The 57,671-nt window shown below is 64.5% G+C and carries 44 protein-coding genes and 3 pseudogenes (1 of these 47 running past the window's edge); 27 read left to right on the forward strand and 20 right to left on the reverse strand.

The window, feature by feature from the left end; all coding sequences use genetic code 11:
- Positions 1 to 63: 63 nt before the first annotated feature.
- A pseudogene (locus tag L6D77_RS22280) lies at positions 64 to 693 on the reverse strand (response regulator transcription factor); the annotation flags it as partial.
- A complete protein-coding gene (locus L6D77_RS22285; protein WP_232883498.1) occupies positions 690 to 2,096 on the reverse strand; it encodes a sensor histidine kinase in 1,407 nt (468 codons plus the stop codon). The pseudogene L6D77_RS22280 and the gene L6D77_RS22285, both read right to left, overlap by 4 nt.
- Positions 2,097 to 2,279: 183 nt before the next feature.
- On the opposite strand from L6D77_RS22285, the gene L6D77_RS22290 reads away from it, so the two are divergent.
- The 3 genes from L6D77_RS22290 (at position 2,280) to L6D77_RS22300 (ending at position 6,923) form a co-directional block, all read left to right on the forward strand.
- Positions 2,280 to 3,902, forward strand: coding sequence for an acyl-CoA synthetase (locus L6D77_RS22290; RefSeq protein WP_232883499.1), 1,623 nt, complete (start codon positions 2,280 to 2,282; stop codon positions 3,900 to 3,902).
- Between the two features lie 94 nt (positions 3,903 to 3,996).
- The gene (locus L6D77_RS22295; protein ID WP_232883500.1) at positions 3,997 to 5,766 is read left to right on the forward strand and encodes an acyl-CoA dehydrogenase C-terminal domain-containing protein; all 1,770 of its coding nucleotides are present in this window, start codon (positions 3,997 to 3,999) and stop codon (positions 5,764 to 5,766) included.
- Between the two features lie 158 nt (positions 5,767 to 5,924).
- A complete protein-coding gene (locus L6D77_RS22300) occupies positions 5,925 to 6,923 on the forward strand; it encodes a FecR family protein (RefSeq protein ID WP_232883501.1) in 999 nt (332 codons plus the stop codon).
- Positions 6,924 to 6,965: 42 nt separating this feature from the next.
- Here the strand turns inward: L6D77_RS22300 and L6D77_RS22305 are convergent, their stop codons facing one another.
- The gene (locus tag L6D77_RS22305; RefSeq protein ID WP_232883502.1) at positions 6,966 to 8,285 is read right to left on the reverse strand and encodes a Na+/H+ antiporter family protein; all 1,320 of its coding nucleotides are present in this window, start codon (positions 8,283 to 8,285) and stop codon (positions 6,966 to 6,968) included.
- Positions 8,286 to 8,869: 584 nt separating this feature from the next.
- On the opposite strand from L6D77_RS22305, the pseudogene L6D77_RS27600 reads away from it, so the two are divergent.
- A pseudogene (locus tag L6D77_RS27600) lies at positions 8,870 to 9,835 on the forward strand (methyl-accepting chemotaxis protein); the annotation flags it as partial.
- A gap of 102 nt (positions 9,836 to 9,937) precedes the next feature.
- Entirely contained in the window at positions 9,938 to 10,693 is a 756-nt protein-coding gene (locus tag L6D77_RS27605) for a methyl-accepting chemotaxis protein (RefSeq protein ID WP_373870624.1), read from the forward strand.
- Between the two features lie 41 nt (positions 10,694 to 10,734).
- Here L6D77_RS27605 and L6D77_RS22315 read toward each other — a convergent pair whose 3' ends face one another.
- A complete protein-coding gene (locus L6D77_RS22315) occupies positions 10,735 to 12,666 on the reverse strand; it encodes a S8 family serine peptidase (RefSeq protein WP_232883504.1) in 1,932 nt (643 codons plus the stop codon).
- Between the two features lie 168 nt (positions 12,667 to 12,834).
- On the opposite strand from L6D77_RS22315, the gene L6D77_RS22320 reads away from it, so the two are divergent.
- From L6D77_RS22320 to L6D77_RS22345, 6 genes are all read left to right on the forward strand, one after another.
- Complete coding sequence (locus L6D77_RS22320; RefSeq protein WP_232883505.1) at positions 12,835 to 13,851, forward strand: ABC transporter substrate-binding protein; 1,017 nt, start codon at positions 12,835 to 12,837, stop codon at positions 13,849 to 13,851.
- The gene (locus L6D77_RS22325) at positions 13,848 to 14,696 is read left to right on the forward strand and encodes an ABC transporter permease (protein ID WP_232883507.1); all 849 of its coding nucleotides are present in this window, start codon (positions 13,848 to 13,850) and stop codon (positions 14,694 to 14,696) included. Before L6D77_RS22320 ends, L6D77_RS22325 begins: the two co-directional genes overlap by 4 nt.
- A 49-nt stretch (positions 14,697 to 14,745) precedes the next feature.
- Positions 14,746 to 15,609 (forward strand): LysR family transcriptional regulator, encoded by an 864-nt coding sequence (locus tag L6D77_RS22330; RefSeq protein ID WP_232883508.1) that lies wholly within the window; start codon positions 14,746 to 14,748, stop codon positions 15,607 to 15,609.
- 147 nt (positions 15,610 to 15,756) lie between these two features.
- Positions 15,757 to 16,674 (forward strand): AEC family transporter, encoded by a 918-nt coding sequence (locus L6D77_RS22335; RefSeq protein ID WP_232883509.1) that lies wholly within the window; start codon positions 15,757 to 15,759, stop codon positions 16,672 to 16,674.
- A 48-nt stretch (positions 16,675 to 16,722) separates the two neighbouring features.
- Complete coding sequence (locus tag L6D77_RS22340; RefSeq protein WP_232883511.1) at positions 16,723 to 17,334, forward strand: cell wall hydrolase; 612 nt, start codon at positions 16,723 to 16,725, stop codon at positions 17,332 to 17,334.
- A gap of 199 nt (positions 17,335 to 17,533) precedes the next feature.
- On the forward strand, positions 17,534 to 18,391 hold the full coding sequence (locus tag L6D77_RS22345; protein ID WP_232883512.1) for a CAP domain-containing protein: 858 nt from the start codon (positions 17,534 to 17,536) through the stop codon (positions 18,389 to 18,391).
- A gap of 24 nt (positions 18,392 to 18,415) precedes the next feature.
- Here the strand turns inward: L6D77_RS22345 and L6D77_RS22350 are convergent, their stop codons facing one another.
- Both L6D77_RS22350 and L6D77_RS22355 read right to left on the reverse strand, forming a co-directional pair.
- Complete coding sequence (locus L6D77_RS22350; RefSeq protein WP_232883514.1) at positions 18,416 to 19,288, reverse strand: alpha/beta fold hydrolase; 873 nt, start codon at positions 19,286 to 19,288, stop codon at positions 18,416 to 18,418.
- A gap of 17 nt (positions 19,289 to 19,305) precedes the next feature.
- On the reverse strand, positions 19,306 to 19,926 hold the full coding sequence (locus tag L6D77_RS22355) for a LysE family translocator (protein ID WP_110996246.1): 621 nt from the start codon (positions 19,924 to 19,926) through the stop codon (positions 19,306 to 19,308).
- A 178-nt stretch (positions 19,927 to 20,104) separates the two neighbouring features.
- Between L6D77_RS22355 and L6D77_RS22360 the strand changes: the two genes are divergently transcribed.
- From L6D77_RS22360 to L6D77_RS22370, 3 genes are all read left to right on the forward strand, one after another.
- Positions 20,105 to 20,584, forward strand: coding sequence for a GNAT family N-acetyltransferase (locus tag L6D77_RS22360; protein ID WP_232883515.1), 480 nt, complete (start codon positions 20,105 to 20,107; stop codon positions 20,582 to 20,584).
- Between the two features lie 421 nt (positions 20,585 to 21,005).
- The gene (locus L6D77_RS22365; protein ID WP_232883516.1) at positions 21,006 to 21,293 is read left to right on the forward strand and encodes a hypothetical protein; all 288 of its coding nucleotides are present in this window, start codon (positions 21,006 to 21,008) and stop codon (positions 21,291 to 21,293) included.
- Between the two features lie 101 nt (positions 21,294 to 21,394).
- Entirely contained in the window at positions 21,395 to 22,009 is a 615-nt protein-coding gene (locus tag L6D77_RS22370; protein WP_232883517.1) for a Yip1 family protein, read from the forward strand.
- Between the two features lie 15 nt (positions 22,010 to 22,024).
- Here L6D77_RS22370 and L6D77_RS22375 read toward each other — a convergent pair whose 3' ends face one another.
- Positions 22,025 to 22,282, reverse strand: a complete 258-nt coding sequence (locus L6D77_RS22375) for a DUF1652 domain-containing protein (protein ID WP_232883518.1) — start codon at positions 22,280 to 22,282, stop codon at positions 22,025 to 22,027.
- Positions 22,283 to 22,588: 306 nt separating this feature from the next.
- Between L6D77_RS22375 and L6D77_RS22380 the strand changes: the two genes are divergently transcribed.
- Positions 22,589 to 22,819 carry a DUF6555 family protein gene (locus L6D77_RS22380; protein ID WP_110995934.1) on the forward strand — a complete coding sequence of 77 codons (231 nt, stop codon included), beginning with the start codon at positions 22,589 to 22,591 and terminating at the stop codon, positions 22,817 to 22,819.
- On the opposite strand, the gene L6D77_RS22385 is transcribed toward L6D77_RS22380, so the two are convergent.
- The 4 genes and pseudogenes from L6D77_RS22385 to L6D77_RS22400 form a co-directional block, all read right to left on the reverse strand.
- Positions 22,785 to 23,726 (reverse strand): DNA-3-methyladenine glycosylase family protein, encoded by a 942-nt coding sequence (locus tag L6D77_RS22385; RefSeq protein WP_232883519.1) that lies wholly within the window; start codon positions 23,724 to 23,726, stop codon positions 22,785 to 22,787. The genes L6D77_RS22380 and L6D77_RS22385 overlap by 35 nt on opposite strands.
- Positions 23,727 to 23,774: 48 nt before the next feature.
- A pseudogene (locus L6D77_RS22390) lies at positions 23,775 to 26,933 on the reverse strand (efflux RND transporter permease subunit).
- Between the two features lie 14 nt (positions 26,934 to 26,947).
- Positions 26,948 to 28,177 carry an efflux RND transporter periplasmic adaptor subunit gene (locus L6D77_RS22395; RefSeq protein WP_232883520.1) on the reverse strand — a complete coding sequence of 410 codons (1,230 nt, stop codon included), beginning with the start codon at positions 28,175 to 28,177 and terminating at the stop codon, positions 26,948 to 26,950.
- Positions 28,178 to 28,334: 157 nt separating this feature from the next.
- Positions 28,335 to 29,537: a TolC family protein gene (locus L6D77_RS22400; protein ID WP_236170172.1), complete on the reverse strand. Its 1,203-nt coding sequence runs from the start codon at positions 29,535 to 29,537 to the stop codon at positions 28,335 to 28,337.
- 210 nt (positions 29,538 to 29,747) lie between these two features.
- Between L6D77_RS22400 and aroQ the strand changes: the two genes are divergently transcribed.
- The gene (aroQ, locus tag L6D77_RS22405) at positions 29,748 to 30,194 is read left to right on the forward strand and encodes a type II 3-dehydroquinate dehydratase (RefSeq protein ID WP_232883523.1); all 447 of its coding nucleotides are present in this window, start codon (positions 29,748 to 29,750) and stop codon (positions 30,192 to 30,194) included.
- The gene (locus L6D77_RS22410) at positions 30,191 to 31,039 is read left to right on the forward strand and encodes a shikimate dehydrogenase (protein WP_232883525.1); all 849 of its coding nucleotides are present in this window, start codon (positions 30,191 to 30,193) and stop codon (positions 31,037 to 31,039) included. Before aroQ ends, L6D77_RS22410 begins: the two co-directional genes overlap by 4 nt.
- Before the next feature lie 173 nt (positions 31,040 to 31,212).
- Here the strand turns inward: L6D77_RS22410 and L6D77_RS22415 are convergent, their stop codons facing one another.
- Positions 31,213 to 31,875 (reverse strand): TetR/AcrR family transcriptional regulator, encoded by a 663-nt coding sequence (locus L6D77_RS22415; RefSeq protein ID WP_232883527.1) that lies wholly within the window; start codon positions 31,873 to 31,875, stop codon positions 31,213 to 31,215.
- A gap of 132 nt (positions 31,876 to 32,007) precedes the next feature.
- A complete protein-coding gene (quiC, locus tag L6D77_RS22420; RefSeq protein WP_232883528.1) occupies positions 32,008 to 33,915 on the reverse strand; it encodes a 3-dehydroshikimate dehydratase QuiC in 1,908 nt (635 codons plus the stop codon).
- 561 nt (positions 33,916 to 34,476) lie between these two features.
- On the opposite strand from quiC, the gene L6D77_RS22425 reads away from it, so the two are divergent.
- From L6D77_RS22425 to L6D77_RS22435, 3 genes are all read left to right on the forward strand, one after another.
- Positions 34,477 to 35,850, forward strand: a complete 1,374-nt coding sequence (locus tag L6D77_RS22425; protein WP_232883530.1) for an MFS transporter — start codon at positions 34,477 to 34,479, stop codon at positions 35,848 to 35,850.
- A 207-nt stretch (positions 35,851 to 36,057) separates the two neighbouring features.
- Positions 36,058 to 37,440, forward strand: a complete 1,383-nt coding sequence (locus L6D77_RS22430; protein ID WP_232883531.1) for an aspartate aminotransferase family protein — start codon at positions 36,058 to 36,060, stop codon at positions 37,438 to 37,440.
- Between the two features lie 142 nt (positions 37,441 to 37,582).
- Positions 37,583 to 38,962 (forward strand): APC family permease, encoded by a 1,380-nt coding sequence (locus L6D77_RS22435; RefSeq protein ID WP_232883533.1) that lies wholly within the window; start codon positions 37,583 to 37,585, stop codon positions 38,960 to 38,962.
- A 264-nt stretch (positions 38,963 to 39,226) separates the two neighbouring features.
- On the opposite strand, the gene acpP is transcribed toward L6D77_RS22435, so the two are convergent.
- From acpP to L6D77_RS22455, 4 genes are all read right to left on the reverse strand, one after another.
- Positions 39,227 to 39,466: an acyl carrier protein gene (gene acpP / locus L6D77_RS22440; RefSeq protein WP_232883535.1), complete on the reverse strand. Its 240-nt coding sequence runs from the start codon at positions 39,464 to 39,466 to the stop codon at positions 39,227 to 39,229.
- A 43-nt stretch (positions 39,467 to 39,509) separates the two neighbouring features.
- A complete protein-coding gene (locus tag L6D77_RS22445) occupies positions 39,510 to 39,761 on the reverse strand; it encodes a hypothetical protein (protein ID WP_232883536.1) in 252 nt (83 codons plus the stop codon).
- A 210-nt stretch (positions 39,762 to 39,971) separates the two neighbouring features.
- On the reverse strand, positions 39,972 to 43,061 hold the full coding sequence (locus L6D77_RS22450; RefSeq protein WP_232883537.1) for a MexW/MexI family multidrug efflux RND transporter permease subunit: 3,090 nt from the start codon (positions 43,059 to 43,061) through the stop codon (positions 39,972 to 39,974).
- The gene (locus L6D77_RS22455) at positions 43,058 to 44,152 is read right to left on the reverse strand and encodes an efflux RND transporter periplasmic adaptor subunit (RefSeq protein ID WP_232883538.1); all 1,095 of its coding nucleotides are present in this window, start codon (positions 44,150 to 44,152) and stop codon (positions 43,058 to 43,060) included. The genes L6D77_RS22450 and L6D77_RS22455 overlap by 4 nt, the downstream gene beginning before the upstream one ends.
- Before the next feature lie 118 nt (positions 44,153 to 44,270).
- Between L6D77_RS22455 and soxR the strand changes: the two genes are divergently transcribed.
- From soxR to L6D77_RS22490, 7 genes are all read left to right on the forward strand, one after another.
- Complete coding sequence (soxR, locus tag L6D77_RS22460; RefSeq protein ID WP_232883704.1) at positions 44,271 to 44,720, forward strand: redox-sensitive transcriptional activator SoxR; 450 nt, start codon at positions 44,271 to 44,273, stop codon at positions 44,718 to 44,720.
- A 34-nt stretch (positions 44,721 to 44,754) separates the two neighbouring features.
- Entirely contained in the window at positions 44,755 to 45,525 is a 771-nt protein-coding gene (locus tag L6D77_RS22465; RefSeq protein ID WP_232883540.1) for an SDR family NAD(P)-dependent oxidoreductase, read from the forward strand.
- Between the two features lie 10 nt (positions 45,526 to 45,535).
- Positions 45,536 to 45,877 (forward strand): hypothetical protein, encoded by a 342-nt coding sequence (locus L6D77_RS22470; RefSeq protein WP_232883542.1) that lies wholly within the window; start codon positions 45,536 to 45,538, stop codon positions 45,875 to 45,877.
- A 113-nt stretch (positions 45,878 to 45,990) separates the two neighbouring features.
- On the forward strand, positions 45,991 to 48,054 hold the full coding sequence (locus tag L6D77_RS22475) for a CHAT domain-containing protein (protein ID WP_232883543.1): 2,064 nt from the start codon (positions 45,991 to 45,993) through the stop codon (positions 48,052 to 48,054).
- Complete coding sequence (locus tag L6D77_RS22480; protein WP_232883545.1) at positions 48,051 to 51,659, forward strand: WD40 repeat domain-containing protein; 3,609 nt, start codon at positions 48,051 to 48,053, stop codon at positions 51,657 to 51,659. The genes L6D77_RS22475 and L6D77_RS22480 overlap by 4 nt, the downstream gene beginning before the upstream one ends.
- 27 nt (positions 51,660 to 51,686) lie before the next feature.
- Positions 51,687 to 53,000 (forward strand): hypothetical protein, encoded by a 1,314-nt coding sequence (locus tag L6D77_RS22485; RefSeq protein ID WP_232883547.1) that lies wholly within the window; start codon positions 51,687 to 51,689, stop codon positions 52,998 to 53,000.
- The gene (locus tag L6D77_RS22490; RefSeq protein WP_232883548.1) at positions 52,997 to 54,412 is read left to right on the forward strand and encodes a C25 family cysteine peptidase; all 1,416 of its coding nucleotides are present in this window, start codon (positions 52,997 to 52,999) and stop codon (positions 54,410 to 54,412) included. The genes L6D77_RS22485 and L6D77_RS22490 overlap by 4 nt, the downstream gene beginning before the upstream one ends.
- A 163-nt stretch (positions 54,413 to 54,575) precedes the next feature.
- Here L6D77_RS22490 and L6D77_RS22495 read toward each other — a convergent pair whose 3' ends face one another.
- From L6D77_RS22495 to L6D77_RS22505, 3 genes are all read right to left on the reverse strand, one after another.
- Entirely contained in the window at positions 54,576 to 55,229 is a 654-nt protein-coding gene (locus L6D77_RS22495) for an SMI1/KNR4 family protein (protein WP_232883550.1), read from the reverse strand.
- Between the two features lie 131 nt (positions 55,230 to 55,360).
- Entirely contained in the window at positions 55,361 to 57,313 is a 1,953-nt protein-coding gene (locus L6D77_RS22500; protein WP_442964056.1) for a potassium transporter Kup, read from the reverse strand.
- Between the two features lie 147 nt (positions 57,314 to 57,460).
- Positions 57,461 to 57,671, reverse strand: the end of a protein-coding gene (locus L6D77_RS22505) for a GNAT family N-acetyltransferase/peptidase C39 family protein (protein WP_232883553.1). Its footprint extends 884 nt past the window's final position; the window shows 211 of its 1,095 coding nt (coding positions 885-1,095); its start codon lies beyond the right edge, outside the window — the gene reads right to left on this strand; its stop codon occupies positions 57,461 to 57,463.

Consider the following 57,671-nt stretch of genomic DNA (forward strand, 5'->3'; position numbering starts at 1 on the left):
ACCGGACTCTACACTATCCGCTTCGTCGGCAGCGTCAGATGTGAATAAGATACAGCAAAGCCCCCGCAACCCCACCGCCCCCACCACCCCACAAGCAATCCCCATCCCCACCAACTCCGCCAAACTCCCCGCCTGCATCCGCTTCATAACCCGCCCCCGATACAAATCGATGGTCTTGACACTAACCCCCAACCGCTCGGCAATCTCCCGATTCCCCAACCCCTGCACCAACGGAATGAACACATCCCGCTCCCGCGGCGTCAGGCTGTCGATCCGCGCCTGCACCTCCTCCACCGCCCCATTACCCCCCTGGGCGCGCCCAAGCGCCGCCTGCACACTGTCCAGCAGCAACTGATCGTTATACGGCTTCTCGATGAAATCACAGGCCCCCGCCTTGAACGCCCGCACCACGATCGGCACATCGGCATGCCCGCTGACAAAAATCAACGGCATCTCCAGCCCCCGCTGCTGCAACGCCTGCTGCACCGCCAGCCCGCCCATCCCCGGCATGCGCACATCCAGCAATACACAAGCCGGGCCACTACCGTCGCAGGCCTCCAGAAACGCCTGGCCGCTGGTAAACGGCAAGGCCTGCAAGCCCACCGACTCGAGCAACCACACCGTCGAATCGAGCATCCCCGGGTCGTCGTCCACCACATACACCTTCGCTTGCACCACCGCCCCCTCCTTCATGTCCGGTTCACCGCCAGCCGGCAACACAGCACCAGCCCACCACCCTCACCTGCCCGCGCCCACAGGCTGCCACCCAAGCCTTCGACGATGCTGCGGCTCATGCTCAGCCCCAGGCCCAGGCCATCGGCCTTGCTGGTGGTGAACGGCGTAAAGATCGCCTCCAACTGCTCAGGCGCCACGCCAGGCCCCTGGTCGGCCACCTCCACCAGCAGCCCGTCATCCTGGCGCCAGGCGCCCAGCAGGATACGCGACGGAAGGCCTGCGTGCCGCTCACGGTTGGCGTCGATGGCATTGCGCAGCAGGTTGAGCAGCACCTGCTCCAGCAACACCCGGTCGGCGTACACCGTCGGCAACTGCGGCCCCAGCCGCTGTTCGATGCGCACCTGCGCCGCACCCGCCTCCCAGGCGCAAAGCCTGAGTACTTCCCCGACAACCTGGGCGATATCCAGCGCCTGCAGCTGGCGTGGGCCCTTGCGCAGGAAGGCACGCAGGCGGCGGATTACCTCGGCGGCATGGGTGGCCTGCTGGTTGATCCGTTGCAGGCCCTGGGCAACCCGCTCGCGGGCCTGCGGATCGTGCTCCAGGTTGTTCAGATAGCGCAGGCTGGCATTGCTGTAGTTGAGCACCGCGGCCAGCGGCTGGTTGATCTCGTGGGCGATGCCCGAGGCCAGCTCGCCCAGCGTTGCGACCCGGGCGCTATGGGCGAGGTTTTCCTGGGCCTCGATACGCAGGGTGATGTCGCGGGACACGGCAACGATCTCCACCACCGCGCCGGTATAGGTTTCGCGGATCGCCCGGCAGGCGATTTCGAACCAACGGTAACAGCCATCGGCATGGCGCACCTGGCAGGTCATGGTGTGGTAGCCATCCGCCTCCAGCGCCGCACCGGCCTGCAACAGCGCCTGACGGCGCTCGCGCGGGTGCAGCAGGCTGCGCGCCGGGCTGCCGCGCAGTTGTTCCGGCCACACCCCGAGCAGGCGCAAGGCCGCGGGCGTGGCATCGAGAAAGCGCCCGTCCGGGCTGTGCCGGGAAATCAGGTCGGTGGTGTTCTCGGTGATCAGCCGGTACAGCCGCCTTGCCCGGCTGGCCTCGCGCTCACCCTGGCGCTCGCCGCTGGCATCGCGGCAGCGGGCCAGCACCTGTTGGCCGGTGTGATCGGGGATGAAGGTCCACAACAGGATGCGCTCACCCACCTGGGCCTCGACCTCGCTGATTGCCCGCCCCTGGCGCAGGCAAGCGCGCACCAGCGCGGCATGGTTGCCCGGTAGCCAATGGGCCAGCGGCGGGCCTTCGGCGATCAACGCCTGCAAGGCGACGTTGAGCTGCAGTGGGCTGGCATCGGCCGCCAGCAACAAGCTCGGTTGCGGGTCCAGGGCAAGCAGGGGGGAGCAGTCAGGCTTCACGGGCAAAGGCTCTTGTTATAGTAGTTTTACTATATTGCTATAGTCGATCTTCCAGATACCATAGCGGCTCGCGTAAAAAAGCGACAGGGAGGCACGCCCCTCCCACACCCTGATCAGAGCTAACAATCAGCCACCGGGGGTCTAGCGCACGGAGTGCGCCTGCCTCCCCTACAGGAACCGCGCATGTCGATCTTCTCCCAGGGCCTGATGCCCGCACCTGTCAACCACGTCGCCCTCACCCCACTGAGTTTCATCGAACGCACCGCCGCGGTGTATGGCCAGTACCCGGCTGTGATCCATGGAGCCATCCGCCGTGACTGGCGCGAAACCTATGCCCGCTGCCGACGCCTGGCCAGCGCCCTGCAGGGCCGTGGCGTCGGCCGCGGCGACACGGTGGCGGTGCTGCTGCCGAACATCCCGGCCATGCTCGAGGCGCACTTCGGCGTACCGATGATCGGCGCGGTGCTCAACACCCTCAACGTGCGCCTGGACGCCGAGGCCATCGCCTTCATGCTGCGCCATGGCGAGGCCAAGGTACTGATCGGCGACCGCGAGTTCCACGGCGTGATCCGCGAAGCCCTGGCCCTGCTGGAACACCCGCCGCTGGTGATCGACGTGGATGACCCGGAATACGGCGAAGGCCAGCCGGTCAGCGACCTGGACTACGAAGCCCTGCTCGCCGAGGGCGACCCGGACTTCGCCTGGGAGTGGCCAGAGGACGAATGGCAGGCGATCTCACTCAACTACACCTCCGGCACCACCGGCAACCCCAAGGGCGTGGTCTATCACCACCGCGGCGCCTACCTCAACGCCCTGGGCAACCAGATGACCTGGGCCATGGGCCACCGCCCTGTGTACCTGTGGACCCTGCCGATGTTCCACTGCAACGGCTGGTGCTACCCCTGGACCGTCACCGCGCTGGCCGGCACCCACGTGTTCCTGCGCCGGGTCGACCCGCAGAAGATCCTCACGCTGATCCGCGAACACCGGGTCAGCCACCTGTGCGGCGCGCCGATCGTGCTCAACGCCCTGGTCAACATGCCCGACACCGCCAAGGCCGCCATCGAACACCCGGTGCAGGCCATGGTGGCCGGCGCCGCGCCGCCGGCCAAGGTGATCGGTGCCGTGGAAGAAATGGGTATCCACATCACCCACACCTACGGCCTGACCGAGGTCTATGGCCCGGTGACGGTGTGTGCCTGGCATGAGGAATGGGACGCCCTGACCCTGGACGAGCGGGCGCGGATCAAGTCGCGCCAGGGCGTGCGCTACCCAACCCTGGACGGCCTGATGGTCGCCGACCCGCAAACCCTCGAACCGGTACCGCGTGACGGCAATACCCTGGGCGAGATCTTCATGCGCGGCAACACCGTAATGAAGGGCTACCTGAAGAACCCCGAGGCCACTGCCGAGGCCTTCCGCGGCGGCTGGTTCCACACCGGCGACCTGGCCGTGTGGCATGCCGATGGCTACGTCGAGATCAAGGACCGGCTCAAGGACATCATCATTTCCGGCGGCGAGAACATCTCCACCATCGAAGTCGAGGACGCCCTGTACCGCCACCCCGCTGTTCTCGAAGCCGCCGTGGTGGCGCGCCCCGACGAAAAATGGGGCGAGACGCCCTGCGCCTTCGTCGCCCTCAAGACCGGCCACGGCGGCACCCGCGAAAACGAAATCATCGCCTGGTGCCGCGAGCACCTGGCCGGGTTCAAGGTGCCCAAGACCGTGATATTCGGCGAGTTGCCCAAGACCAGCACCGGCAAGATCCAGAAGTACGTACTGCGCGACCGCGCCCGGGCGCTCTGAAACCACCGAATCCTGGGGCTGCTACGCAGCCCTTGCGCCGCGAAAGGGGCGCACAGCGCCCCCAACGCTCCTGACCCCATCGATGAGCCTTGCCATGACCCAATACTCCGCCCCCCTGCGCGACATGCACTTCGTCCTCCACGAGGTCTTCCAAGGCCCTGCCCTGTGGGCACGCCTGCCCTCCCTCGCCGAGCGGCTCGACGCCGATACCGCCGACGCCATCCTCGAAGAAGCCGCCCGCCTCACAAGCCAACTGATCGCCCCGCTCAGCCGCAGCGGCGACGAACAGGGTGTGCAGTTCACCAACGGCGAAGTGCATACCCCCGACGGTTTCAAGGAAGCCTGGCGCACCTACCGCGAAGGCGGCTGGGTCGGCCTGGGCGGCAACCCGGACCACGGCGGCATGGGCATGCCGAAGATGCTCGGGGTGCTGTTCGAAGAAATGCTGTACGCCGCTGACAGCAGCTTCAGCCTGTATTCCGCACTCACCGCCGGCAGTTGCCTGGCCATCGACGCCCACGCCAGCGAACAACTCAAGGCCACTTATCTGCCAGCGCTGTACGAAGGCCGCTGGGCCGGCACCATGTGCCTGACCGAGCCCCACGCCGGCACCGACCTGGGGCTGATCCGTACCCGCGCCGAACCCCAGGCCGACGGCACTTATAAGGTGAGCGGCAGCAAGATCTTCATCACCGGCGGCGAACAGGACCTCACCGAGAACATCGTCCACCTGGTGCTGGCGCGCCTGCCCGACGCACCGGCCGGCGCCAAAGGCATCTCGCTGTTCCTGGTGCCGAAATACCGAGTCGCGGCCGATGGCAGCCTAGGCACGCGCAACGGCGCGCACTGCGGTTCGATCGAACACAAGATGGGCATCAAGGCCTCGGCCACCTGCGTGATGAACTTCGACCAGGCCGAGGGTTATCTGGTTGGCGAGGCCAACAAAGGCCTGGCGGCGATGTTCACCATGATGAATTACGAGCGGTTGTCCATCGGCCTGCAGGGCATCGGTTGCGCCGAGGCTTCTTATCAGGCCGCCGCACGCTACGCCAACGAGCGCCTGCAAAGCCGCGCGGCCAGCGGCAGCGACGCCCCCTCGCGCAGCGCCGACCCGATCATCGTGCATGGCGATGTACGGCGCATGCTGCTGACCATGCGCACCCTCACCGAGGGCGGCCGCGCCTTCGCCGTGTACGTCGGCCAACAGCTGGACATCGCCCGCTACGCCGAGGACGCCAGCGAACGCGAGCGCGCCCAGCGCCAGGTGGCCCTGCTGACGCCGGTGGCCAAGGCGTTCTTCACCGACAACGGCCTGGAAAGCTGTGTGCTGGGCCAACAAGTGTTCGGTGGCCACGGCTATATCCGCGAATGGGGCCAGGAGCAGCGGGTGCGCGACGTGCGCATCGCGCAAATCTACGAGGGCACCAACGGCATCCAGGCCCTCGACCTGCTGGGGCGCAAGGTGCTGGGCGACGGTGGGCTGGCGTTGGCAGGCCTGGCGGCCGAGATCCGCGCCTTCTGCGTGGATGCCGAGCTGCATCGCGAGGCGCTGCTGGAGGCGTTGGTACGCCTGGAGCGCGTCACCCAGTGGCTGCTGGTACAGACCCGCTCGGATGCCAACCTGGTCAGCGCCTCGGCGGTGGAGTACCTGCACCTGTTCGGCCTGACCGCCTATGCCTATATGTGGGCGCGCATGGCCGACGTGGCGCAGGCCCGCCAGGCGCAGGACCCGGCCTTCCATGGCGCCAAGCTCGACTGCGCGGCGTTCTACTTCCAGCGCGTGCTGCCACGCGGCCTGGCCCTGGAAGCGACGATCCGCGCCGGCAGCACCAGCCTGTACGGGATGGCGGCCCAGCAGTTCTGAAACCTCGCCCCCTTGCCGATGGGCCTCGCGAGGGGGCGAACGTAGATACGAGCCATGCGCATCTACTCGGAAATTTCCTACAATTGATAGTCATTCGCCATTAACACGTTCTCGGAAGCCCACGCCAAGGGTAGAATGCCGCAAAACCGGGAGCTGCAATGAACCAGGACCGCCTCAACCCCAGCGAAGACGATGCCATCACCGACGCCGCCGCGCATTGGTGCATGCGCCTGCACGCCGAAGACTGCAGCGCGGCGGAACGGGCGGCGTTCAGCCAGTGGCTGGCGGCCGACCCACGGCACGCGCAGGAATACCAGGCAATGCTGGAGATCTGGCAAACCGCCGACCTGCTGCCGCGCAGCGCCCAGGTGGTCGAGCTCAAGCCCCGGCCGGCCGTGGCCCGCCACTGGCGGCCATTCGCCTCGGCGGCGGCCATTGCCCTGCTCGCCCTGCCCCTGGCCGGCTGGGTGGGTTGGGAGCAAGGCTGGCTGCCCAACGGCTACCAGCATGTCGAAACCACCGACCAGCTGCGCCAGGTGCGTCTGAGCGACGGCAGCAGTGTCGAACTCAACCTGCACAGCGAGCTGCGCTATCTGAACTACAAGGACGAACGCCGTGTCACCCTGATCAAGGGCGAGGCGTTTTTCAAGGTCGAGCACGACAGCAGCCACCCGTTCATCGTCCGTGCCGGCAACGGCCAGACCCGGGTCACCGGCACCCAGTTCAACGTGTGGAAGTATGAGGACCAGGTCAAGGTGACGCTGGTGGAGGGTTCGGTACTGGTCAGCAACGATGGCAACCCCGGCGGCTACCGCCTCGGCCCGGGCATGCAGGCCAGCTACCACACCGGTGATTTCGAACCGCAGCTAAGCCAGAGCGACGACTCGGGCAACAGCCTGGCCTGGCGCAGTGGCAAGCTGGTGCTGGACAACCTGAGCCTGGCCCAGGCCCTGCCGGTGATCAACCGCTACCTCGACAAACCGCTGCGCCTGGCCGACGACAGCACCGCCAGGATTCGTATCAGCGGCATCTACAACACCCGCGAAGTGCCGCGCCTGGTCGACACCCTGCCCAAGGTGCTGCCGGTGTACCTCACCCGCAGCAAGGACGGCAGCACCGTCCTCAACCGCATCGTCCCGCCGCCCAGCCGCGGCTGAGGCATCCAGCGCGATCCCTGTAGGAGCGGCCTTGTGCCAGCTTTACAGCGTCATCGCCGCCAACCAGCCAAACGCCAGCAACGGCAGGTTGTAATGGATGAATGTAGGCACCACGGTGTCCCAGATATGGTGGTGCTGGCCATCCACGTTCAGCCCCGAGGTCGGCCCCAGGGTTGAATCCGAGGCCGGCGAACCGGCATCGCCCAAGGCACCGGCGGTACCGACGATGCACACCGTGGCCACCGGGTCGAAGCCCAGCTGAACGCACAGCGGCACGAAGATCGCCGCGAGGATCGGCACAGTGGAGAACGACGAGCCGATGCCCATGGTCACCAGCAGGCCCACCAGCAGCATCAGCAACGCGCCGATACCCTTGTTGTGGTCGATCCACTGTGCCGAAGTCTCGACCAGGGTCTTCACCTCACCGGTGGCCTTCATCACATCGGCGAAGCCCGAGGCGGCGATCATGATGAAGCCGATCATCGCCATCATTTTCATGCCCTCGGTGAACAGGTCGTCGGTGTCCTTCCAGCGCACGATGCCCGACAGCGAGAAAATCAAGAAACCCACCATCGCGCCGATGATCATCGAGTCCAGCCACAGCTGGATGATGAATGCCGCACCGATGGCCACACCGGCGACCACCAGGGTCAGCGGGTTGTACTGCACACTGACCTGCTCGACCTCTTCGATACGCGCCAGGTCGTAGTCGCGCTTCTTGCGATAGCTGACGAACACCGCCAGCAGCAGGCCAGCGAGCATGCCGGCCGCCGGGATGGCCATGGCGTGGGTGACATTGACCCCGCTCACGTCCACGCCCGCACGGGCGACGTTGGCCAGCAGGATCTCGTTGAGGAAGATGTTGCCAAAGCCCACCGGCAGGAACATGTACGGGGTGATCAGGCCGAAGGTGATCACGCAGGCGATCAGCCGGCGGTCGATGCGCAGGCGCGTCAGTACATAGAGAAGCGGTGGCACCAGCAACGGAATGAAGGCGATATGGATCGGCAGAATGTTCTGCGACGACACCGCCACTACCAGCATCAGGCCGATCAGCAGCCATTTGACCTTGCCGCCGTCGGCGTGCCCCTGACGGTCAATCATCGCCAGCGCGCGGTCGGCCAGGGCATGGGCCAGGCCCGACTTGGCGATGGCTACGGCAAAGGCGCCGAGCAGCGCATAGGACAACGCCACCGTGGCACCGCCACCCAGGCCACCGTTGAAGGCCTTGAGCGTGCCCTCGATACCCAGGCCACCGACCAGGCCCCCAGCCAGGGCGCCGATGATCAGCGCGATGACCACATGCACACGGGACAGGCTCAGGATCAGCATGAGCCCGACCGCGGCAATCACTGCATTCATGGTGTGCAAACCTCTTTACGACAGACAAAAAGCGAGCGTTCCGGCGACAGCTGCACGCAGGCAGTGGCCGGACCAGGGGATGTTGTTATGAAGGGCGCACACTCTGAAGCACCGTTCGACAGAAGTCAAAAGCGTCTGCCCCGCGGACCTTGTCGGATATAGACGAAGGTAGCAGGATTAAATTGAACGTTTGAATAAAGAAAAATCCTACGCAGCCGACACAGCATGCAGCATCAAACCTATTACAAGGGATTTGCCCAATGCCTGCGCTGCGACAACTCTCCATCCAATGGAAGATCACCCTGCTGGCCGGCCTGTGCCTGGCCAGTATCGTCACCTTGCTGGTCGGCCTTTCGCTGTACCGCATGGACCATAGTTCCGACCTGGTCAAGGCCAGCAGCATGCACATGCTCAGCGAAGCGGCGCAGTCGCGCATCGAGTCGCAGGGCGAGGTGCAGGCCCTGAACATCCGCCGCCAATTCATGGACGCCTACCAGTACGGCGCCGGCTTTGCCCGCCAGGTGCTGTTCCTGCGCGAACAGGCGGAAAAGCGTTTCCTCGACGCCTACGACCTGCGCCAGGACATGACCGCCCAGGTGCGTGCCGCGCTGCAGGCCAACCCTGACCTGCTCGGCCTGTCGCTGGTGTTCGAGCCCGGCGCCCTGGACGGCAAGGACAAGCTGTTCACCGGCCAGGCGGAACTGGGCAGCAACGAGACCGGCCGCTTCGCCCTGTATTGGTCGCAACCGCGCGCCGGCCAGCTGACCTCGATGGCACTGCCCGAGCACGACATGGCCAACACCGAACTCGGCCCCAGCGGCCAGCCGGCCAACACCTGGTGGGCATGCCCACGCAGCACCGGCACGGTGTGCGTGGTCGAGCCGTACTTCTATGACATCGATGGCCAGCGCGTGCTGATGACCAGCATCGTGTTCCCGCTCAAGAGCGACGGCAAGGTGATCGCCACCCTGTCCATCGACATCAACCTCAACAGCCTGCAAGCCCTGAGCGAGTCGGCCAGCCGTGGCCTGTACGAGGGCCGCACCACGGTCGGCATCCTCAGCCCGGTCGGTTTGCTGGCCGGCTACAGCGCCGATGCCGGCAAGCTGGCCCAGCGCCTGGACCAGGTCGACGCCGCGCAAGGCGCGGAGTTGGTGCGCAAGCTGGCCGAAGGCAAGTTGCAGATCCTGCATGGCGCGCAGCGCCTGAAAGTGCTGGCCGCCTTCGAGCCGATCCCCGGCGGCAAGCCGTGGGGCGTGCTGCTGGACGTACCGGAAAGCGCCCTGACCGGCCCGGCCGAACAGCTCAAAAGCGAACTCGACGCCCTCAATACCAGCGGCACCCTGCTGGAACTGGGCCTGGGCCTGGCCGCCGCCATCGCCGGCCTGCTGCTGGTGTGGCTGATGGCCCGCACCGTGACCAAGCCGATCCTCGGCGTGGCCGCCATGCTCAAGGACATCGCCAGCGGCGAAGGCGACCTGACCCGTCGCCTGCAGTACGACAAACGCGACGAGCTGGGCGAGCTGGCCGGCTGGTTCAACCGTTTCCTCGACAAGCTGCAGCCGACCATCGCCGAGGTAAAGCGCTCGGTGCAGGCTGCCCGGGGCACCGCCGACCAGTCCGCGGCCATCGCCACGCAGACCAGCGCCGGCATGGAGCAGCAGTACCGCCAGGTGGACCAGGTGGCCACCGCCTCCCACGAGATGAGCGCCACTGCCCAGGACGTCGCCCGCAGCGCGGCCCAGGCCGCCCAGGCCGCCCGCGAAGCCGACCAGGCCACCCGCGAAGGCCTGGCGGTGATCGACCGCACCACCACCAGCATCGACACCCTGGCCGCCGACATGAGCAGCGCCATGGCCGAGGTCGAAGGCCTGGCGCAGAACAGCGAGAAGATCGGCTCGGTACTGGAGGTGATCCGCTCGATCGCCGAGCAGACCAACCTGCTGGCGCTCAACGCCGCCATCGAAGCGGCCCGTGCCGGTGAAGCTGGCCGTGGTTTCGCAGTGGTCGCCGATGAAGTGCGCAACCTCGCCCGCCGCACCCAGGAATCGGTGGAAGAGACCCGCCAGGTGATCGAGGCGCTGCAGGCCGGTACCCGTGATGTGGTCGGTGCCATGAACAGCAGCCACCGCCAGGCCCAGGGCGGTGTCGAGCAGGTCGGCCAGGCAGCCACCGCGTTGCAACGTATCGGCCAGGCGGTGACGGTGATCACCGACATGAACCTGCAGATCGCCAGCGCTGCCGAAGAGCAGAGCGCGGTGGCCGAGGAGATCAACAGTAACGTCGCCACCATCCGCGACGTTACCGAGTCGCTGTCGGGGCAGGCCAACGAGTCGGCGCGGGTCAGCCAATCGCTGAACAGCCTGGCCAACCAGCAGCAAGGCTTGATGGACCAGTTCCGCGTTTGACCCTCCCCCCACGCGGCCGGCTCCGGCCGCGTGGCCCCCCCTCAGAGTTCGTCCCGGCCTGAATGGAAGCGCCCGCCGCCAAGGATGCGATCGAGTAGTGCCAACGCGCCCTGCACGTTGGGCCTGTACCCCATGGGCAGCACATCGGTATCGGGCAACGTGGCGTCCCGATACCCCGAGGCCATGACCAGCAGGTGCATCTGGTTGGCATTCAAGTACACATGGTGCTGCTCCATCGCATAGGACTGGATCAGGCTTAAGGCGCCGGTCACCAAAGGCGTGGCCGCCGAGGTACCGCCATAGGTGTCGGTGTAGTCACGGTCGTTGCCCGACTTGTCCTGCAGGGCGCCATAGCCCAGGGTCGTCACGCTGTCGCCCCAGGCATTGAGCATGCGGTGGCGGTAGTTGAAGTTGGAGTACTGATGAGGCTTGCCGTCCCAGGAGTGGCAGGCGCCGACCAGGATCGCATCGGCGTCCCCCAGGTCATTGAAGTAACGCCATTGGCCCAGGTCGACGCCATAGCTTGTCCGGGTGCCTTTTTCCGGTACATCCTGAGTACTGCCGTTGCTCGCCGCGACCACCACCACCGCGCCACGGCGGGTCAGTTGCTGGATGACGTCCCACCAGGCGCGGTCATGCACCGCAGGAAGGAATGTGGTCAGGACGGCCGGGTTGGCAGTCTGTCGGTTAATGCCGACGATATCTCCCGGTTCCACCAGGCGCAGCAAGTCCTTGAGCGTCTGTACTGCGCCCTGCGGATTTCTGTTGTTGTTGTGATAAAGGAACAACTCGCTGTCATGGCTGATCCCCGTCACCCCCACGCCGTTGCGCACCGCTAGCAGAATGCCGGTCGAGGCAGTGCCGTGCTCGGGGTTGTCATTGGGCTCGAGGGCGACGATGCGCAGGTCAGGGTTACCGCGCAGATCTTCATGGTCCGGGAACAGGCCACCATCACTGAAATGGATACGGGCGCCCTTGCCCGTCACCTGCCCCGCCCAGGCGGCACGTATGTTCATACCCTGCGAGAGCGTGGTTGGGGCATCCAGGTAGGCCTGCCGGGCTTCGAAGTCCGGCGTGGGCCGTGCGTTCTCCTCGGCGCGGTTGCCTGCCAGCACTGCCGTGCCGGTCAGCAGCGTGGCCAGCAGGCCGGCTGCGATCAGCAGTAGCAGTTCCGGCTGGCCCACCCGGCCCTCGAACTGCAGTGACTCTACATAATCGAGTGCGGCCAGGGTCTTGATCAGCGCGACAAAGGTATCGTTGAGCATGCTGTGCGGTTGTTCGAGCCGACAGTAACGGCCAAGCACCGCCAGCCTGGGCTGCAAGCGCTCGGCGTCGCTCAGGAATGGCTGCGGATCGATAACTGCTTTGAGATTGGGCCACAGACGTACCAGGACGGAACTCGAGCCCGGTTCCAGATCGGCCAGCAACTTGGAGAAACCTTGCGCGGCAAAGCCGATCACCAACGGCGGGTAGCGCTTGCCAGCCTCGACCTGTACGAAGGGCTCGGACTCATAGGCATCATTCACCTGCAACGACAGGCCGTCGCCCAATGCACGTCGACTTCGCGACAGCGCGGTCGGCAGCGCTACCTTGTCAAGAATGCTGCGCTGCAGGTCCTGCTCGGTCACCTCCAGCAGCAACGGCTCCAGGTCAATCACCCCCGCCGCCCCCGTTGGCCGGCCTGAAGCCCGTGCGTACCCGTCCATCAGCACTACCCTGGGGCGGATGCTGTAAGAGCCCGCCAGCGCCTCGGTGGCCAAAGTCACCGGACAGCCATGGTCGATCAGCTCACCGGTATCGGCCTGCGAGCGCGCCGAAGCACGGGCAAGCGACACCGGCAGGCCTGGGCCGGTGCGCTCCAGCACATAGTGGATACGCTTGACCTTGCTCAGGTCCGGGCCGCTGCAGCGGACATGGAATTTGCCGTCGAAGCGAAAATTGCGGTAATGCACGAAATGCAGGTCATTGAGCATGGTGTCCGTCCTTGGGGATGAGAAGCGAAGCACGCCGGGCGTGCCTGAGCACCTGATGATCAGCGTGCCACCGCAGCCGTTGCAGCCAGAAGCCATTCCCCGTGGGCTGCCGCCTGAGCGGCTCGTCTACACTTGCCGGCTCATGCACCGGCAACCAACGAGGCGTCGATGAAGAAGTTCCCCACCCTGCTGGCCAGCCTGCTGTTGGCTTTCGGCCTGGCCAGCACTGACACGGCAGCCGCTGCTGAACAGCCCACTCCCATCCGCTTTGGCGACATCGGCTGGGAAAGCGGCGCGCTGACCACCGAGATCCTGCGCCTGATCGTCGAGCGTGGTTACGGCTACCCCACCGACACCCTCCCCGGCAGCTCGGTGAGCATGGAAGTGGCACTGGCACGCAACGACCTGCAGGTCATCGCCGAGGAATGGGCCGGTCGCAGCCCCGCCTGGGTCAAGGCCGAGCAGGCCGGCCAGGTGTTCGCGCTGGGGGACACGGTAAAAAACGCCGAGGAAGGCTGGTGGGTGCCGGCCTACGTGATCAAGGGCGATCCCGCACGCAACCTCAAACCACTGGCGCCGGACCTGCGCAGCGTCGCCGACCTCAAACGCTACCCGCAGGTATTCCGCGACCCCGAGGTGCCCGAGAAGGGCCGTTTCCTCAACAGCCCCAGCGGCTGGACCTCCGAGACCGTCAACAGCCAGAAGCTCAAGGCCTATGGCCTGGACTCCCTGTACAACAACTTCCGCAGCGGCACCGGCGCAGCCCTCGATGCCGAAATCAGCTCGGCAATCCGCCGCGGCCAGCCGGTGTTGTTCTACTACTGGAGCCCGACCCCACTGATGGGGCGTTATGAGCTGGTACGCCTGGAAGAACCTGCGTTCGATGCGACGGCCTGGGCCACCCTCACTGATGCCAACAACCCCAACCCACAGGGCAGCCGCTCGCTGCCGGCCAAGTTGTCGATCGGCGTCTCCAAGGCCTTTCATGACCAATACCCCGAGCTGGTGGCCGTGTTCGAAAAAGTCGACCTGCCCATCGACACGTTGAACAAAGCGCTGGCCGTAATGAGCGAAACCCGCCAGAAGCCACGTGAAGCGGCCCTCGCCTTCCTGCAGGAGCACCCCGAGGTTTGGAAGGCCTGGCTGCCCGCCGACAAGGCCGCCAAGGTCGAGGCCGGCCTGTGAGCGGCGGCTTCCCCGAAGCCCTGCAGTATTCCTTCGCGCCCTCGGTCAACCGCCTGGTCGACTGGCTGGTGCTGCACTATGGTGACCAGCTGCGCGGCGTGTCCGAGCAGTTGCTGCAGCTGCTGGTCAGCCTGGAAAGCCTGCTGCGCCTGTTGCCCTGGTGGCTGCTGTTGCTGCTGGTCGGCCTGCTCGCCTGGCACGCCAGCCGCAGCCTGCTGCGCGCCGTGGCCCTGACCGGGCTGCTGGCATTGATCGGGGTGCTGGGGCTGTGGGACAAACTGCTGCAGACCCTCGCCCTGGTACTGGTGAGCACCGGCCTGTGCGTGCTGATCGGCGTGCCGCTGGGCATCCTGCTGGCCACCCGCCCGCTGGCCCGGCGCCTGCTGCTGCCGGTGCTCGACGTGATGCAGACCCTGCCTGCCTTCGTCTACCTGATCCCGGTGCTGATGCTGTTCGGCCTGGGCAAGGTGCCGGCGGTGTTCGCCACCCTGATCTACGCCCTGCCGCCGCTGGTGCGCCTGACCCAGCTGGGCCTGGCGCAGATCGACCCGTCATTGCTGCAGGCCGCCCACGGCCTGGGCGCCGGCCGCTGGCAACGCTTGCGGCGCATCGCCCTGCCGCTGGCGCTGCCGAGCATCATGGCCGGGCTCAACCAGTCGGTGATGATGGCGCTGTCGATGGTGGTGGTGGCCTCGATGATCGGCGCCCGCGGCCTGGGCGAGGACGTGCTGGCCGGCATCCAGACGCTGAATGTCGGCCAGGGCGTCGAGGCGGGGCTGGCGATCGTCGCCCTGGCCATGGTGATCGACCGGATCAGCCAGGCGTATGGGCGCGCTGGGCGTTGATGCAGTATCGTGCCCACTGCTCACTGCCTAGCAACCCCGGAGTTCCCGCGTGTCCCTCAAAGCCCTGCGCACCCTGGTGACCATCGCCCGCCACGGCACCTTCGCCCGCGCCGCCGACCTGCTCAGCCTCACCCCGTCAGCGGTGAGCTTGCACATCAAGACCCTGGAAGACGAACTGCAGGTCACCCTGTTCGACCGCAGCCGCCGCCAGGTCGTGCTGACTGAGGCCGGGCAACTGGCCGTGGCCCGCGCCGAGAGCATCCTCGGCGCCTATGACGAACTGGCCGACACCCTCGCCAGTGGCCCCAGCCTGCGTGGCCGCCTGCGCATCGGCGCGATCCACACCGTGCTGGCGCGGCGCCTGCCGCGGGCCTTGGTGTGGATCAAGGCGCACCATCCGCAGCTGCATATCAGCGTGGTCTCGGGCATGTCGGCCGAGCTGGCCCGGCGCGTCGAGGACGGCGAACTGGACGCGGCGATCACCACCGAGCCGGTCAGCCCCTACCCGCAGAGCCTGCAATTCACCCCACTGTTCGAGGACCGTTTCTGGGCCATCGCCAGCCCCGAGCTGGCCGGCCAGAGCGTTGCCGAACTGCTCGCCAGCCAGCCGTTCCTGCGCTTCGACAAGCGCGCCTGGGCCGGCCGGCAGATCGAACAGGAACTGCGCCGCCAGCGCCTGCAGGTGAGCGAACAGATGGAGCTGGACAGCCAGGAGGCGCTGGCACGCATGGCGGCCATGGGCCTGGGGGTGGCGATCATCCCCATGAGCGATGACGACCTCGAACGCCTGCCACCGGCCAGTGTTCAGCCGTTCGGCGAGCCTCAGCTGACCCGGCGCGTGGTGTTGCTGGAGCATGAGAAGAGCCAGCGGCGGCATTTGAGTGCGGTGTTGAAGACGGCATTGGATGCGTGAATCAAAACACGTGGGAGCGCTGGTCCGCCGCTCCCACGCCGCCATCAACGATGCAGTTTTTCTCAATAGTCACTACAGAAAACACCGTTTTTTCTGCTCGCTCGCCTCCGCTACCCTGTGCCGGTACCCGACCACGGACCGCCGACCATGCTCCATCTGCTGCTGACCACCCTCGTCCCAATCATCCTGCTCATCGCCCTGGGCACCTGGCTGCGGGTGCGCGGTTTCCTTGCCGAAACCTTCTGGCCCGGCGCCGAGCGCCTGAGCTACTACGTGCTGCTGCCGTCGTTGTTCCTGCATGGCCTGGCCACCGCCAACCTCGACGGCGTGCCAGTGCTGGGCATGGTCGGCGTGCTGATGCTCTCGACCCTGCTCGGCGCCCTGCTGCTGGTGCTGTACCAAGGTGCAGCCAGCCATGACGGCGCCGACTTCACCTCGGTGTTTCAAGGCGGCGTGCGCTTCAACAACTACATTGGCGCCACCTTGGCCGCGGGCATCTACGGCAGTGCCGGGATCGCCCTGGCGGCGGTGGCCAACGCCGCCATCGTGCCGCTGGTCAACCTGCTCTGCGTGCTGGTGTTCGCCCGCTTCAGCGCCCGCCACAGCTCGCCGGCCACGGTGCTCAAGGCCATCTTCGCCAACCCCTTGATCGTTGGTTGCGCCGGGGGCCTGCTGCTGCGGGTGAGCGGCCTGGGTCTGCCGGCGGGGCTGGAGCCGACCGTCAAGGCACTCGGCCAGGCCGCCTTGCCTCTGGGCCTGCTGTGCGTCGGCGCGGCCCTTGGCGGCGCCCGCCTGGGCCAGCAGGTAAAACCGCTGATGGCGGCCTCGCTGTTCAAGTTCCTGGTCATGCCGCTGACCACCTGGGGCCTGTGCCGATTGCTCGGCCTCGGCGGCCAGGCGGCTGTGGTGGCGGTGTTGTTCCAGGCCTTGCCGACGGCCTCGTCGTCCTATGTGATGGCCCGCCAGATGGGTGGCAACGCACCGTTGATGGCCACCATCATCGCCCTGCAAACCGTGGCCGCGGCCCTTACCCTGCCGCTGGTGCTGAGCCTGACGCTGAGTTGAATCCGCCCGGCTAGACTGTGATCAGCCCCACCACTCGGAACCTCGACCATGCGCCTTTCGTGGATGCTGTTCGGCTTGTCGCTAACCCTGCTTGCAGGCCCGCTCACCGCCGCCGACAGCCAGAAAGCCGCCGTCGCCGAAGACAAGGCGCAAGTGCTGGAGGAAAAGGTGGTGGAGGACGCGCCCCCCCCGAAAAAAGCCGAAACCATCACCCCCACCGAAGTGCAGGCAGTCGACCCGGCCGGCCAGGCGCCGATGGACGACAGCATCACCTGCCTGGCCCGCACCATCTACTGGGAGGCCAAGGGCGCCGACAGCGAAGACATGAGCGCGGTGGCCAGCGTGGTGCTCAACCGCCTGGGCCATGATGGTTTCCCGGACACCATCTGCGGCGTGGTCAAGCAAGGGGTGGAGAGCAAGAGCTGCCAATTCTCCTGGTGGTGCGACGGGCGCCCTGACCAGGTGGAAGAGGAAGAACGATACGCGGTGGCCAAGGAGATCGCGCGCAAGGCGCTTAACCAACAGCTCAAGGACCCTACGGACGGTGCGCTGTATTTCCATGACCGCACCGTGCACCCCGACTGGGCCAAGACCTACCGCAAGACGGCGCAAACCAGCCATTTTCTGTTCTACAAACCCAACCAGGCGCTGGCCCGCTAAGGGCTCGGCGCTGGGTGTGCCCCGGCGAATGACCGGCATGGATCGCACTTTTGCGCAGGCAAGCGGTCTACCCCCTCTTTCACCGCATCACATCAAACGACCAAGGGTTCACAGCCCTGCACATCGCTGGGCCAAAAGCCCTGCGCTTGTGTAGGATGGGCAGCGCACAAGCAGACGCTGCCAGTACAGGGAGATCCACATGCGCGTCCCATCCGTTGCCTGCCTTTTCGGCCTGTCGCTGGCCCTGCTCGCCTCGACCGGCGCCCAGGCCATCACCGGCGAAGAAGCGCAACTGATCGATACGATCAACGTCTACCGCAGCCAACCCCAGCACTGTGGCAGCGAAGCCTCGCTGGAGCTGCCGCCGCTCAACAGCGACACCCGCCTGGCGCTGTCGCCCGAAGGCACCCGCGACCTGCAGCAGGCCATGAGCCGCGCCGCCTACCCCATGGTCAACGTGCAGGCCATCAGCCTGTCCGGGCCACGCGATGCGAAGGCGGCGATGAAGGCCATCGAAGAGAGCTTCTGCCAAGTGGTGCTCGACCCGCAGTTCATCGATATCGGCGTCAGCCAGGAGGGCCGCGACTGGCGTATCGTGCTTGCCCGGCCGCTGCTCAGCGGGCGCCTGGGCGACTGGCAGGCCGAGGGGCAGAAACTGCTGCAGGAGGTCAACGCCGCCCGCGGCGTAGCGCGCCAATGTGGTGGCCAGCCCTTCCCCGCCGCCAAGGCTCTGAGCTGGAACAGCGTGCTGGCCGGCGCCGCCGCCAACCACACGCGCAACATGGCCAACCAGAACTTCTTCGATCACATCGACCGCGACGATCGCACCCCGGGCGACCGCGCCGAACTGGCCGGCTACAGCTACCAGCAGATTGGCGAGAACATCGCCGCCGGGCGCGACACCGCACGCAAGGTGGTCGATGGCTGGCTGGCCAGCCCCGGGCATTGCGCCACGCTGATGAACCCGGACTTCCGCGACCTGGGCGCGGCCTACGCGGTGGACCCGAAAAGCGATGCGGGGATTTACTGGACTGCGCTGTTCGGTACGCCGCAGTAGGGCGATGACAGGTGGCGGCGCCTGTCAGGGCACAAGAAACGCCACGACCTGCTCCGCCGCCGCCGCCGGGTCTTCCTGCATGAAGCAGTGCCCGCCGGCCACCTGCTGCGCACTCACCTGGCTGTTCAGCCGGGCCAGGCGCTGCACCGAGTGGGGCACGAACGGATAGGTGTGCTCACCATAGAGAATGCGCGTCGGTGTCTGGATAGCCGTCAATTGCTGCCACATGCGCGCAGGGAACGAACTGAAGATTTCCACCTCACGACTGGGCCGGCACTTGAGCACCACGCCTTCGCCACAATCACCGATGGCATGCTCCACATAGGCGTGCAGCGCCGTTTCGCTCCAGCCCTTGAAGATGCCGCGCCCCTGCAGCGCGGCCAGCGCCGCCTGGCGATCCGGCCAGTGGCTGCGGCGGGTCGCGGCCTTACGCGCCAAGGCGTGGCGCCGGTGCAGGCCGACCAGCGCGGCGGCGCCCATCACCCCCAGCATGCGCCGGCTGAACAGCACCGGGTCGAGCAGCACGGCGCGCTGGAACAACGGCGGCTGGCTGGCCAGGATCAGGCCGGTGAGCACCCCGCCGAAGCTATGGCCGACGGCAAAGCAAGGTACGTCGCCATACTCATTACGCCCCGCCTCGAAGGCCTCCACCGCCAGGGCCGCCGTGCGGTTCCAACCAACAAAGTCGCCGCCGTGATCACTGTCGCCATGGCCCTGCACATCGCTCAGCCACAGGTCGAAGTGCTCCGCCAGGCGCAGCAGCATAGGCTGGTAGGCCAGGCAGCAGAAGCCGTTTCCGTGCAGGAAATGCAGCAATGGCCGGCCACTGGGTGGCATGCGCCAGCCACGCAAGGTAAAGCCTTCGGCGCATTCATGGGACCAGGGAATCAACTCCATCTACTGCACTCGCCGCTCTAGGAAAACGACGATTCTACAAACAGCAACGGATAGAGTGAAATCACCAGCAGCACGGCCATCAGGACATTGAACAGCACCACCGCGCGGGGATTGCGCAACAGGTTGCGCAGGGCGCTGCCGAACATCACCCAGACCCCGACGCTGGGCAGGTTGACCAGGCCGAACACGGCGGCGATGACGATCACATTGAACACATAGCCCTGGGCCGGGGTGTAGGTGGTGATCGCCCCCACCGCCATCACCCAGGCCTTGGGGTTGACCCACTGGAACGCCGCCGCGCCCCAGAAGCCCAGTGGCTTGCGGCTGCCGGCGGTGTCACCGGACATCGGCCCGGAGGTGGCGATCTTCCAGGCCAGGTACAGCAGATAGGCGGCGCCGGCATAGCGCAGGATGCTGTACAGCGGCGGCCATGCCTTGAACACCTCGCCCAGCCCCAGGCCCACCGCCAGCACCATCACCATGAAGCCGATGCTGATGCCCAGGGCATGGGGGATGCTGCGGCGTACGCCGAAATTGACCCCCGAGGCCAGCAACATGGTGTTGTTGGGGCCAGGGGTGATGGAGGATACGAAGGCGAACAGCACGAAGGCGCTGAGCAGGTCGAGCGAGGCAAGCATGGCGGCAGTCTTCCAGGTTTCTCGTTATGTGTTGCCACACAGTAACGGAGCCGCGTGGCGACCGACCGGTACAGTTAAGTAAAATTGCATAAATACACTCTACTGAGCTGGTCGTATCGCTTCTGTGCCCCCGGGCCAGTACGATGGCACCAGCCCGTACAAACAAGGAAGCCCGACCATGAGCCTGACCATTCGCCCCGCCGTACGCAGTGACGCCGCGCAAATCCTCGCCTTCATCACAGAGCTGGCCGACTACGAGCGCGCCCGCCACGAAGTGGTGGCCAGCCTCGCCGATATCGAGCACAGCCTGTTCGACGAAGGCAGCACCGTGCGCAGCCTGATCTGCGAACGCGAGGGGGTGGCCATCGGCTTTGCCGTGTACTTCTACAGCTACTCCACCTGGCTGGGGCGCAACGGCATCTACCTCGAAGACCTCTACGTCACCCCACAACAACGCGGTGACGGCGCCGGGCGCACGCTGCTGCGCCACATTGCCCGGGAAGCACTGGCGAACAACTGCGGGCGCCTTGAGTGGAGCGTGCTCGACTGGAACGAGCCGGCGATCGGCTTTTACCAGTCGCTGGGCGCCGAGCCGCAGGATGAATGGATTCGCTATCGCCTGGACGGCGAGCGCCTGCGCCAGTTTGCCGAGGGCTGAAGGATCGTGAATTGACGTGGCTGCACCGGCCTCATCGCTGGCCAACCGGCTCCCCCATCAAGGTCAGCGCGATCGTGGTGGGAGCAACTGTCCTGCGCATTTCCTCTGTAGGAGCGGCCTTGTGCCGCGAAAGGGCTGCGCAGCAGCCCCGGCAATTCCACGTTCACGCTGAAATCCTGGGGCCGCGCTGCGGCCCTCTCCGGTCGGTCCGGCGCCCCGGCAAGGCCGCTCCTACAGGGCTCGTGCAATCCATGTGGGCTGTCGGCGATGAGGCCGGTACAGCCAAAACAAGCACCTGCGACTGCCGAAAAATTTCCCTCGAACCGGTTTGAACATCGCCCCCTTTCCGGCCTCCAACGTTTGATGCCTTGTCATCTTTCGCCAGGAGCCCTGCCATGCTCACTTGCTCCCCCGCAGCGCCATGAAGATGCCCTGCCGCGCCCCCAATGCCTGCCTGCAGCTGGATTACGTCCGCGACACCCTGTTCGGCCCAGTGGCGTCGAGTGTCGAATGCCAGGCGCAACTCGCCGCCCTCACCCTGCAAGGCCGCCCCGCACTGCGCCTGCATATCTGCCCACCGCTGCCGGACAAGGTCGAACGCGCCCACAGCGTGGCGTTTACCTGGGAGGGCCGCAGTTACCACGGTGTAGTCCGCGACCAGGGCAAATGCGGTGACGGCGGCCTGAACCTGCTGCTCGAACTGCAATAAGGCGATCAACGGCGGCGAACTCACCTGAACCCGCCGTGATCTCGACGCCTCCATTGAAAGAGGCTGCGCGCAACTGCGCCCGCCCCTTGGAGGAGAACGCCATGAACAGCCCGCTACTCAAGCTCTTCACCCACCCAAGCGATGCCTGGATCGACATCCGCCGTGCCGAGGAAGACCATCCCCAACAATACTTGCCGCGCCTGCTGCTGCTCGCGCTGATACCTGCCCTGTGCCTGTTGGTCGGCACCACCACGTACGGCTGGAGCCTGGCAGGTGAGGACCGCGTGCGCCTTAGCCTGGTCAGTGCCGCCCAACTGGCCGGGCTGCTGTACGCCACCACCGTGGGTGGGGTGATGCTGATGGGGGTGATGATCCGCTGGATGTCGCGCGGTTTCGATGTGCAGCCCAACCTCAACCAGTGCATCGGCTTCGCCGCCTACTGCGCCACACCCTGGTTTGTCGCCGGGGTGGTCGGCCTGCTGCCGATGCGCTGGCTGGCGTTATTGGCGCTGCTGGCAGCCAGCGCTTACGCGAGCGTGCTGCTGTATGGCGGTTTGCAGACATTTTTGCGCCTGCGCAAAGAGCAGGCCATGCTGTTCGCGACCTGTGTCTGGGGGGTGGGCCTGTTGCTGTTGGTGACCATCCTGGTGGCGATGATCCTGTTCTGGTTCAACGGCCTGATGCCGGAATACGTGCGCCCGGCCAGCCTCGGCTGACCGGGCACCCTGCCCTCAGGCAATGGCCCTGAGCGGCTGCGCTTGCGCGTGGTGGTGCTGCTTGAGTTGCGCCACCAGCGCCACCAGGTCACGGCAACTGTTGAGGCTGGCCACCGACACTTCGGTGGTGAAGCAGTCTCCCAGGTTGTCGCCCGGGCTCAGGCGGATGGTGAGGTGTTCGCCGTCCGGGCAGCTCACCTCGCAGTGATCGGGCAGGCAGCCCTGTTCGATCATTTGCCGCATCTCAAGCATCGAAACGCCTATCAACGACATGGTACGACCCTCTCTATGCTGGATGGCCTGTTGTGTGGTTACGCCGTAAATCGGCGCAGTGCCAATTGATATTGCCCATGCCCTGGGGTTGGTCCATTCGCCCGGGCAATGATGACGCGCAAGATCCCTTAGCACCTTAGTGGAAGAAACCGGCCCAGCAGGCAGGGTTCGATCACTGACGGCAACTTGGCGACGGATGGCAGGCACATGACCGTTCGTCCCCCTTCGTCGGGGTCGGGTAAAACTTTTCCGCGCAAGCGCGGCTCCCACCTTCAGGCATGGACCCGCTTGAACAAAGGAAACCCGATGATCGACGCCAAACTCTACGTGATCGACTACGCACTGCACGGCCAGCACAAGACCTTCATCATCCGTGCCGAGCGCATGGACAATGCCGAGGCCTGGCACTGGGCCAGTTGCGATGCCGGCGTGGGCCGCATCGGCCGCTACGACCGCGAGAAGATCCGCAAGGTCAGCCGGCCCATGGCCGAGCGCTACGGCATCAGCGAGGTGAGCTGGCGCCAATCGGGCCAGTGACCATCAATGACGCCCACAGATGCTGCGCGGCATAGGCGCGCCATGGCCGCCAGGCCGGGGCCCGCCCGGCCAGCAGCGCCTGCGGCCCCTCCAGCAGGCGCAGGGCCTTGAGCAGCGCCACATCGCCTAACGGCAACGCATCCCTGGCCCCCAGCTGGCGCAGCGCCAGGTAGTGGGCACTCCAAGGGCCGATGCCCTTCAGGCTGCACAGGCGAGCCAGCGCCGCGTCCAGGGTTTGCCCGGGGCGCAGCAGGTCCGGCTGTTCAATCAACGCCCTGGCCAGGGTGCCGAGGGTTGCCGCCCGAGCCCGTGGCATACCGAGCCCTTCGAGTTCAGCAGCTGCCACTGCCTCTGCCTGTGGGAACACATGGCTCAGCGGCGCAGCCTCCATCTGCAGCAATGGCCCTAAACGTGCGACCAGGCGCCCCGCCAGGGTCATCGCCCCGGCCACGCTGATCTGCTGGCCGAGCACCGTGCGCATGGCCTGTTCGAATGCATCCCATCCCTGAGGCACACGCAGGCCGGGGCGCGCGGCGAGCAGCCCGGCCATCAGCGCATCGCCGGCCAGCCCGGCGGCAATCTGCGCAGGGCACGCATCCAGGTCGTAGACCCGGCGCAGGCGTGCGATCAGCCCCGGCACCAGCGCCGGCGCTACGTCACGCAGGTATACCTGCAGCCACGGGCCAGCTACCGGGGTCGCTTCCAGCACGCCCTGCCGGCCAGCATGGACAAAGCTGCGCCGGTACACGCCATCGGCGAAGGTTTCGATACCGGGGATGCAGCGTGCAGCCAGGAAGGCCTGGGTCGAGGGCCAGTGATAGGGCGGCTGGTAGCGCAGCCAGAGCAGATGCACGCCGCCCGGGCGCAGGGCGCGGCGGACGGCGTGCAGGGAGGAAAGGCGAGTCATGGGGGCATCATGCGCGTTGCCAGAGGCAATGGCGAGTGCCCGCCGCAGTTACTGCGCCGCTGGCGGCACCACCTCCTCATCCCGCCGATGCGCCCACTGGTACAACGCCGGCAGCACCAGCAAGGTCAGCGCGGTGGACGACAGGATGCCGCCAATCACCACGGTCGCCAGCGGCCGTTGCACCTCGGCGCCAGTGCCGGTGGCCAGGGCCATGGGGATGAACCCCAGCGAGGCCACCAGCGCAGTCATCAGCACCGGGCGCAAGCGGGTCAGTGCACCCTCCTCGACCGCCGCACGCAGCCCTCGGCCCTCTTCGCGCAGGTTGCGGATAAAGGCAATCATCACCAGCCCATTGAGCACCGCCACACCCGACAGCGCGATGAACCCCACCCCCGCCGAGATCGACAGCGGAATATCCCGCAGCCACAGCGCCAGCACACCGCCCGTGAGGGCGAACGGGATACCGGTGAACACCAGCAGGCCGTCCTTGAGGTTGTTGAACATCATCAACAGCAGCGCCATCACCAGCAGCAACGACACCGGCACCACTACCCGCAGGCGCTCGGCGGCCGACTGCAGCTGCTCGAACTGGCCGCCCCAGCGGGTCCAGTAGCCTGGCGGGATCTGCACCTTGTCGATCAGCGCCTGCGACGCCTCCTCGACGAACGAGCCAAGGTCACGCCCGCGCACGTTTGCACTGACCACCACCACCCGCTTGCCGTCCTCGCGGCTGATCTGGTTGGGGCCCAGTTGCAGGTTCAGCGTGGCCACCTGGGACAACGGGATGAAGCCGATCTGCGTGGCGCCGCTGGCGGCACTGGCCGGCACCGGGATCAGCAGGCTGGACAGCCCGTCGACATCGGTACGCAAGGCTTCGGGCAGGCGCACCACCATGTCGAAGCGGCGGTCGCCTTCGTACAAGGTGCCGGCGCTGCGCCCGCCCACGGCGATGGCGATGGCGTCCTGCACGTCGCCCACGTTCAGGCCGTAACGCGCGGCCTTGTCGCGGTCGATGTCGATGGTCAGCACCGGCAGGCCGGTGGTCTGCTCGACCTTCACTTCCGAGGCTCCCGGCACCTGCTGCAGGCCGGCGGCGATCTGCGCGGCGGTGCGGTTGAGCACTTCCATGTCGTCACCGAACACCTTCACCGCAACATCGCTGCGCACCCCGGAGATCAGCTCGTTGAAGCGCAGCTGGATCGGCTGCGACAGCTCGTAGTTGCTGCCCGGCACGCTGGCGGCGGCGCGCTGTACCTCGGCGATCAGCTCATCCCGCGGCTTGCCCGGGTCCTGCCATTGCTCGCGGGGCTTGAGCATCACGTAGGCGTCGGAAATGTTCGGCGGCATCGGGTCGGAGGCGATTTCTGCGGTGCCGGTACGGGCGAACACCCGCTCCACTTCCGGCACCCGCTCGATGATGGTTTTTTCCAGGCGTTGCTGCATGTCCACCGACTGCGACAGGCTGGTGCCCGGCACACGCAGGGCCTGCAGGGCGAAGTCACCCTCGCTGAGGCTGGGGATGAACTCACTGCCCATGCGGTTGGCCAGCACGCCCGACAGCAGCACCAGGGTAGCGGCGCCGGCAAAGGCCAGGTTGCGCCGGCCCAGCACCCAGTCCAGCACCGGGGCGTAACGGCGGCGCGCGGCGCGCATCACCACGCCCTCCTCTTCCTTCACCTTGCCGGTGACGAACAGAGCGATGGCAGCCGGCACGAAGGTCACCGAGAGGATCATCGCCCCCAGCAGCGCCAGCACCACGGTAAAGGCCATGGGGTGGAACATCTTGCCCTCGACCCCGGTCAGGGCAAAGATCGGCAGGTACACCACCATGATGATCAGCTGCCCGTAGATCAGCGGCCGGCGCGCCTCGCGGGCGGCGGCGAACACTTCGTGGAAGCGCTCGGCACGGGTGAGGATGCGGCCATGGCGCTGCTGGGCGTGGGCCAGACGGCGGATGGCGTTCTCGACGATCACCACCGCGCCGTCGACGATGATGCCGAAGTCCAGGGCGCCCAGGCTCATCAGGTTGGCGCTGACCTTGTTGCTGAACATGCCGGTGAAGGTGAACAGCATCGACAGCGGAATCACCATGGCGGTGATCAGCGCTGCGCGGATATTGCCCAGGAACAGGAACAGCACCGCAATGACCAGGATCGCGCCTTCGATCAGGTTCTTCTTCACCGTGGCGATGGCTTTTTCGACCAGGTTGGTGCGGTCGTAAACAGTGACCGCCACCACGCCCTTGGGCAGGCTGCGGTTTATCTCTTCGAGCTTGGCGGCCACGGCCTGGGACACCGTGCGGCTGTTCTCGCCGATCAGCATGAACACCGTACCCAGCACCACCTCGCGGCCGTTCTCGGTGGCCGCGCCCGAGCGCAGCTCCTGGCCCAGGCCCACGTCGGCCACATGGCTGACGCGGATCGGCGTGCCATCGACACTGGAAATGACGATGTTGGCCATGTCCTCGGCCGACGCCACCTGGCCCGGCGCACGGATCAGCAGCTGTTCGCCATTGCGCTCGATGTAGCCGGCGCCGACGTTGGCGTTGTTGCGTTCAAGCGCGGCGATCAGGTCGTTGAGGGTGAGCTTGTAGGCCGCCAGGCGCTTGGGCTCCGGGGCGATCAGGTACTGCTTGGCATGACCGCCGATGCTGTTTACTTCGGCCACGCCCGGCACGTTGCGCAACTGCGGCTTGATGATCCAGTCCTGAATCACCCGCAGGTCGGTGGCGGTATAGGGCGTGCCATCCTCCTTCAGGGCGCCGTCCTTGGATTCCACGGTCCACAGGAAGATCTCGCCCAAACCGGTGGAGATCGGCCCCATGGCCGCCTCGATGCCTTCGGGCAGTTGCTCGCGGGCCACCTACAGGCGCTCGTTGACCAACTGCCGGGCGAAGAAGATATCGGTGCTGTCATCGAAGATCGCCGTCACCTGCGACAGCCCCGAGCGCGACAGCGAGCGGGTCTGCTTGAGGCCCGGCAGGCCGGCCATGGCGGTTTCGATGGCGAAGGTGATGCGCTGCTCGGTTTCCAGCGGGGAATAGCCGGGCGCGGCGGTGTTGATCTGCACCTGGACGTTGGTGATGTCGGGCACCGCGTCGATGGGCAGTTTCTGGTAGCTGTGGATGCCCACGGCGGCCATCAGCACCACGGCGAGCATCACCACCAGGCGTTGCTCGATGGCGAACTGGATCAGGCGTTCGAACATGAAAGGCTTCCCGGTCAGTGGCTGTGTTCGGCCGAGCCTTTGCCCAGCTCGGACTTGAGGACGAAGCTGCCGGCGGCAGCCACCTGGGTACCGGCGGCGAGCCCTTCGTGGATCTCCACCTGGCCGCCATCGCGGCGGCCCGGCTTGACCGGGCGGGCCTCGAAGCCTTCCTCGGTGCGGGCGAACACCACGGTCTGCTCTTCCCAGGTTTGCAGGGCCGCTTCGGGCACCACCACGGCGGCGTCGAAACGCTCGACGGTGACCGCGATGTTGACGAACAGCCCCGGGCGCCAGGCGCCATTGGGGTTGGCCAGGGTGGCGCGCACGGTGGCGGCGCGGTTCTGCTCGCCGAGCAGGCTGCCGACGTAGTTGACCTTGCCCTGCACCTGCGCGCCGAGGTCCGGTGCGCTGACGGTCACGCCACGGCCGCTGACCACCTTGTCCAGGTCGCGCGGGGCCACGGCGAAGGTGGCCCAGACCCGGCTCAGGTCAGACAGGGTGAAGGCGTTGCTGGTCTCGTCCACCACCTCGCCCACGGTCAGGTGCTTTTCCACCACCACCGCATCGAACGGCGCACGCAGCTCATAGCGGTTGCCCTTGCCGGCCGGCGCCACGGCGGCGACCTTCTGGCCGGCGTTGGCGGCGGCGATCTCGGCCTCCTGCAGGGCCTGGCGGGCCTGCAGGTAGTCCTGCTCGGCGCTGATGCGCTCCTGCCACAGCTGTTTTTCACGCTCGAAGGTCAGGCGTGCCAGTTCCAGACGGCGCTGGGCCGCCTGCTGCTCGCTGCGCAGTTCGGAGATCTGCTGGCTGGCGATTACCGCCAGCACCTGGCCGCGCTTGACCGCCTGGCCGAGGTCGGCGTGCACCGACTCGACCACGCCAGGCACCCGGGGCACGACGTGGGCGGTGCGGTCTTCGTCGAAGCGGATCTCGCCGGGGAAGCTGATGGCGGTGCCCAGGGTTTGCGGGCCTGCGGTCACCAGCTGCACGCCGGCGGCCTGGATCTGTTCGGCGGAGAGGTGCAGTTGGCCCTCTTCTTCGGCGTGGTTCTCGCCTTCGGACGCACCATGGCCGTGGCCATCGTCCTTTTCTTCTGCGCTATGGCCGTGGTCGTCTTCGCCATGGTCATCGTGCTGGGCCTGGGCGTTGGAGGCCTGGCCGAGGGTACCGGTCCAGGCCAGGCCGCCGAGGCCGAGGGCGGCCAGGGCTGCGGCGAGGATCGCGAGTTTGCGGGGGTTGGTCATTGTCATTCCTGCTGCAAAGGGTCGTCAGTCAAATCGCCGGGGCCGCTGTGCGGCCCATTCGCCGGCAAGCCGGCTCCCACAGGGTGCGATGCGGATTCTTGTGGGAGCCGGCTTGCCGGCGAATGGGCTGCTCAGCAGCCCCCTTTCACCGCTCTGGCTAAAGTTCGCCGTAGATACGCTCCACCTGCGCCCGGGCATCGGTGGCCTGGGCCAGCGCATCGAGGTACAACCCACGCGCCTCGATCAAGGTGCGCTGGGCATCGAGCACATCGAGAAACGCGAACTTGCCCATCTCGAAGCCGCGGGTCGCGGTGTCCACCGCCTGCTGCGCCGCCGGCAGGATGGTGCGGTCATAGGCCTGCACCTCGCCCATGGCCGTGGCCCACTGGTCGAGGGCGCTGCGGGTATCGCTGCGCAGGCGCAACTCCACGGCGTTGCGCAGGTCGCGGGCCTGGTCGGCGCGGCGCGAGGCAGCCAGCACGTTGCCCTGGTTGCGGTCGAACAGCGGCAGTGGCATCGACAGCCCCACCACATTGACCCGCTCACGGTCCTCACGGCTGTACTGGCTACCGACGCTGACGGTCAGGTCGGGGATGCGCTTGGCCTTCTCCGAGCCCAGGCTGGCCTCGCCACGCTCGATCTGCGCCGCGGCCAGGCGCCAGTCGGCGGTCTGCTCGACCTTGCCCAGCAACTGCTCGGCCTGGGGCGCCGGGCCGGGTGACAGGTTGCTGCCGTCGAGGCTGTCGAAACCTGCCTGGGCGCTGCCGGTCAGCCGCGCCAGGGACTGCCGGGCCACGCTGCGCTCGGTGCGGGCACGACGCACCGCCGCTTCGGCTTGGGCCAACTGCACCTGGGCGCGGGTGGCCTCGACCGGCGACGACTGGCCGGCCTTGACCCGCCCTTGCACCACCCGCAGCCCGCGTTCGGTCAGGGCCTGGGACTGCTGCGCCAGCTCCAGCGCGGTCTGCGCCCGCAGGGCGGCGTGGAAGGCCTGGATCACGTCGGCGCGCAGGCCGTTGCGCTGGCGCTCAAGCTCCAGCTGCGCGACGGTCTGGCCGGCCTGGGCCACGTCGATGCGCGCACCGCGCTTGCCGCCCAGTTCCAGTGGTTGGCTCAGGGTGACGGTGGTGGTGCTGGTGTCGCGGCGGGTGTCCTCGACTTCCCAGGACAGCTCTGGATTGGGGATCAACCCGGCCTGGCGGCGCTCGCCCTCGGCAATGCCGATCTCGCGGCCGGCGGCGGCGAGATCGGGGTTTTCGGCAAAGGCGGCGGCGAGCGCCTGGTCCAGGCTCAGGCCCTGGGCGCTGGCGGGGCCGGCCAGCAACAGGCAGAGCAAGGCGATCTTGCGGGGGATGGGCACGGCTTGGGTCCTCGTCGACGCGCGGCGGAATGCGTTGGCGAGGGACTGTAGGGAGCGCTGGTTATCGGGGCGGTGGCGTCAAGATTACAATTTTGTAATGCGCCAGCGCCGCGTCCGATAATCGCCCATTTTCCAGGCTGGGCATTTGACGAAACTAACCGGGTAGTACAAAACTCATGGCATCCAAAAACAACAAAGCGATACCCCGCCATGACACCCCGAATCCTCGTGCTCAACGGCCCCAACCTGAACCTGCTGGGCACCCGCGAACCGGCCCAGTACGGCCATGAGACCCTCGCCGACCTGGCCAACCTGTGCGCCACCAGCGCCGCCGAACTGGGCCTGGAACTGGAATTTCGCCAGACCAACCACGAAGGCGAACTGCTGGACTGGATCCACGCCGCCCGTGGCCGCTGCCACGGCATCCTGATCAACCCCGCCGCCTGGACCCACACCTCGGTCGCCATCCGCGACGCCCTGGTGGCCAGCGAGCTGCCGGTGATCGAAGTGCACCTGTCCAACGTGCACAAGCGTGAACCGTTCCGCCACCTGTCGTTCGTCTCCAGCATCGCCGTCGGTGTGATCTGCGGCCTCGGCAGCCAAGGCTACAAGATGGGCCTGGCGTACTTCGCCAAGCACTTCAAGGAGCAGCCATGAGCAACCCAGGCATCCTAGCCGGCCTGATCGGCCGTGGCATCCAGGCCTCGCGCACCCCAGCGCTGCACGAGCACGAAGGCGACGCCCAGGCCCTGCGTTACCTGTACCGGCTGATCGACGCCGACCAACTGGGCGTGGACGACAGCGCCCTGCCCCAACTGCTCGATGCGGCCGAGCGCACCGGTTTCACTGGGCTGAACATCACCTTCCCGTTCAAGCAGGCAATCCTGCCCTTGCTCGACGAGCTGTCGGACGAGGCGCGGGGCATTGGCGCGGTGAATACCGTGGTGCTGCGCGACGGCAAGCGAGTCGGCCACAACACCGATTGCCTGGGCTTCGCCGAAGGCCTGCGGCGCGGCCTGCCGGACGTGGCCAGGCGTCAGGTGGTGCAGTTGGGCGCTGGCGGCGCGGGCTCGGCGGTGGCCCACGCGCTGTTGGCCGAAGGGGTCGAGCGGCTGGTGCTGTTCGAAGTGGACAGTGCCCGTGGCCAGGCGCTGGTGGACAACCTCAGCCGGCACTTCGGTGCTGGCCGCGCAGTGCTCGGCAGCGACCTGGCTGGAGCAGTGGCCGAGGCCGATGGCCTGGTCAACACCACGCCGGTGGGCATGACCAAACTACCGGGCATGCCCCTGCCGGCCGCACTGCTGCATGCCCGGTTGTGGGTGGCGGAGATCATCTATTTCCCGCTGGAAACCGAGCTGCTGCGCCACGCCCGGACCCTGGGCTGCCGCACGCTGGATGGCGGCACCATGGCGGTGTTCCAGGCGGTGAAGGCGTTCGAACTGTTCAGCGGGCGCACAGCCGATGCCGAGCGCATGCAGGCGCATTTCGCCAGTTTTGCTTGAGGTAGACGCAGCACCTGTAGGAGCAACTGTCTTGCTCAGATTCTAAAAAGCCTACGCGATCCCTGTGGGAGCGGGCTTGCCCGCGAACACCGGCGCAGCCGGTGCCAGCCAGCGCGATGGCTACTTCGCGGCCACGCCCGCTCCTACACAGAGCCCGTGCCTGCCGGCCAGGATCAAGCCTTGATGTACCGCATCACCGCCTCGCAGATCACCTGCTTGTGGCGCTGCTTGACCAGCTCGTCCGACAGGTCGATCTGAAAGATATCGCCAAAGGTGTGGCGGTTGGACACTCGGTAGAAGCAGAACGAACTCATCAGCATGTGCAGGTCGATCACTTCGATCCCCGGGCGGAACACACCCTGTGCCACGCCCCGGGCGAGGATCTTGCCCAGCGCGTCGAGCACCATGCTGCTCATCTCGCGGATCACCGGCGACTGCTTCACATACTCGCCGTAGTGAATGTTCTCGGTGCACACGATCCGCACGAAATCGACGTTGTTGGCGTGGTGATCGAAGGTGAACTCCACCAGGCGCTGGATCGCCTGCTCAGGCTCCAGCGACTCCAGGTCCAGGCCGTGCTCGGTCTTGCGGATATCGCCGTAAAGCTTGACCAGGCACTCGACGTACAGCTGCTCCTTGCTGCCGAAGTAGTAATAGATCATGCGCTTGGAGGTGGCGGTGCGCTCGGCGATGGCGTCCACCCGCGCGCCGGCCAGGCCCTGCTGGACGAACTCGGTGATGGCGGCCTGGAGGATGTTCTCGCGGGTCTTCTCCGGGTTGTTCTTGCGCGCCTTGCGCACCCCTTCGATTTCAGGCTTGACTACCGAATCACTCATACCGACTCACAGGCTCATTGTAGGAATCCGCTGGATTATCCGTGAGCCGGGCGGCGCAGGGAAGCGCGCTGTTGGTCAGGGGGTCAGGTTTTACTGAACCAAGCTCCTACAACGCGCGATGAGGCCGCTGTATCAAAGCACCGGCTTACGCCCCACCCCGCTACGCGCCTTGGCCATCGCTGCCAGGCGCACCGCCACGTTGGCCGCGCCGTAGCCGGCATACCCGCCTTTGCGTTGCAGGATCTCGAAGAAGAACCGCCCTTCGAACGGCTCGGTATACACGTGGAACAGCTCGCCCCCCTGGGCATCACGGTCATACAGCACGTTGTAGTACGCCAGCTCGCTCAAGAACTCATCGTCGAAATCGAAGCGCGCCGCCAGGTCGTCGTAGTAGTTCAGCGGGATCTCCAGCAACGGCACCCCGGCCTCCTTGGCCCGCGCCACCTCGCGGAAGATGTCGTCGCAGTCGAAGGCGATATGGTGCACGCCCGAGCCACGATAACTGTTGAGCGCATGGGCAATGGCAGTGTTGCGGTTCTCGGAGATGTTCAAAGGCACGCGCAAGGTGCCGCAGTGGCTGCGCAGCGCGCGGCTCTTGACCAGGCCATAGGGGTCGGGCAGCACCACCTCGTCGTCGGCGGTGAAATCGAACACGCTCTTGTAGAACAGCACCCAGCTGTCCAGCGCCTCGGCCGGCAAGGCCAGGGCCATGTGGTCGATACGCTGCAGCCCGCCACTGGCGCTGGTCCCCTCCTCCAGGCGGAAGTCGGTGTCATAGATGCTCAGGCCATCGCCCTCGGGCTCGACCAGGTACAGCAGGCTGCCATCGGGCGCCCGCACCGCCGGGATCTCCCGCTCGTTGGGGCCAACCAGGCCGCGGAACGGCTGGCCGCGGTAGGCGGTGGCGCGGTGCAGCGCCGCCTGGCCGTCCTTCACTCGCAGCGCGGTGGCACACAGCGACGGGCCGTGGGCCTCGAAGAAGTTGTGGGCAAACGAATAGGGCTCGGCGTTGAGCACGATATTGATATCGCCCTGGCGCAGCAGGCGCACAGCCTTGCTGCGGTGTGCACCAGCCTCGGCGAAGCCCAGGCGCTTGAGCCACACGCCCAGGCGCGCGCCGACGGCCTCGTCGACCGCAAACTCAAGAAACTCCACACCGTCGTAGGTGCTGGCGGCGGGCGGGGCAAACAGCACGCCCGGCTCGACGGCCCGTGCCTCGCGCTCCAGCTGCAGGCGGGTCTTCTCTTCCAGGTACAACAGCGAGCGCAGGCCATCGGCGGCATTCTGCCGAGGGGGCGCGGCGCGGAAGCCGTCGTTGAACACCTCCAGCGACAGCGGCCCGCGGTAACCGGTGGCCAGGATCGGCGCGAGGAAACCGGCCAGGTCCATTTCGCCCTGCCCCGGGAAGCAGCGGAAATGCCGGCTCCACTCCAGCACGTCCATGGCCAGGATCGGCGCATCGGCCATCTGCACGAAGAAGATCTTGTCGCCCGGGATATCGCGGATGGCGCTCGGGTCGCCCTTGAGCGACAGGGTGTGGAAGCTGTCGAGGATCACCCCCAACGCCGGGTGGTCGGCCTGGTGCACCAGGTTCCACACCTGCTGGTAGGTGTTGACGTGGCGGCCCCAGGCCAACGCCTCGTAGCCGATGCGCAGGCCACGGTCGCCGGCGTGCTCGGCGAGCAGGCGCAGGTCGTCCACCAGCAACTGTTCATCGCCCAGGGCATCGGGCTGCACGTTGCTGCACACCAGCACCAGGTCGGTGCCCAGCTCCTGCATCAGGTCGAACTTGCGCTCGGCGCGGTCGAGGTTCTTGTGCAGGCGGTCACGGCGGCAGCCCTCGAAGTCACGAAACGGCTGGAACAGGGTGATGGCCAGCCCCAGGTCGGCGCACATCTGGCGGATCTCGCGGGGGCTGCCGGCGTAGTACAGCAGGTCGTTTTCGAAGATCTCGACGCCGTCGAAGCCTGCGGCGGCGATGGCTTCGAGCTTCTCTGGCAGGGTGCCGCTGAGGGACACGGTGGCGATCGAACGCTGCATGGCGGGTGTTCCTTGTTATGTGTGCATGAGTGGAGCCAGGCAAACCGCACGTCATGCTTGGGGCTCAGGATCGCCGGGGCCGCTGTGCGGCCCTTTCGCGACGCAAGGCAGCTCCTACCTCAATCGAGCGGTTCCTGTAGGAGCGGCCTTGGGTCGCGAAAGGGCTGCGCAGCAGCCCCCGGCAATCCGCAGAATCCTGGCACGATCGATTATTCGCAGGTAAAGTCGCCCTCGCAATGCACTTTGTACGAAACAGTTAGTTTTTGTTCGATTACCGAACAAAACCCGTTTCGACGAATTGATTCACCCCGCCCCGTGAACAACCATGAACACCAGTCGCAGGCCCGCCGGCCTTTCTTGCTGCCACGCCGGTCGTTCGGCGGAACCTGCGCTGTACAGCCCAACGTCACCACATAATAAGTTCAATAAAACGGGTACCGACCTATGCACAGCTTCCTCGCCCTGCGACCCGCATCGCCTCGTTCGTCTTCTCTCCATAGCCCCGTTGCCGTGCCCTGCGCGCGCTGACCCCCGGCCCCTGACAAGAACAACGGAGACAACATGGCCCACTCAAGTTCCCAAGCCAAGAAAGCCACCGCCAGCGGGTGGATCGGCTCTGCCCTCGAGTACTACGACTTCTTCATCTATGCCCAGGCCGCGGCGCTGATCTTCCCGCAGATCTTCTTCCCCAACACCGACCCGAAGATGGCCATCATCGCCTCGCTGGCCACCTATGGCGTGGGTTACCTGGCGCGCCCGGTGGGTGCCTTCGTGCTTGGCCACTGGGGCGATACCCGTGGGCGCAAGAACGTGCTGCTGCTGTGCATGTTCCTGATGGGCCTGTCGACCATGGCCGTGGGCCTGCTGCCCACCTACCACGACATCGGCCTGCTCGCCCCGGCGCTGCTGGTGGTGCTGCGCCTGGTGCAGGGCTTCGCCGTGGCCGGCGAGATCTCCGGGGCCAGCTCGATGATCATGGAGCACGCCCCCTTCGGCCGCCGCGGCTACTACGCAAGCTTTACCCTGCAGGGTGTGCAGGCCGGCCAGGTGATGGCGGCGGCGGTGTTCCTGCCACTGGCCTACTTCATGCCCAGCGACGCGTTCAACGAGTGGGGCTGGCGCATCCCGTTCCTGATGAGCGCCGTGGTGCTGATCGCCGGCTTCATCATCCGTAAAGAGGTGCACGAGACCCCGGCCTTCGTCCAGGAAGAGAAACAGGACAAGGTGGCCAAGTCGCCGATCAGCGAAGCCTTCCGCCACAGCTGGAAGCACATGGTGCTGGTGATGTTCATGGCCCTGATGAACGTGATCCCGGTGGTCGCCACCATCTTCGGCGCGGCCTACGCGGTGCAGCCGGCCTACGGCATCGGCTTCGACAAGAGCGTGTACCTGTGGATCCCGGTGGTGGGCAACATCGTCGCGGTGCTGGTGATCCCCTTCGTCGGCAACCTCTCGGACAAGATCGGCCGCCGCCCGACCATGATCGCCGGTTGCCTGGGCTCGGGCCTGCTGGCCTTCGTCTACCTGTACGCGATCAGCATCCAGAACGTGCCGCTGGCGTTCGTCGCCTCGATCGTCATGTGGGGCATGGTCTACCAGGGCTACAACGCGGTGTTCCCAAGCTTCTACCCAGAGCTGTTCCAGACCCGCTACCGCGTCTCGGCCATGGCCATCGCGCAGAACATCGGCACCATGCTCACCGCCATGCTGCCAGCGCTGTTCGCCATGGTGGCGCCACCGGGTTCGGACAACATCCCGCTGGTGGTCGGTGGCCTGGCGTTCTTCATCACCTGCGTGTGCGCCTTTGCCGCGTACCTGGCGCCAGAGACGCACCGCCTGGCCATGGAAGACCTGGGCAACCCCCAGGCCCAACCCATGGCGCGCGAAGCCTATGAGGCCAGCCGCAAGGGCAGTTTGAAGGCATTCACCCACTAGCAACCAAGGGCCGCTCAGCGGCCCTTTCGCTACCTGGCACATGCTCTTTTGGAAGACACGCCACTCACCAAAACGGGTGATTTCGGCGATTGCGCGGGTGTGGGAGCATTTCTCCAACCCCAGGGCCCAGGACCGGCGCCCGTTCAAGCAGAGGACCTGCCCCCGATTGCATCCCCCTTGCGCGACTTCCAAGAAAGAGAAAAAGCCATGAATGCTCCCTTCGCACCGCAACGCCAGACCCAGGACTACCAGCAGGCCGACGCCGCCCACCACATCCATGCGTTCCTGGATCAGAAGGCCCTGAACGCCGAGGGGCCACGGGTGATGGTGCGCGGCGAGCGCCTGAACCTGTGGGACAACGACGGCAACCGCTACCTCGATGGCATGTCCGGCCTGTGGTGCACCCAGCTCGGCTATGGCCGTCGCGACCTGACCGCCGCCGCCGCCGCGCAGATGGACCAGCTGGCCTACTACAACATGTTCTTCCACACCACCCACCCGGCGGTGATCGAACTGTCCGAGCTGCTGTTCAGCCTGCTACCAGGCCACTACAGCCACGCCATCTACACCAACTCCGGCTCCGAGGCCAACGAGGTGCTGATTCGCACCGTGCGCCGCTACTGGCAAGTGGTCGGCCAGCCGCAGAAAAAGATCATGATCGGCCGCTGGAACGGCTACCACGGCTCCACCCTGGCGGCCACCGCCCTGGGCGGCATGAAGTTCATGCACGAGATGGGCGGCATGATCCCCGACATCGCCCACATCGACGAGCCGTACTTCTACGCCGCCGGCGGCGAGCTGACCCCGGCCGAGTTCGGCAAGCGCTGCGCCCTGCAACTGGAAGAGAAGATCCTCGAACTGGGCGCCGAGAACGTCGCCGGCTTCATCGCCGAACCCTTCCAGGGCGCTGGCGGCATGATCTTCCCGCCCGAGAGCTACTGGCCCGAAATCCAGCGCATCTGCCGCCAGTACGACGTGCTGCTGTGCGCCGATGAAGTCATCGGCGGCTTCGGTCGCACCGGCGAATGGTTCGCCCACGAGTACTTCGGTTTCCAGCCCGACACCCTGTCCATCGCCAAGGGCCTGACCAGCGGCTACGTGCCCATGGGCGGCCTGGTGCTGAGCAAGCGCATCGCCGAGGCCTTGGTGGAGCGCGGCGGCGTGTTTGCCCACGGCCTGACCTACTCCGGCCACCCGGTGGCTGCCGCGGTGGCGGTGGCCAACCTCAAGGCCCTGCGCGACGAGGGCGTGGTGCGCACGGTGAAGGACGACACCGGCCCCTACCTGCAGCAGCTGCTGCGCGAAGCCTTCACCGATCACCCGCTGATCGGCGACATCCAGGGCACCGGCCTGCTGGGCGCCCTGCAGTTCGCCGAGGACAAGGCCACCCGCAAGCGCTTCGCCAACGAAAACGACCTGGCCTGGCAGTGCCGCACCTTCGGCTTCGAAGAAGGCGTGATCATCCGCTCCACCCTCGGCCGCATGATCATGGCCCCAGCGCTGATCGCCACCCGCGCCGAACTCGACGAGCTGGTCGAGAAGACCCGCATCGCCGTCGACCGCACCGCCCGCCTGGTCGGCAAGCTCTGACCTGAACTCGCCGCCCACCCCCAACCAGGGTGGGCGGCTTGCGTGCACGGCCCCGGCCGCCCCCGCCTCACATAAAGCTCTCCAGACGGTACGCGCCCTGCGCGTATCGCGGCGTCCTGTCGTCAATTTCCAGGAGTTCGCAATGCATACAACAACAAATACAGCTGACACTCATTCCCAGCATTCTCCGTCGCAGGCCAGCGCAAGCGGCCGCTTCCGGCAGTCCATGGGCCTGACCGCGCTGGTGCTGTTCGGCCTGGCGTACATGGTGCCGCTGGCGGTGTTCACCACCTACGGCCTGGTCACCCAGATGACCAAGGGCCACCTGCCCACCGCCTACCTGCTGACCCTGGCCGCCATGCTGCTGACCGCCTACAGCTACGGGCGCATGGTCCAGGCCCACCCGTTTTCCGGCTCGGTGTACACCTATACCCGCAAAGCCTTCGGCAGCTACTTCGGCTTCATGGCCGGCTGGACCCTGCTGCTCGACTATATCTTCCTGCCGCTGCTCAGCTACCTGCTGATCGGCATCTACATGGCCGAGTACTTCCCCGCCGTGCACGCCTGGGTGTGGGTGCTCGGCTCCATCGCCCTGGTGACCTTCCTCAACCTGATCGGCATCGAGTCCATCACCCGGGTCAACTGCGTGCTGGTGGTGGCCCAACTGGTGTTCATCGTGGTCTTCGTCGGCCTGTCGATCCACAACCTGGGCAGCCAGGCCGAGCCGGTTTCACTGCTCAAGCCGTTCCACCACGAAGGCTTCGACATGCCGCTGATCATGACCGGCGCGGCCGTGCTGTGCCTGTCGTTCCTGGGCTTCGATGCGGTATCGACCATGGCCGAGGAAACCGCCAACCCCAAGTTCCGCATCCCGCTTGCGATCATGGCGGTGACCCTGTTCGGCGGCCTGCTGTTCCTGATCGTGTCGTGGTGCGCGCAGATGGTGTTCCCCGAGTGGGCCATCTTCAAAGACCCGGACTCCGCCTCGCTGGACGTGATGCGCCGTGTCGGCGGCGAGCTGATGGTCACCGCCTTCACCGCCACCTACGTGGCCGGCTGCTTCGCCTCGGCGATGGTGTCCCAGGCCAGCGTGTCGCGGGTGCTGTTCGCCATGGGCCGCGACGGCGCGCTGCCGAAAGTGTTTGGTCGCCTGGTGACCAAGAAGCGCGTACCCGCCACCGCGATCATGCTGGTCAGCGTGCTATCGCTGATCGCCCTGTTCATCACGCTCGACACTGTCGCCAACATGATCAGCTTCGGTGCGCTGTTTGCCTTCTCGGCGGTGAACCTGGCGGTGGTCAAGCACTACCTGGTGGACCAGAAACTGCGCGGCGGCCGCAACTGGCTGCTGTATGGCGCGATTCCGGCGCTGGGGTTTTTGACCACCATCTGGTTGTGGACCAGCCTGTCGAGCATGTCGTTCATGATCGGCTTGAGCTGGATGGCGTTGGGGTTCCTGTGCTTGCTGGGGATTACCAAGGCGTTCCGGGTCAAGTTGCCGGCTTTGCAGATGGCGGAGTGAGGCAGGCTTTTCCCTGGATACTGGCTTGCGACCACCGCCTGCCTTTGGCCAGCGCGGCTTGAGCAGCGTCATCAGCCAACTATCAGCTACATCTGGCACCCTGTCGGACCGCTTGGATTACCTCAGCAAAGGTCTTCTGGCCTGTGCTCATGTGATCCGAACGGTCCAAGGGTCCACCATGACGTTGTGAGACCGAGCACCTGAGTGCCGTTTTCTGGGACGAGCTCTTATTCTCTTGTTCGTAACGGCTGTTGTGTTGTTGTTTTAAGACTTGCTCTTTGCGATGTAATCAACCACTTTTTGAACGGTCGTTAATTTTTCAGCGTCTTCGTCAGCAATCTCTAACTCGAACGCCTCTTCCAACTCCATGATCAGTTCAACGCTATCGAGGGAGTCCGCCCCCAGATCGTCGACAAAACTTGATTCATTTTTAACCTGGTCCGCAGCCACACCCAGCTGGCTCACAACTATACTCTTCACCCGTTGCTCGATATTACCACTCATACTCATACCCTCATGCCTTCTTACTGAGCCATGACTCGGGAACCTAAGGTTTCAGCTTAGAACCAAGGCTCTCGCCGGGAGCCATAATGCCCATCGCCTGAATCAAATCATTGACGGCATGCAACACACCGATATCTTCCAAGTTCGCCTTGCCGTTCAGGATTCGCCGCAAACAGGAATAAATCCTCAACTCCCCAAATGCGGCATCATCATGTGTTACCCGTTCATTCAGGATGATGTTGGCCTTTTCATCGATTTTCACCTGTACAAACTTTTCAAGTTCAGCCTTTGTCATGGTCGTGCTCCTGTGTGAGCTGTGCCGTCGACCTTGAGCGTACTGAGTGCACGGCTTCACTGACTACTGTCAAAAATGACAGGTAGCCAGATCCATTCATGATGATTCCTTGTTACTTATGCACTGCTGCTCTAAGCAAACGCCGAGCAAGTTGTCGTTAGTGGGCATGGCGTCAGCGGCGGCACTGCGGGCGTACCAGCTACCCGCCGCTCAACCCACCTCTGCCCCAAGCCGCCGATCCGCCTCCACCAACTGCTGCTGGCGCAACGTCGTCACCCGATGATCCCGCGCCAGCCAGGCATAGACCGCAGGCAGCACAAACAAGGTGAGCAAAGTACCAACCAGCATGCCGCAGACGATCACCACCCCCAACCCAAAGCGACTGTTGGCCCCCGCCCCGCTGGCGAACAGCAGCGGGATCACCCCAAAGGTCATCGCGGCCGTGGTCATCAGCACCGGCCGCAGGCGGATCTTCGCGGCATGCAGGATGGCCGACGCGCGGTCGAGGTTGTCCCGCACCTGGATCTCGTTGGCAAACTCCACCATCAAGATGCCGTGCTTGCTGATCAGGCCGATCAGCGTCACCAGGCCAATCTGGGTATAGATGTTGAGCGTGGCCCAGCCCAGCGCCAGGGGCAGCAGCGCCCCGCAGATCGACAGCGGCACGGTCACCAGGATGATCAGCGGGTCCACCAGGCTCTCGTACTGCGCGGCGAGCACCAGATAGATCACCACCAGGGCCGCAAGAAACGCCCCCATCAAGGCGAAGCCTTCCTGCACATACTGGCGTGACTCCGACTGCCAGTCGTGGCTGAAGCCCGGCGGCAGCTCGCCGGCCAGCTGTTCGAGAAACGCCACCGCGTTGCCCATCGAGACACCCGGCGCGGGGATCGCCTGCAGGGTGCTGGCGTTCTGCTGATCGAACTGCAGCAGACGGTTCGGCGCGACGTCGATGTCCAGCCTCACCACAGTGGACAGCGGCACCAGGCTGCCGCCTTCGGCACGCACGTATTGCCGGTTCAGCGCCGCGGGCGTCAAGCGTTGGTCCTGCACACTCTGCGCGATCACATCGTAGGAGCGCCCGAGCAAGGCAAAGCGGTTGAGGTACTGCTCACCCACCAGCACGCCCAGCGACTCGCCGATGTCCTGCATGCGGATGCCCAGGCTGGCAGCCTTGGCCCGGTCGATGCTCACCTTGACCACCGGGTTGTTGTAGTCGAGGTCGCTGTCCACCACGCTGAACAGGCCGCTGTCCCGGGCCCGCTGCTTGAAGGTTTCCATGGTCTGGTACAGCACCGGGTAGTCCTGCGCGCTGCGCATGACCATCTGCACCGGTAATCCACCGCTGGAGCCCGGCAGCGACGCCACCTGAAACACGAAGATACTGCTGCCCTCGATGTCCGCGACAGCCTGCTGCAACTGCGCCTGCACTTGCGCGGCAGAGCGCTCGCGCGCCTCCCAGGCACTGAGGTTGATGCCGCCAAAGCTCGCCGCCGGGCCATCGGTGCCATTGATGATCCAGGTATCGGTGGTTTCCGCCATCGACTTCATCACCTGGTCGAGCTTGAGGGCAAAGCGCTCGACATAGTCCAGGCTCGCATGTTGCGGTGACTTGATGGCCGTCAGCACCGCCGCCTGGTCCTCCGGCGGGGCCAACTCGCGCTGTGGCAGCAGGTACAGCCAGGGCAGGCTCAGGCACAGCAGCAGCGCCACCCCACCGCCGATCCAGCGCCGCGCCAGGGTGAACGCCAGCACCCGCGCGTAGGCCCCGGTCAGTACCCCGAAAAACCGGTCGGCCCGGTTCGCGCCCGCCCCGTGCTGGCGGGCGGGTTGCAACAGCAGCGAGCTCATCACCGGCGACAGGGTCAGCGCCACCACGCCGGACACCATCACCGCCCCGGCCAGGGTCAGGGCAAACTCGCGGAACAGTGTGCCGGTCAACCCGCCCATCATCCCGATCGGCGCATACACGGCCGCCAGGGTCAGGGTCATGGCGATCACGGGACCTGCGATCTCCCGCGCACCGGCCAGGGCCGCGGCAACCGGCGTCTGGCCTTCTTCGATATGCCGATGCACGTTTTCCACCACCACGATCGCATCGTCCACCACCAGGCCGATGGCCAGGACCATCGCCAACAAGGTCAGCAGGTTCAGGCTGAAGCCGAACAACAGCATCAGCCCCGCCGCCCCGAGCATCGACAGCGGGATGGCCACCACCGCGATCACCACGCTGCGCAGCGAACCCAGGCACAACCAGATCACCAGCACGACGATCAACATGGCCTCGACCAGCGTGCGCAGCACCTCGTCAATCGAGGCGTCGATAAAGCGCGCGGTCTCATAGGCCAGCGCCACCGTCACGCCAGGCGGCAGGGTTTGCTGGATCTGCGGCAGCAACTGGCGGATGCCTTCGACGATCACCAGCGGGTTGCCCGACGGCGTGGGGAACAAGCCCAGGTGCACCGCCGGCTTGCCGTCCATGGTCGCGCTGGTCTGGGTGGCCGCCGCGTCCAGTTCGACAGTGCCCACATCCCGCAGGCGCACCAGGTCCGTGCCATCGTTGCGGATGACCAGGTCACGGAAACCCTCGACCCGGGTCAGGTCGGTATCGACCTGGATATCGGCCAGCACGTACTGCCCGCGCACCTGCCCCGGCGTCGCCTGGTAGTTGTTGGCGCGCACCGCCTGCGCCACATCGGCGGCCGTCACCCCACGCCCGGCCATCCGCTCGCTGTCCAGCCACAGGCGCATGGCCAGGCGTCGCCCGCCGAAGGACTGCACCTTGGCCACGCCGTCGATGCCCGAGAACTGCGGCTCGACCACCCGCGCCAGGTAGTCGCTCAGCTCGGGGATCGACAGGCTGTCGCTGGCAAAGCCCACATAGGCCACCGCCGTCGAATCGCCCGCCGACAGCTCCACCACCGGGTCATAGGCCTTTTCCGGCAAGCGGTAGCGCACCTGGTTGACCTTGGCCATGGTCTCGGCCAGCGCCTGGGCCGGGTCACGGTTGAGCACCATGCGCAGGGTGATCAGGCTGCGCCCCTGCTGGGACGACGAGGTCATGTAGTCGACGCCCTCTACCGACGAGGCCGCCTGGGTGATCGGCTGGGTGACAAAGCCCTGCATCAGCTCGGCGGAAGCGCCGGGGTATTCGGTGCTGATGGAGATGGTCGAACTGGCCAGCAGCGGGTACTGGCGGATCGGCAGCTTGCCCATGGCAAACAGCCCCATCAGGATAATCAGGCTGCTGACCACCAGCGCCAGCACCGGGCGGCGCACGAAGAGATCGGTGAACCTCACGATTGCCGGCTCCCGTCCACGCCCTGCAGGCTGTCCTGGGCCACCGGCTCGACCTGCATGCCGTCGCCCAGTTTCAACTGGCCGGAGACCACCACCCGGTCCCCTGGCGCGAGGCCAGAGAGGATCTCCACGCGGCCCTGCCAGCGCTCGCCGGTGGTGACCCGCACCCGGTTGACACGGGTGCCGTGCACCGGGTCCTGGGTGGCGATGAACACCGTCTGCCCGTAGGCGGTGTAGGTAATCGCGGTTTCCGGCACGGCCAGCACCCTCGACGGCTGCGCCGCCTCCAGGCGCACGCCGCTGTACATGCCCGGCTGTAACTGCCCGTCCGGGTTGGCCAGGGTGGCCTGCACCTGGGCCTGGCGCGCCTTGCTGACCACGGGGTCGACAGCGACCACCCGCGCCTGGAAATCACGCCCCGGCACGGCATCCACGCTCAGTGTCAGCAGTTGCCCGACGCGCACGCCAGGCGTGGCCTCCTCGCCCAGCGAGAAGTTGACCTGCAGCTGACGGGCATCCGCCAGGCTGGCGATGGTCTCGCCGGGCCCCAGGTACTGGCCCTGATGCACCCGGCGAATGCCGATCCTGCCGGCGAAGGGTGCGCGTATGGCTTTCTGCGCGATCAGCGCTTCGACATGCTGCAGCTCGCCGCTGGCCACATCCACCGCGGTCGCCGCGTTGTCGAACAACTCCTGGGAGACCGCATTCATCACCCGCAGCTTGCGCGCCCGCTGCAGCACCACTTCGGCATTGCGCAGCTTGGCACGCAACTGCAGGCGCAGGGCCTGCTCCGGGGCATCGTTGAGTTGCACCAGCAACTGCCCGGCGCTGACTGCCTGCCCGGACTCGAAGGCGATGCGCGTGACGCGCCCCGCCGCCTCCGCCGCCACCTGCACCTGATTGACCGCCTCCAGCTCCCCCGAGGCAAAACGCTGGCGCGCCAGCTCGACCTGCTCGGCCGTGGCCAGGGCAACCTTGGTCGCAGGCCAAGCCGCCACAGACTGGGCCGCCGAACCGCTGCGCGTGAGGGTGTATGCACCGGCCAGCACGCAGGCCACCACAGCCCAGGCCAATAGGGTCCTCTTGTTCATCCATGGCTCCGATCATCAGGGGAAACGATTGCAGGAAAGATCGGACGGGACTATAAGAGCTCAACTTAACTTGAGGTCAACAGGCGTGGCAGCTAATTCAACTACCGACAGTTCACGGTTGCTTACCGTGGGAGAAGTCACCCGGCGCAGTGGCGTACCCGTGTCTACGCTGCACTTCTACGAGACCAAGGGGCTGATCGCCAGCACCCGCACGGCGGGCAACCAGCGGCGCTTCCCGGCGCTGGTGCTGCGCACCATCGCCATCATCAAGGTGGCGCAACGCACCGGTATTCCCCTTGAGGAAATCAAGCGCGCCCTGGGCCGCTACGCCCCCAACAGCAAGCTCACCGCCGCCCAGTGGGGCGAAATGTCATCGGCCTGGCGAGAAGACCTGAACGCGCGTATCCGCACGCTGGAAGCCCTGCGTGACAGCCTCGACAATTGCATCGGTTGCGGTTGCCTGTCGCTGGAGGATTGTCCATTGCGTAACCCGGGTGATGTGTTGGGCCAGGAAGGTGCCGGCCCCAGGATCCTCGAGAGCGGCAGCCGGACAGCTGGCGAGCCTTGATTCCGAAAGCGTCCACACGCATCTGGAGATTCCTGTGAGTCTGATCACTGATCCCCTTGAGTCAGCCAGCGTCCTAGTCTGCGGCGCCAGCCAGGGCATCGGCCTGGCACTGTGCACGCAGTTGCTGGCACGCGATGACGTGGTGCAAGTCTTTGCCGTTTCGCGCCAGGCAAGCCGATCACCAGAGCTGGCAGCCCTGGCCCAGCAACACGGCCAACGCCTGACCCGCATCGACTGCGACGCCCGCGACGAACAAGCGCTGGAAAGGTTGGCGCGGCAAGTGGGCGCCATCTGCCAGCACCTGCACCTGGTGCTCTGCACCTTGGGCGTACTGCACGACGCACCGGCACGGGCAGAGAAGTCCCTGGCACAACTGGACCTCGCCAGCCTGCAAGCGAGTTTCGCCACCAACACCTTCGCCCCGATCCTGCTGCTCAAGCACTTGCTGCCGTTGCTGCGCCAGCAGCCCACCACCTTCGCCGCGCTGTCGGCGCGGGTCGGGTCGATTGGCGACAACCGCCTGGGTGGCTGGTACAGCTACCGGGCCGGCAAGGCGGCGCTCAACCAGCTGTTGCGGACCGCCAGTATCGAGCTCAGGCGGCTGAACCCGGCCTCGACAGTGCTGGCGATTCACCCCGGTACCACAGATACCCGGCTGTCACGGCCGTTTCAGACCAATGTTGCGCCGGGCAAGCTGTTCGAGCCGGCCTTCGCCGCGCGATGCATCCTGGATTTGGTTGCCCAGCACGGCCCAGAACACAGCGGTACATTCTGGGCCTGGGACGGTCGGTCAATCGACTGGTGACTGATGCTCCTTGCGCAACTTGGACTTCACGCTGCACTCGCCATCATCCTCCTCACTGACCACCGGTATGGGGGGTTGGGCTCCTGTGTTTGATGGGCATAACCAAATCGCATCGGGTCAAGTTTCCGGCATTGCCGATGTGGGGGTGACTGTTGGCGCCGATGAAATGAAAACGGAACAAATCCGTACCCCATCTGGATTGCACAACGTCAAAACTGAAGCGCCGAATGGCAATGGACAGCCATCCACAATCAAGCTAAACCAAAACATGAGCAGCGGTGGATCCAATCCGATGAGCACCATCTGGTTCAGCGATCACGACCTGCCCAGGACTATCCGCAGTTTGGATTGACACCAAGCTCAGTCCGACCACCCGTCGAGCCTTGCCAACAACGTCGTAGGTGCAGGCAGAGTTGTCTCGTGAGTCATGTCTGACAACCTTGACTGTTGCAGCGGGTGAATACTATGAGGAGCTATTCCGAACTCGAGGTTGTGATTCTTCAGAATGAAGACCACAACTATCAGGTCAATGCCCGAAGACGCCTTAAAGAAGGCGACTGCATCACGCCCACCGCGCCGCTCGAGTTGAAAATAGACGACCCTCAGCTATTCAGCGGTGACCCTTTACTTGCCGGTCAGATACTGTCAACCGCATTATTTTCCAATAAAGATATTCGCGATGTGTTCATGGCTGCGCAGAATCACGCCAGCCAAGCCGGTGTGCCACTGCGTATACGTCTGCGTGTCGATCCAAGCACTTCAGCATTGCATAACCTACCATGGGAAACGCTGGTCCACCCCGCATACCCAGACCTTCCCTTATTGCGCAATGGTCACTGTGTATTCTCACGCTACTTGTTCACTCGTGAATTCAGGTTGCCAATGTTGCGCGCCAAACAGGACATCAAGGCATTGCTGGTGATTGCCAACCCTGGCGACCTGTCTCAAGTTTTTACCCCTATCGACGTGGACCGCGAGCTGGACATTGCCCGGCAGGCGCTATATCCGGTGCGTGCGATCACGCTCGCCGAACATGGCCGCACCACCTTGCCGGCAGTGATGGAGCAGCTACAGGAAGGTATCGATGTGCTCTACCTTATGTGCCACGGCATGATGGGGCCAAAAGGTCCAGCGCTCTGGCTTGAGGATGCGCAGGGCAGCGCCGACCTGGTGACCGGTGAGGACTTTGCCTCCCGTATTGCCGCACTTGATCGACCGCCCAGCCTGATCGTGCTGTGCTCATGCCAAAGTGCTGCCGCAGGCTCACCCGCGCGCGATGCGCTGACAGCCATTGGCCCAATGCTGGCCAAAGAAGGTGTGCCTGCCGTTTTAGCGATGCAAGGCAAGTTTTCCATGGCAACCGCTGCCACCTTCATGCCCATCTTCTTCAAAGAGCTTGCCGAGCATGGCGAAGTAGACCGAGCGGCTGCCAGTGCAAGGTCTCATGTGATGCACAGCCCGGACTGGTGGATGCCCGTCGTCTTCACCCGTCTTGACAGTGCACGTATCTGGTACCCACCCGGGTTTGGCGCCGGTGATGATGAACTTGACCCCTGGGACTCCATCGTCGACAACCTGAACCAGGGCGAATGTACCCCAATCCTCGGGCCGACGATGCAGGAAACACTCTTCGGTTCACGACGGGAGTTGGCTGCGCTCTGGGGGGAGATGTATCGCTACCCGATGAGCGGGCGGGACATCGAAGACCTACCGCAAATCGCCCAGTACCTTGCTGTTACTCGGCAGGGGCCATTTCCCATTCGGGAATTGTGCAAGAGTGTCTACAAACGGATACTCGAGCGCTTCCCAAATGATGTGCCCGATGAGTTGCGCAGCCTGGACGCACGCGCCATCAAGAACTTGAATCGGCTGATCTCCACCGTAGGAAGCAACATACGAACGCGCGACCCAAGCGACCCCCATGCGGTACTGGCCCACTACCGCCTTCCACTCTATGTGACCACCGACCCAAGCGACCTGCTCATCGATGCGTTGAGGGAGGCGGGAGCCAGTCCACGCGTGCGTCTATTACGCTGGAACGAACATGCGGAGCGTTGCGACGATCAATACGTTGCCGACAACCCCGTGCCGGCGAACCAGAAGCCTTCAGCCGAGTATCCAATTGTCGTCAAGCTGTTCGGCGACTTGAGCGAAACAGGTTCGCTGGTCATGACGGAAGACCAGTTCTTCGATTATTTGAGCAAAGCGACCTCCATGAAGGACGCGGTACCTCCCGTCGTCCGCTTCCGGCTCAGTTGCAGTGCATTACTGTTCATTGGTTTTCAAGCCGACTCATGGGAGTTCCGCATCCTGTTTCGCAGCCTTCTGCAACTGGAAGGTCGTGACTTGCTCGCCGACTACGAGCACCTGTCTGTACAGGTGGATCCGAACAGTATTCTCGACCCAGGGAGCGCGCGACGCTACATCGAACAATATCTGCAGACCAAGACCAAGCACCTGCGCCTTTATTGGGGAGATGTGCCGACATTCATCTGCGAGCTCAGAAGCCGTACTCAGAGGCGGTCATGAACAATCCCTATGTAGGACCTGGCCCGTTCGGTAGCCATCAACATCTGTTTGGACGCGATGCCGAAATCGATGAATTGCAATGGCGGCTTATCGCAGATCGCATCATCGTACTTTATTCACCGTCCGGCGCAGGCAAGACTTCGTTGCTCATGGCCCAGAACGGCCTGGTGGCGAGGCTGACGGAGCGCTTTCATGTCTTGCCGGTTATGCGTGCGGTCCGCAAGGAGACTACCGATCCGGTAGAGGCATTGCTGCTGCAACTGGAAGAGCGAGGTTTTGGCCAAAAACTTGCCGACGATACCTTGTGCACCTACTTCAGCCGCCTCGAAATCCCTCAAAGCCACCCGGCCAAACGTGCCTTGCTGGTCCTTGATCAGTTCGAAGAAATCTTTACCAACGGAGCAAATGCCGAGCAGCAGCGAACCTTCTTCAATCAGCTAGGTGAGCTGCTGAACAAGGGCTCGGTATGGTTTATCGCCAGCATGCGGGAAGAATACTTTTCATGGCTCGATAGTTTTCGTGAGGTCATTCCCACACGCCTCACCAATACTTTTCGCCTGACTCAACTGACCCCCGACCAGGCTGTCGAGGCCGTCAAAGGTCCTGCAGAAACGCTCGGTGTCCAGTTTCCAGCCGAGAACGGCGAAGACGCGGCCGTCCACCTTGTACGCGAACTGAGCAAAATGCATGTGCGTACTGTCACCGGCACGCTTGAGGTCCGCTGCACAAATGCAGTGGAGCCGGTGCTGCTGCAAGTCATCTGTTCCGATCTGTGGGACCGACTTGCCAGCAGTAAGCAGGTAGTAAGCAGCATCCATATAGGTGACCTGGCCAACTACAACGCCGAAACCGCTTTGCAGGATTACTGTGACAAGGCCCTGGACATGACAGCCCCGCGCGCACCAAGAGGGAGCCGACTTCGCGACTGGATCGACAGAAAGCTGCTGACTCACAGCTGCCTGCGGGCACCTGCGATGATCGACCCAGCTGACAAGGACTGCCCTACCCTGTCCGAACTGGCCACGCTGGAAAGCGTTCACCTGATCCGTCGACAAAGTCGGGAAGACGGAGAATGGTACGAGTTGGCCCATGACCGGCTGGCCAGCCCAATTCGGCGCAGCATCGAAACGTGGCGCCTGAAGAACCTGGAAGTCTGGCAGCAATTGGCTCATGCCTGGCACCTGGGCGGCGAGCAGCCAAGCTACTTCAAGACCCTGCGCGCGCACAGTACACGCCACTTCCCGAAGGCTGCGGTGGATGATCAGTTTTCTGATACCGAGGTGCGCTTCCTGCATGCGTATCGCCAGTATCACACCAGCAAATGGCGTTGGCATGGGGCTTGGGCAGTTGCACTTACCGCAACGCTTATCGGCGTGTTTCTCTCTGTGCAGTGGGTGACGACCCAGGCCAACCTGGCCGCAACACGCAAAGCCAACGCGGTGCAGGCAGGCGTGCTATCCATTCTGGGTGGCAAACCTGGGGTGGACCTGGGTGCACTTGCAACGGTGGTCGGCGTGCAACTGCAAGAAAAGGAACCTCAGTCTTTCGGGCTGAATTTCAGAACGGTGTTGAGCGACTACCTGAACAAGTCGCGCCAGATCGAATCGGTGGAAGCGCTCGGCGACGGAAAATCCCGCGTAGTCTTGTTCGAGCCTTCACGCCTGATACTGGCTGAAATAGGAGAAGGTCGGCATAGCGTGGAAATCCGCGAAGGCATACCCACCACCCAGGCCTGGAAGCTGGACGCCAATGCCCTCGAACAAGCTCACCCCAAAGGAATTCGCACCCTGGCCTTGCTCGGTAATGACCAATTGGCCACGGGTGACAGCGAAGGAAACATCAGAGTCTGGAACCTGACCACCCGGCAGCTGATTGGAGGGGCGACGGCAAAAGCCGACGACCCGAACGCGCCGCGAATGCAGAGCGCAATCCGCTCCTTGACGGCTGCAGGCGACATCCTCTACGCCGGTTTCGAAAGGGGCATAGTTGGCGCGTGGCGTATCGATCCGACGAAGTCAAATGCCCCGGAGCCTTTATGGAGTGCCAGGGTACTTTCCCGAGTCTCGGCGCTGGCAACCTTCGATGCAGGTAGCTCCGTGGCAGTAACCGATATTTCGGCCGCGGAACGGGTAAACCTTTTCAGCTACGCCAACGGCAAGGTTGTAAAAACGTACCTAGAGCCGGTTCCGAAGGAGGACAACTTCAAAGGTGCGTTCTACAGCATCGCCATCAGTGCCAACAGGCAATTCGTGGCAGCCGGCAATCGCGCAGGACGAATCTTCATCTGGAGCCTGACCTCGCGCAAGTTGCTCCTGCGTCTGGATGCCCATGAGCGTGGCGTCGTCCAGTTAAGCTACCTGGCCGACGGATCGCTGCTCTCCGCCAGCCTGGATGGCCAACTCAAGCGTTGGTCTTTTTCTGACGATGCCCAAGCATTGCGACGGGTCAGGACAGTCATCCAGCTGCCAAGACAATTGGTGAGCATTGCACCTGTGGCTGACGGAAAATCTGCCTTCATCACGACCGAAAAAGGCGATCTACTGAACGTCTCCCTTGAAGGCGGAAAACCCCCTTTCGGCCAGCTGCTACCCGACACCGATGGCATTGCCCAAGTGGCCGTTGACGAAGCGGTACCGCGCCTGTTCACCGCAAACCGAAACCTCCTCACGGTCTCCACCATCGATCCGGATAACGCCGCGCCGGCAACGTCTCGCCACGCCTCACAGGACACCATCGTGGCCCTGGCACGAGCACCGTCGGCCAAAGCGTTGTTCATAGCGCAAGCGCGTCAGGTGAGCGTAATTGACGATGAACCGATCGATGCGCAGGTGATGCTCGACCTACCTCTGCAAAAAAACGAAACGATCCTGGCAATCAACGTCAACGCAACAGGTACTGTGCTCCACGTGGAGACCTTGCCCAGGAACCTGCTGCTGGCCCTGACACCCGAGCACACCGTTACCTGTGAACTCAAAGTCCCTGAAGACTTCCCCCGCAGCATTCGAATTCTGGCATTTCGCCCCAACAGCCAGGATTTCGCCACGGTCAAGGGTGACAAAGTGCGCTTCTGGACCGTGATCAACGGTGCCGCCGGGTGCCCGCAGCTCCAGCCGGCACCCTATACCCTGTCCAAGCCGCGTGGTGATGTCCTGGCACTGACCTTCGACTCGACCGGCAACACGCTTTGGTTCGGAAACTTCGTGGGGCAACTGTACTTCGCCACCCTGAACGGCCCCACCGCCGAAGCCAAACCCTATCAGAGTGCCTCAACCGTGGAACCGGCCGCACTGGCAGTCAGTGAAGAAGGCACAGTGGCGATGGGGGACAGCAATGGCCACTTGTACGTGTACCAGAAAGACTCGCAGTTACCCCTGGAGATTGGCCAGGACTTCCATGAATCAGAGATCAACAGCCTGGCACTGGCCAAGGACGGCCAATGGCTGGTCTCGTCGTCTGCCTCCGGTACCGCTATCTGGGACCTGCGGTTACAGAGCTGGATAAACAGGGCCTGCAAACTGGCGACCGACCGTGACTTCAGCGACAACGAACGAGCGCAGTACTTCCAAACCTTGTCCGAAAAGCCAGAGCCTTGCAAACGGCCATAGCGATTATGCCAATGACGGAGGTCGAATATGCCCTACCGCACTATTCCCGGCACCGAGGTGAGTTATTTCATGCTGGCGGTTGACGAACACGGGATTGAAAACGCCCAAGATCCAGACGCAAGCAATGGCTACCTGAGCGACGACCTGATAAACGCAGCTGCACAGGCGACTGACGTTTTTATTCAGATCCACGGCTGGCTGCAGGGCGTCGGCAAAGCTTTTGGCCAGTTTGACAGTTGGACAAAGGCGTTTGTCGACCGGCCAACGGATCAGGCATTGATGCAGGCATGCAGGCCTGGTTTCAAGTCATTGCACTTGGGTTTTCACTGGCCAAGCCTAGCCTGGGGTGAAGGTTCCCTGGTCGCCGGCGACAGTTTCGCCGCCGAGCCCGCATTACCGCTCGAGGGTTGGGTCAATCATTATGCCGAGCAGTTGGGCGACTCATTCGAGGTCCGCGTCGCGCTGCGTGCAGTGTTCGAGGCGTTGCGCCGGAACGCAAGCATGGACGTCCTCAGCGAAGACGCACGAACCGCCTACCTGGCCCTGAATTCAGCATTGGAACTAGGTGAAGAGGGCCAGCCCGGTGAGGGTTCTGCAGATCGACTCGCCTTCGATCCCGATCGCACATTCAACGAGCAGGACGATCAGGCATTCGCCTTAGGGGGGTGGGGTGACCGCCTGCTTTCGCCCTTGCGGCAACTGACATTCTGGACAATGAAAAAGCGCGCCAGAACAGTCGGCGAACAGGGCCTGAGGCCATTGCTTGCACGCCTGCAAGGCGCATCACCCAACTTGCGCATCCACCTGATGGGGCATAGCTTCGGTTGTATCGTCGCAAGTGCGGCAATTGCAGGCGCAGACGGAGCAACACCTCTGCGCAGACCTGTCGATTCCTGCGTGCTGGTACAAGGGGCACTCTCTCTCTGGTCGTATGCTGCGTCAGTGCATTATCAGGGCGGCAGTCCCGGTTACTTCGAAAACATCCTGAGCCAACACAAGGTTAAAGGCCCCCTGGTCGCCACTCGTTCCAAGCATGACTATGCGGTAGGCCGGATCTACCCATGGGCGGCTGGCGTCGCCGGTCAGGACGCCTTCCCTTCCCTACCTCGATACGGCGCAATAGGTGCCTTTGGCATCTGCGGCACAGACGACACCGAGAGCCTCGCCATGAAAGCTGCCGAGGAACCTTACGCCATGCTCCCCGGCAAGGTCTACAACGTTGATGGTAGCCACTTCATCAACAAGATCGACGGCATTTCGGGTGCTCACAGCGATATCGCCGGGCCCGAGGTAGCTCACCTGATCTGGCAGGCCGCACTGCCAAAGGAAGACTCGGTATGAACGAAGCGTTTGATGGGCCCTTCGCATTTGGCGTCCATGCATCAACGGGGCATCCGCTGACTGCAGAGATTGATGGCAGCGTTAGCGCACAGCTCGAACAGGAGTCCAGAATCAGCGACTGCGTCGGCGGCCCTGCACCTCGAACGGATACCTTTGCAGTCCCGTTTGGATACGATATGGACGACCTTTCCGATGTAGGATGGGGCATTGTATTCGAAGGCTCGGTCGACCCCGCGCCTTTTATCGAAGCGCTGGGCGCACTGCTCGCGCTCAGGCAACAACAGGCGGACAAGCGCTTTCGAATCTTTTCGGGCATCGATGGCTACCGTAAAGGTGAAAGTGCCAGCAAATGGTTGAACCGCCATGGCGCGACACTCAATTTAATCGACCCGGCAAACGATGTGCCGTTCTACCTGACCCTGGTCGGGCCACCTGATGGTATCCCGTTTGATTTCCAGTACTCCCTGGATATCGTTGCTGGTGTTGGTCGCCTGGACTTCAACTCCCTGGATGAGTACCGAAATTACGCTCAGAGCGTCGTTAGCTTCGAGCAGGATCATTGGCGCTTTACGCGCAGGGAAATCGACCTGTTCGCCACCTGCCATGACTTCGACCGTGCCACACAGTTGTTCAACCAGTCGGTCGCCATACCCTTGAGCGAAGGTGATGGCAAGCGTGAACCACTGGGTAGACGGTTCGGTTTCAACATTAACGCCTACCTGCAGGATCAGTCGACCAAGGCAACCCTGAAGCGACTCATGACAGCCACGGATCGGCCCGCTTCGATCCTGTTCACCGGCACCCATGGCATGGCATTCAATGCCGACGATGTCCGCCAGGCCTCAACCCAGGGAGCCCTTGTGTGCCAAGATTGGCCGGGCTACGGCAACATCTCCAGTGACCATTGGTTCGCCGCGAGCGATGTTCCAGACAAGGCCAATGTTCACGGGCTGATTCACTTCTTTTTTGCCTGCTATGGTGCCGGTACTCCAGAGTTCGACAATTTCAGCATGAAAGCTGATGTGCCTGGCCGACTGGCCGAGAGAGCGTTGACAGCTCGACTACCGCAACGCCTGCTGTCGCTTGCGCAAGGCGGCGCCCTGGCTTCAATGGGTCATGTCGACAGGGCCTGGGCATCGAGTTTTCGCACCAGTACAGGGCAAACACAGACGCAGGGTTTCCGTGACATCATGGGGCGTTTGATGTCAGGGCAGCGCATAGGTCAAGCGACAGATACGTTCAATAATCAGTGGGGGGTGTTGAGCACAGAGCTGATCAGTGCGCTCAACGATAAAGCCTATGGAAAGCTCAATGACAACGAGTTGTTGGCGCTACGCACTTCTCGCGATGACTTACGCAATTATGTGGTGCTTGGAGATCCCGCAGTGAAACTCAAGGCGGCCAGCGATTGATCTGCTTTGCAGCTGCAAGAAAGGTCGCCGGGCGACGCTCGATTTTCAAGGCGCTGCAAAGCTGTCGCCAGCGACCTGGGGGGCACACAGCTGATCGCAAGACTGGCGCTTGAGCATCACACCGCTGCAGTCTGGCTACCCCAGGCGCTGACGCTGCAGGCCCTCACCCTCCCGGCCGCTGCTCGGCAAACAAAACATGCACCGAATCCAAAAAGTGATGCAACTCCGGCACCTTGGTATTCAGGCTGCGCGCCCCATCATCCCCTACCTTTATCGCCACATTGCCAGTCTCGAACTGCTCGACCAGCCACTCGATGAAAGCCTCCACAGAACTGGCCACCACAAATTTCTCTTCTTCATCGCGGCCAAAGTTGATCACTTGCCCCACGGTACCCTGCTCCGCCGGGTCCAGGTCCACCCCCAGGTGATTGCCGCCATAGTCGTAGGCAAACGGAACCCAGTAGCGGTTGGCATAGAGCGCCTTGATGGCCCCCGATGGCGACGACGTGCAAAAGTCGCTATTGACCGACATGTCTTCGTCAGACCACTCCTCGACAATGTCCCGCCACGACGCCCAATGCTTAAGAGCCTCTGCCAACGGCAGGAACGTCAACCCAAAGAACGGCCCCGTGCTCGCCTTGCCTGTTTGCCCGTCGTGCCATCGATAGAGCGCTTTCAAACTCTCTGGAAAATCCCGTCCGACCAGCGCTTCGAACTCAGCCAATGCGGCCTCGGTGCAGCCTGGCTTCAGGTCGTCATGTACTTCTTCAAGGTTGGCTTCCAACCACGTATCCAGTCGCTCTAACGTTGCTTTCATTGCAGCCCCCCTATCGGCGAAGGCTTGAGCATAGAGCACGACTGAGCGCGCCGTGGTCGAAACCAACCAGACAACACCAGTCACACCCCTGACAGGCCGCCAGGGCCAAGGGTTTGAGCCCGCCGGTCAGCTCACATCTCGACCTGGGTCCCGAGCTCGATCACCCGGTTCAGCGGCAGCTGGAAGTACTTGAGGTTGCTGTTGGCATTCTTGAGCAGGAACGCGAACAGGTGCTCGCGCCACCTGGCCATGCCCATGCGTTTGCTGGCGATGACGGTTTCGCGGCTGAGGAAATAGGTGGTGCGCATGGCTGCGAACTCCAGGTCGTCGCGCTGGCAGCGGCTCAAGGCCAGCGGCACGTTTGGCTCTTCCATGAAGCCGAAATGCAGGCTCACGCGGAAGAAGCCCTCGCCGAACGCTTCTACCTCGAAACGCTTGCCAGCGCTGACCCGCGGTTCGTCCTCGAACACCACCGTCAGCAGCACCACCTGCTCGTGCAGCACCTGGTTGTGCAGCAGGTTGTGCAACAGCGCGTGCGGCACCGCATCGGCCCGGGCGCTGAGGAACACCGCCGTGCCCTTGACCCGGTGGGGCGGCTGGTACTGCAGGCTGGCGATGAACAGGTCCAGTGGCAGCGCGCCTTCGTCGAGCCGTTCGACGATCAGCCGGCGGCCGCGCTTCCAGGTGGTCATCAGCACGAACAGGGCAACCCCGGCGATCACCGGGAAGGCACCGCCTTGGAGGATCTTCGGGGCGTTGGCGGCGAAGTACAGGCTGTCTACCAGCAGAAAACCCAGCAACAGCGGGATCGCCAGCCAGCGCGGCGTCTTCCACAGCAACAGCACCACCGCCGAGGCCAGCAAGGTGGTGATCAGCATGGTGCCGGTCACCGCAACGCCATAGGCGGCGGCCAGTGCACTGGAGGACTCGAAACCCACCACCAACAGGACCACGCCGACCATCAACGCCCAGTTGACCATGCCGATGTAGATCTGCCCCTGCTCTTCGCTGGAGGTGTGCTGGATGAACATGCGCGGCACATAGCCGAGCTGGATGGCCTGGCGGGTCAGGGAGAAGGCGCCGGAAATCACCGCCTGGGAGGCGATGATGGTGGCCAGTGTGGCCAGCCCGACCATGGGCAGCAGGGCCCACTCGGGGGCGAGCAGGTAGAACGGGTTGCGCACCGCGTCCGGGTTGCCAAGGATCAACGCGCCCTGGCCGAAGTAGTTCAGCACCAGGCCCGGCAGCACCAGCAGGAACCAGGCCCTTGCGATGGGTTTGCGGCCAAAGTGGCCCATGTCGGCATACAGCGCTTCGGCGCCGGTCAACGCCAGCACCACGGCGCCCAGGATGGCCACGCCCATGCCAGGGTGGACCACAAAGAACTGCACCGCCCAGGCCGGGTTGAGCGCCTGCAGCACCTCGGGGCGCTGGGCGATGCCGTGTACGCCAAGCGCGCCGAGCACGACGAACCACAGCACCATGACCGGCCCGAACAGGATGCCGATACGCGCCGTGCCGTGCTTCTGGATGACGAACAGCGCCACCAGCACCACCACCGACAACGGCACCACCCAGTGCTCAATCCCGTCGAAGGCCAGTTGCAAGCCCTCCACGGCCGAGAGCACCGATATCGCCGGGGTGATCATGCTGTCGCCGTAGAACAACGCGGCGCCGAACAGGCCCAGCAGCACCAGGCCCTTGCCCAGACGCGCATAGGGCGCCGCAGCCCGATGCGCCAGCGCGGTCAGGGCCATGATGCCGCCTTCGCCCTGATTGCTGGCCCGCAGGATGAACAGCACGTACTTGATCGACACCACCCAGATCAACGACCAGAACACCAGCGACAGCACGCCGAGCACGCCGGCGGTATTGGCCTGCACACCGTAATGGCCGGAGAAGACTTCCTTGAGGGTGTACAGCGGGCTGGTGCCGATGTCGCCATACACCACGCCGACCGCGGCTACGAGGGTGCCGATAGCGGTGGTTTTTCCGGGGAGGGTTGGGTTTGCAGCGGTAACGCTCTGGCTCACGGATGACGTCTCTGGGCTGGCAGGTGGAAAGCGCCTGCCCTCCTTGTGCATGACGACCTCGCGTGGCGCCCGCTCCGCCCCCGGCTACCTGCCTGGGGCCCTGCGGACCGGGCAGCAGAGGCGGCCAGTATCCTTGCAAGCGACCTTGCCGGTCGTAAAAAGAGCGTAAAAAAGCACCGTGCCCAGGAACGTGACGGGTCAGCGCGCGTGCAGCATCACGGCAGCGCGCACACGCTGGCGGCCAAAGCTGCTCATGCGCTGGAACTCGCCGTGGCTGACCGGCAGGTGCTGGCAGTCAAGGCGCGTGCGCAGGCGGCTGTGGTCCACATCCGGGTCGTGCAAGTACACGAACTGCTCGTCGCAGCCGGTCACCACCACCCAGTGCGGTGCCTTCAGGCGCGTAAAGCGG

The sequence above is a fragment of the Pseudomonas parasichuanensis genome (assembly GCF_021601385.1).
In the GTDB taxonomy this organism is placed as follows: domain Bacteria; phylum Pseudomonadota; class Gammaproteobacteria; order Pseudomonadales; family Pseudomonadaceae; genus Aquipseudomonas; species Aquipseudomonas parasichuanensis.

What these genes read in the sequence shown, in the direction of transcription:
- L6D77_RS22290 (WP_232883499.1), top strand. Translation starts at nt 2,280, where the DNA reads ATGTCGATCTTCTCCCAGGGCCTGATGCCCGCACCTGTCAACCACGTC.
- L6D77_RS22295 (WP_232883500.1), top strand. Translation starts at nt 3,997, where the DNA reads ATGACCCAATACTCCGCCCCCCTGCGCGACATGCACTTCGTCCTCCAC.
- L6D77_RS22300 (WP_232883501.1), top strand. Translation starts at nt 5,925, where the DNA reads ATGAACCAGGACCGCCTCAACCCCAGCGAAGACGATGCCATCACCGAC.
- L6D77_RS22305 (WP_232883502.1), bottom strand. Translation starts at nt 8,285, where the DNA reads ATGAATGCAGTGATTGCCGCGGTCGGGCTCATGCTGATCCTGAGCCTG.
- L6D77_RS27605 (WP_373870624.1), top strand. Translation starts at nt 9,938, where the DNA reads ATGGAGCAGCAGTACCGCCAGGTGGACCAGGTGGCCACCGCCTCCCAC.
- L6D77_RS22315 (WP_232883504.1), bottom strand. Translation starts at nt 12,666, where the DNA reads ATGCTCAATGACCTGCATTTCGTGCATTACCGCAATTTTCGCTTCGAC.
- L6D77_RS22320 (WP_232883505.1), top strand. Translation starts at nt 12,835, where the DNA reads ATGAAGAAGTTCCCCACCCTGCTGGCCAGCCTGCTGTTGGCTTTCGGC.
- L6D77_RS22335 (WP_232883509.1), top strand. Translation starts at nt 15,757, where the DNA reads ATGCTCCATCTGCTGCTGACCACCCTCGTCCCAATCATCCTGCTCATC.
- L6D77_RS22340 (WP_232883511.1), top strand. Translation starts at nt 16,723, where the DNA reads ATGCGCCTTTCGTGGATGCTGTTCGGCTTGTCGCTAACCCTGCTTGCA.
- L6D77_RS22345 (WP_232883512.1), top strand. Translation starts at nt 17,534, where the DNA reads ATGCGCGTCCCATCCGTTGCCTGCCTTTTCGGCCTGTCGCTGGCCCTG.
- L6D77_RS22350 (WP_232883514.1), bottom strand. Translation starts at nt 19,288, where the DNA reads ATGGAGTTGATTCCCTGGTCCCATGAATGCGCCGAAGGCTTTACCTTG.
- L6D77_RS22355 (WP_110996246.1), bottom strand. Translation starts at nt 19,926, where the DNA reads ATGCTTGCCTCGCTCGACCTGCTCAGCGCCTTCGTGCTGTTCGCCTTC.
- L6D77_RS22360 (WP_232883515.1), top strand. Translation starts at nt 20,105, where the DNA reads ATGAGCCTGACCATTCGCCCCGCCGTACGCAGTGACGCCGCGCAAATC.
- L6D77_RS22365 (WP_232883516.1), top strand. Translation starts at nt 21,006, where the DNA reads ATGAAGATGCCCTGCCGCGCCCCCAATGCCTGCCTGCAGCTGGATTAC.
- L6D77_RS22370 (WP_232883517.1), top strand. Translation starts at nt 21,395, where the DNA reads ATGAACAGCCCGCTACTCAAGCTCTTCACCCACCCAAGCGATGCCTGG.
- L6D77_RS22375 (WP_232883518.1), bottom strand. Translation starts at nt 22,282, where the DNA reads ATGTCGTTGATAGGCGTTTCGATGCTTGAGATGCGGCAAATGATCGAA.
- L6D77_RS22380 (WP_110995934.1), top strand. Translation starts at nt 22,589, where the DNA reads ATGATCGACGCCAAACTCTACGTGATCGACTACGCACTGCACGGCCAG.
- L6D77_RS22385 (WP_232883519.1), bottom strand. Translation starts at nt 23,726, where the DNA reads ATGACTCGCCTTTCCTCCCTGCACGCCGTCCGCCGCGCCCTGCGCCCG.
- L6D77_RS22395 (WP_232883520.1), bottom strand. Translation starts at nt 28,177, where the DNA reads ATGACCAACCCCCGCAAACTCGCGATCCTCGCCGCAGCCCTGGCCGCC.
- aroQ (WP_232883523.1), top strand. Translation starts at nt 29,748, where the DNA reads ATGACACCCCGAATCCTCGTGCTCAACGGCCCCAACCTGAACCTGCTG.
- L6D77_RS22410 (WP_232883525.1), top strand. Translation starts at nt 30,191, where the DNA reads ATGAGCAACCCAGGCATCCTAGCCGGCCTGATCGGCCGTGGCATCCAG.
- L6D77_RS22415 (WP_232883527.1), bottom strand. Translation starts at nt 31,875, where the DNA reads ATGAGTGATTCGGTAGTCAAGCCTGAAATCGAAGGGGTGCGCAAGGCG.
- quiC (WP_232883528.1), bottom strand. Translation starts at nt 33,915, where the DNA reads ATGCAGCGTTCGATCGCCACCGTGTCCCTCAGCGGCACCCTGCCAGAG.
- L6D77_RS22425 (WP_232883530.1), top strand. Translation starts at nt 34,477, where the DNA reads ATGGCCCACTCAAGTTCCCAAGCCAAGAAAGCCACCGCCAGCGGGTGG.
- L6D77_RS22430 (WP_232883531.1), top strand. Translation starts at nt 36,058, where the DNA reads ATGAATGCTCCCTTCGCACCGCAACGCCAGACCCAGGACTACCAGCAG.
- L6D77_RS22435 (WP_232883533.1), top strand. Translation starts at nt 37,583, where the DNA reads ATGCATACAACAACAAATACAGCTGACACTCATTCCCAGCATTCTCCG.
- acpP (WP_232883535.1), bottom strand. Translation starts at nt 39,466, where the DNA reads ATGAGTGGTAATATCGAGCAACGGGTGAAGAGTATAGTTGTGAGCCAG.
- L6D77_RS22445 (WP_232883536.1), bottom strand. Translation starts at nt 39,761, where the DNA reads ATGACAAAGGCTGAACTTGAAAAGTTTGTACAGGTGAAAATCGATGAA.
- L6D77_RS22455 (WP_232883538.1), bottom strand. Translation starts at nt 44,152, where the DNA reads ATGAACAAGAGGACCCTATTGGCCTGGGCTGTGGTGGCCTGCGTGCTG.
- L6D77_RS22475 (WP_232883543.1), top strand. Translation starts at nt 45,991, where the DNA reads ATGAGGAGCTATTCCGAACTCGAGGTTGTGATTCTTCAGAATGAAGAC.
- L6D77_RS22480 (WP_232883545.1), top strand. Translation starts at nt 48,051, where the DNA reads ATGAACAATCCCTATGTAGGACCTGGCCCGTTCGGTAGCCATCAACAT.
- L6D77_RS22485 (WP_232883547.1), top strand. Translation starts at nt 51,687, where the DNA reads ATGCCCTACCGCACTATTCCCGGCACCGAGGTGAGTTATTTCATGCTG.
- L6D77_RS22490 (WP_232883548.1), top strand. Translation starts at nt 52,997, where the DNA reads ATGAACGAAGCGTTTGATGGGCCCTTCGCATTTGGCGTCCATGCATCA.
- L6D77_RS22495 (WP_232883550.1), bottom strand. Translation starts at nt 55,229, where the DNA reads ATGAAAGCAACGTTAGAGCGACTGGATACGTGGTTGGAAGCCAACCTT.
- L6D77_RS22500 (WP_442964056.1), bottom strand. Translation starts at nt 57,313, where the DNA reads ATGCACAAGGAGGGCAGGCGCTTTCCACCTGCCAGCCCAGAGACGTCA.